This window comes from Variovorax sp. OK605, assembly GCF_900115445.1.
Taxonomy (GTDB): domain Bacteria; phylum Pseudomonadota; class Gammaproteobacteria; order Burkholderiales; family Burkholderiaceae_C; genus Variovorax.
In genome coordinates this window covers 225,081-280,949 of record NZ_FOWL01000005.1, presented here as the reverse complement: position 1 = coordinate 280,949, position 55,869 = coordinate 225,081, and the positions used below count along the sequence as shown (strand labels likewise).

The 55,869-nt window shown below is 69.5% G+C and carries 52 protein-coding genes (2 of these 52 running past the window's edge); 32 read left to right on the top strand and 20 right to left on the bottom strand.

Annotated features, from left to right (window positions below; translation table 11 throughout):
- The 7 genes from BM013_RS15590 to rrtA form a co-directional block, all read left to right on the top strand.
- Positions 1-799: the end of a TonB-dependent hemoglobin/transferrin/lactoferrin family receptor gene (locus BM013_RS15590; RefSeq protein WP_093128497.1), read on the top strand. It extends 1,832 nt beyond the left edge of the window; the window shows 799 of its 2,631 coding nt (coding positions 1,833-2,631); the start codon falls outside the window, past its left edge; its stop codon occupies positions 797-799.
- Positions 800-869: 70 nt separating this feature from the next.
- The gene (locus tag BM013_RS15585; protein WP_177225480.1) at positions 870-2,984 is read left to right on the top strand and encodes a choice-of-anchor tandem repeat GloVer-containing protein; all 2,115 of its coding nucleotides are present in this window, start codon (positions 870-872) and stop codon (positions 2,982-2,984) included.
- An 83-nt stretch (positions 2,985-3,067) separates the two neighbouring features.
- Positions 3,068-5,056: a hypothetical protein gene (locus BM013_RS15580; RefSeq protein WP_143098277.1), complete on the top strand. Its 1,989-nt coding sequence runs from the start codon at positions 3,068-3,070 to the stop codon at positions 5,054-5,056.
- 43 nt (positions 5,057-5,099) lie between these two features.
- Positions 5,100-5,708, top strand: a complete 609-nt coding sequence (locus BM013_RS15575; RefSeq protein ID WP_093128494.1) for a biliverdin-producing heme oxygenase — start codon at positions 5,100-5,102, stop codon at positions 5,706-5,708.
- The gene (gene gspN, locus BM013_RS15570; RefSeq protein ID WP_093128493.1) at positions 5,705-6,517 is read left to right on the top strand and encodes a type II secretion system protein N; all 813 of its coding nucleotides are present in this window, start codon (positions 5,705-5,707) and stop codon (positions 6,515-6,517) included. Before BM013_RS15575 ends, gspN begins: the two co-directional genes overlap by 4 nt.
- Positions 6,514-6,939, top strand: coding sequence for a YbaN family protein (locus BM013_RS15565; protein WP_093128491.1), 426 nt, complete (start codon positions 6,514-6,516; stop codon positions 6,937-6,939). Before gspN ends, BM013_RS15565 begins: the two co-directional genes overlap by 4 nt.
- Entirely contained in the window at positions 6,936-7,523 is a 588-nt protein-coding gene (rrtA, locus tag BM013_RS15560) for a rhombosortase (RefSeq protein ID WP_093128729.1), read from the top strand. The genes BM013_RS15565 and rrtA overlap by 4 nt, the downstream gene beginning before the upstream one ends.
- Positions 7,524-7,659: 136 nt before the next feature.
- Here the strand turns inward: rrtA and BM013_RS15555 are convergent, their stop codons facing one another.
- Positions 7,660-8,004, bottom strand: coding sequence for a hypothetical protein (locus tag BM013_RS15555; RefSeq protein ID WP_093128490.1), 345 nt, complete (start codon positions 8,002-8,004; stop codon positions 7,660-7,662).
- A gap of 194 nt (positions 8,005-8,198) precedes the next feature.
- On the opposite strand from BM013_RS15555, the gene BM013_RS15550 reads away from it, so the two are divergent.
- Together BM013_RS15550 and BM013_RS15545 are read left to right on the top strand one after the other, a co-directional pair.
- Positions 8,199-8,909 (top strand): response regulator transcription factor, encoded by a 711-nt coding sequence (locus tag BM013_RS15550; RefSeq protein WP_093128489.1) that lies wholly within the window; start codon positions 8,199-8,201, stop codon positions 8,907-8,909.
- Positions 8,875-10,914 carry a sensor histidine kinase gene (locus BM013_RS15545; RefSeq protein WP_093128487.1) on the top strand — a complete coding sequence of 680 codons (2,040 nt, stop codon included), beginning with the start codon at positions 8,875-8,877 and terminating at the stop codon, positions 10,912-10,914. Before BM013_RS15550 ends, BM013_RS15545 begins: the two co-directional genes overlap by 35 nt.
- Before the next feature lie 16 nt (positions 10,915-10,930).
- Here BM013_RS15545 and BM013_RS15540 read toward each other — a convergent pair whose 3' ends face one another.
- The gene (locus BM013_RS15540) at positions 10,931-12,187 is read right to left on the bottom strand and encodes a DUF418 domain-containing protein (protein ID WP_093128485.1); all 1,257 of its coding nucleotides are present in this window, start codon (positions 12,185-12,187) and stop codon (positions 10,931-10,933) included.
- The gene (locus tag BM013_RS15535; protein ID WP_093128484.1) at positions 12,184-12,720 is read right to left on the bottom strand and encodes a hypothetical protein; all 537 of its coding nucleotides are present in this window, start codon (positions 12,718-12,720) and stop codon (positions 12,184-12,186) included. The genes BM013_RS15540 and BM013_RS15535 overlap by 4 nt, the downstream gene beginning before the upstream one ends.
- A gap of 168 nt (positions 12,721-12,888) precedes the next feature.
- Here BM013_RS15535 and BM013_RS41230 point away from each other — a divergent pair, with 168 nt between their 5' ends.
- On the top strand, positions 12,889-13,659 hold the full coding sequence (locus tag BM013_RS41230) for a hypothetical protein (protein WP_177225479.1): 771 nt from the start codon (positions 12,889-12,891) through the stop codon (positions 13,657-13,659).
- Positions 13,660-13,735: 76 nt separating this feature from the next.
- Here the strand turns inward: BM013_RS41230 and pcaQ are convergent, their stop codons facing one another.
- On the bottom strand, positions 13,736-14,674 hold the full coding sequence (pcaQ, locus tag BM013_RS15525; protein WP_093128482.1) for a pca operon transcription factor PcaQ: 939 nt from the start codon (positions 14,672-14,674) through the stop codon (positions 13,736-13,738).
- Between the two features lie 153 nt (positions 14,675-14,827).
- Between pcaQ and BM013_RS15520 the strand changes: the two genes are divergently transcribed.
- The 3 genes from BM013_RS15520 (at position 14,828) to BM013_RS15510 (ending at position 18,368) form a co-directional block, all read left to right on the top strand.
- Positions 14,828-15,853 (top strand): Bug family tripartite tricarboxylate transporter substrate binding protein, encoded by a 1,026-nt coding sequence (locus BM013_RS15520; protein ID WP_093128481.1) that lies wholly within the window; start codon positions 14,828-14,830, stop codon positions 15,851-15,853.
- A gap of 144 nt (positions 15,854-15,997) precedes the next feature.
- Entirely contained in the window at positions 15,998-16,984 is a 987-nt protein-coding gene (locus BM013_RS15515; RefSeq protein ID WP_093128479.1) for a Bug family tripartite tricarboxylate transporter substrate binding protein, read from the top strand.
- Positions 16,985-17,030: 46 nt separating this feature from the next.
- Positions 17,031-18,368, top strand: coding sequence for a sulfatase family protein (locus BM013_RS15510; protein WP_093128477.1), 1,338 nt, complete (start codon positions 17,031-17,033; stop codon positions 18,366-18,368).
- Between the two features lie 9 nt (positions 18,369-18,377).
- On the opposite strand, the gene BM013_RS15505 is transcribed toward BM013_RS15510, so the two are convergent.
- The 4 genes from BM013_RS15505 to BM013_RS15490 all read right to left on the bottom strand — a co-directional run bounded on the left by BM013_RS15505 (position 18,378) and on the right by BM013_RS15490 (position 21,812).
- Positions 18,378-19,319: a nucleotidyl transferase AbiEii/AbiGii toxin family protein gene (locus BM013_RS15505; protein ID WP_093128476.1), complete on the bottom strand. Its 942-nt coding sequence runs from the start codon at positions 19,317-19,319 to the stop codon at positions 18,378-18,380.
- Positions 19,316-20,053, bottom strand: a complete 738-nt coding sequence (locus BM013_RS15500) for a type IV toxin-antitoxin system AbiEi family antitoxin domain-containing protein (RefSeq protein ID WP_093128474.1) — start codon at positions 20,051-20,053, stop codon at positions 19,316-19,318. Before BM013_RS15500 ends, BM013_RS15505 begins: the two co-directional genes overlap by 4 nt.
- A gap of 104 nt (positions 20,054-20,157) precedes the next feature.
- Positions 20,158-20,430, bottom strand: a complete 273-nt coding sequence (locus BM013_RS15495; protein WP_093128473.1) for a hypothetical protein — start codon at positions 20,428-20,430, stop codon at positions 20,158-20,160.
- A gap of 452 nt (positions 20,431-20,882) precedes the next feature.
- A complete protein-coding gene (locus BM013_RS15490; protein WP_093128472.1) occupies positions 20,883-21,812 on the bottom strand; it encodes a DUF3883 domain-containing protein in 930 nt (309 codons plus the stop codon).
- A gap of 267 nt (positions 21,813-22,079) precedes the next feature.
- On the opposite strand from BM013_RS15490, the gene BM013_RS15485 reads away from it, so the two are divergent.
- Positions 22,080-22,907 (top strand): HDOD domain-containing protein, encoded by an 828-nt coding sequence (locus BM013_RS15485; RefSeq protein ID WP_093128471.1) that lies wholly within the window; start codon positions 22,080-22,082, stop codon positions 22,905-22,907.
- A 29-nt stretch (positions 22,908-22,936) separates the two neighbouring features.
- Here the strand turns inward: BM013_RS15485 and BM013_RS15480 are convergent, their stop codons facing one another.
- The gene (locus BM013_RS15480; RefSeq protein ID WP_093128469.1) at positions 22,937-23,707 is read right to left on the bottom strand and encodes an SDR family oxidoreductase; all 771 of its coding nucleotides are present in this window, start codon (positions 23,705-23,707) and stop codon (positions 22,937-22,939) included.
- Positions 23,708-23,820: 113 nt separating this feature from the next.
- Between BM013_RS15480 and BM013_RS15475 the strand changes: the two genes are divergently transcribed.
- Positions 23,821-24,723 (top strand): AraC family transcriptional regulator, encoded by a 903-nt coding sequence (locus BM013_RS15475; RefSeq protein ID WP_177225478.1) that lies wholly within the window; start codon positions 23,821-23,823, stop codon positions 24,721-24,723.
- An 87-nt stretch (positions 24,724-24,810) separates the two neighbouring features.
- Here the strand turns inward: BM013_RS15475 and acpA are convergent, their stop codons facing one another.
- On the bottom strand, positions 24,811-26,949 hold the full coding sequence (gene acpA / locus BM013_RS15470) for an acid phosphatase (protein ID WP_093128728.1): 2,139 nt from the start codon (positions 26,947-26,949) through the stop codon (positions 24,811-24,813).
- Positions 26,950-27,198: 249 nt separating this feature from the next.
- Between acpA and BM013_RS15465 the strand changes: the two genes are divergently transcribed.
- Positions 27,199-28,641 (top strand): cytochrome-c peroxidase, encoded by a 1,443-nt coding sequence (locus BM013_RS15465; RefSeq protein ID WP_093128467.1) that lies wholly within the window; start codon positions 27,199-27,201, stop codon positions 28,639-28,641.
- A gap of 15 nt (positions 28,642-28,656) precedes the next feature.
- On the opposite strand, the gene BM013_RS15460 is transcribed toward BM013_RS15465, so the two are convergent.
- Complete coding sequence (locus tag BM013_RS15460; protein ID WP_093128466.1) at positions 28,657-29,097, bottom strand: MarR family winged helix-turn-helix transcriptional regulator; 441 nt, start codon at positions 29,095-29,097, stop codon at positions 28,657-28,659.
- 149 nt (positions 29,098-29,246) lie between these two features.
- Between BM013_RS15460 and BM013_RS15455 the strand changes: the two genes are divergently transcribed.
- The 4 genes from BM013_RS15455 (at position 29,247) to BM013_RS15440 (ending at position 32,421) form a co-directional block, all read left to right on the top strand.
- Positions 29,247-30,404 (top strand): FAD-dependent oxidoreductase, encoded by a 1,158-nt coding sequence (locus tag BM013_RS15455; RefSeq protein WP_093128464.1) that lies wholly within the window; start codon positions 29,247-29,249, stop codon positions 30,402-30,404.
- A gap of 104 nt (positions 30,405-30,508) precedes the next feature.
- A complete protein-coding gene (locus BM013_RS15450; RefSeq protein WP_093128463.1) occupies positions 30,509-31,087 on the top strand; it encodes a PadR family transcriptional regulator in 579 nt (192 codons plus the stop codon).
- Between the two features lie 58 nt (positions 31,088-31,145).
- Positions 31,146-31,589 carry a DOPA 4,5-dioxygenase family protein gene (locus BM013_RS15445; protein WP_093128461.1) on the top strand — a complete coding sequence of 148 codons (444 nt, stop codon included), beginning with the start codon at positions 31,146-31,148 and terminating at the stop codon, positions 31,587-31,589.
- The gene (locus BM013_RS15440) at positions 31,582-32,421 is read left to right on the top strand and encodes a siderophore-interacting protein (protein WP_093128460.1); all 840 of its coding nucleotides are present in this window, start codon (positions 31,582-31,584) and stop codon (positions 32,419-32,421) included. Before BM013_RS15445 ends, BM013_RS15440 begins: the two co-directional genes overlap by 8 nt.
- Before the next feature lie 134 nt (positions 32,422-32,555).
- Here the strand turns inward: BM013_RS15440 and BM013_RS15435 are convergent, their stop codons facing one another.
- From BM013_RS15435 to BM013_RS15420, 4 genes are all read right to left on the bottom strand, one after another.
- Positions 32,556-34,088, bottom strand: a complete 1,533-nt coding sequence (locus tag BM013_RS15435) for a DHA2 family efflux MFS transporter permease subunit (protein WP_093128458.1) — start codon at positions 34,086-34,088, stop codon at positions 32,556-32,558.
- On the bottom strand, positions 34,085-34,561 hold the full coding sequence (locus BM013_RS15430) for a MarR family winged helix-turn-helix transcriptional regulator (RefSeq protein ID WP_093128457.1): 477 nt from the start codon (positions 34,559-34,561) through the stop codon (positions 34,085-34,087). Before BM013_RS15430 ends, BM013_RS15435 begins: the two co-directional genes overlap by 4 nt.
- 104 nt (positions 34,562-34,665) lie before the next feature.
- Positions 34,666-35,643: a magnesium and cobalt transport protein CorA gene (locus BM013_RS15425; RefSeq protein WP_093128455.1), complete on the bottom strand. Its 978-nt coding sequence runs from the start codon at positions 35,641-35,643 to the stop codon at positions 34,666-34,668.
- A 16-nt stretch (positions 35,644-35,659) separates the two neighbouring features.
- Positions 35,660-36,271: a hypothetical protein gene (locus BM013_RS15420; RefSeq protein ID WP_093128727.1), complete on the bottom strand. Its 612-nt coding sequence runs from the start codon at positions 36,269-36,271 to the stop codon at positions 35,660-35,662.
- A 214-nt stretch (positions 36,272-36,485) separates the two neighbouring features.
- Between BM013_RS15420 and BM013_RS15415 the strand changes: the two genes are divergently transcribed.
- From BM013_RS15415 to BM013_RS15400, 4 genes are all read left to right on the top strand, one after another.
- Positions 36,486-36,818: a helix-turn-helix domain-containing protein gene (locus tag BM013_RS15415; RefSeq protein ID WP_093128454.1), complete on the top strand. Its 333-nt coding sequence runs from the start codon at positions 36,486-36,488 to the stop codon at positions 36,816-36,818.
- Positions 36,819-36,908: 90 nt separating this feature from the next.
- Positions 36,909-39,506: a DNA mismatch repair protein MutS gene (gene mutS / locus BM013_RS15410; protein WP_371280231.1), complete on the top strand. Its 2,598-nt coding sequence runs from the start codon at positions 36,909-36,911 to the stop codon at positions 39,504-39,506.
- Positions 39,507-39,534: 28 nt separating this feature from the next.
- A complete protein-coding gene (locus BM013_RS15405; protein WP_093128451.1) occupies positions 39,535-40,374 on the top strand; it encodes a proteasome-type protease in 840 nt (279 codons plus the stop codon).
- Positions 40,375-40,469: 95 nt separating this feature from the next.
- Positions 40,470-41,270 (top strand): alpha/beta fold hydrolase, encoded by an 801-nt coding sequence (locus tag BM013_RS15400; protein WP_093128726.1) that lies wholly within the window; start codon positions 40,470-40,472, stop codon positions 41,268-41,270.
- 61 nt (positions 41,271-41,331) lie between these two features.
- Here BM013_RS15400 and BM013_RS15395 read toward each other — a convergent pair whose 3' ends face one another.
- On the bottom strand, positions 41,332-42,792 hold the full coding sequence (locus tag BM013_RS15395) for an amidase (RefSeq protein ID WP_256221517.1): 1,461 nt from the start codon (positions 42,790-42,792) through the stop codon (positions 41,332-41,334).
- Between the two features lie 136 nt (positions 42,793-42,928).
- Here BM013_RS15395 and BM013_RS15390 point away from each other — a divergent pair, with 136 nt between their 5' ends.
- From BM013_RS15390 to BM013_RS15365, 6 genes are all read left to right on the top strand, one after another.
- The gene (locus BM013_RS15390) at positions 42,929-44,191 is read left to right on the top strand and encodes an RNA polymerase sigma factor (protein ID WP_093128448.1); all 1,263 of its coding nucleotides are present in this window, start codon (positions 42,929-42,931) and stop codon (positions 44,189-44,191) included.
- A gap of 54 nt (positions 44,192-44,245) precedes the next feature.
- Positions 44,246-44,626: a YciI family protein gene (locus BM013_RS15385; RefSeq protein ID WP_093128446.1), complete on the top strand. Its 381-nt coding sequence runs from the start codon at positions 44,246-44,248 to the stop codon at positions 44,624-44,626.
- 108 nt (positions 44,627-44,734) lie between these two features.
- Positions 44,735-45,538: an SDR family NAD(P)-dependent oxidoreductase gene (locus BM013_RS15380; RefSeq protein ID WP_093128445.1), complete on the top strand. Its 804-nt coding sequence runs from the start codon at positions 44,735-44,737 to the stop codon at positions 45,536-45,538.
- A 103-nt stretch (positions 45,539-45,641) separates the two neighbouring features.
- Positions 45,642-46,256, top strand: coding sequence for a GNAT family N-acetyltransferase (locus tag BM013_RS15375; protein WP_093128443.1), 615 nt, complete (start codon positions 45,642-45,644; stop codon positions 46,254-46,256).
- 138 nt (positions 46,257-46,394) lie between these two features.
- Entirely contained in the window at positions 46,395-47,156 is a 762-nt protein-coding gene (locus BM013_RS15370; RefSeq protein ID WP_093128442.1) for a response regulator transcription factor, read from the top strand.
- Complete coding sequence (locus BM013_RS15365; protein WP_093128441.1) at positions 47,066-48,988, top strand: sensor histidine kinase; 1,923 nt, start codon at positions 47,066-47,068, stop codon at positions 48,986-48,988. The genes BM013_RS15370 and BM013_RS15365 overlap by 91 nt, the downstream gene beginning before the upstream one ends.
- A 43-nt stretch (positions 48,989-49,031) precedes the next feature.
- Here the strand turns inward: BM013_RS15365 and BM013_RS15360 are convergent, their stop codons facing one another.
- Both BM013_RS15360 and BM013_RS15355 read right to left on the bottom strand, forming a co-directional pair.
- A complete protein-coding gene (locus tag BM013_RS15360; RefSeq protein WP_093128440.1) occupies positions 49,032-51,392 on the bottom strand; it encodes a cytochrome P450/oxidoreductase in 2,361 nt (786 codons plus the stop codon).
- A gap of 11 nt (positions 51,393-51,403) precedes the next feature.
- Positions 51,404-52,378: a Bug family tripartite tricarboxylate transporter substrate binding protein gene (locus BM013_RS15355; protein ID WP_093128439.1), complete on the bottom strand. Its 975-nt coding sequence runs from the start codon at positions 52,376-52,378 to the stop codon at positions 51,404-51,406.
- 131 nt (positions 52,379-52,509) lie between these two features.
- On the opposite strand from BM013_RS15355, the gene BM013_RS15350 reads away from it, so the two are divergent.
- On the top strand, positions 52,510-53,319 hold the full coding sequence (locus BM013_RS15350; protein ID WP_093128438.1) for an IclR family transcriptional regulator: 810 nt from the start codon (positions 52,510-52,512) through the stop codon (positions 53,317-53,319).
- A 42-nt stretch (positions 53,320-53,361) separates the two neighbouring features.
- Here the strand turns inward: BM013_RS15350 and BM013_RS15345 are convergent, their stop codons facing one another.
- Positions 53,362-54,189 (bottom strand): undecaprenyl-diphosphate phosphatase, encoded by an 828-nt coding sequence (locus tag BM013_RS15345; RefSeq protein ID WP_093128436.1) that lies wholly within the window; start codon positions 54,187-54,189, stop codon positions 53,362-53,364.
- 182 nt (positions 54,190-54,371) lie between these two features.
- Here BM013_RS15345 and BM013_RS15340 point away from each other — a divergent pair, with 182 nt between their 5' ends.
- Complete coding sequence (locus tag BM013_RS15340) at positions 54,372-55,253, top strand: hypothetical protein (RefSeq protein WP_093128434.1); 882 nt, start codon at positions 54,372-54,374, stop codon at positions 55,251-55,253.
- A gap of 16 nt (positions 55,254-55,269) precedes the next feature.
- On the opposite strand, the gene BM013_RS15335 is transcribed toward BM013_RS15340, so the two are convergent.
- On the bottom strand, positions 55,270-55,869 hold the 3' portion of the coding sequence (locus BM013_RS15335; RefSeq protein ID WP_093128432.1) for an aspartate/glutamate racemase family protein. It continues 48 nt past the right edge of the window; 600 of the gene's 648 nt are visible here — the last part of the coding sequence; its start codon lies beyond the right edge, outside the window; it ends in the stop codon at positions 55,270-55,272.

Here is a 55,869-nt window from a genome sequence, read left to right as displayed (position 1 = left end):
CAGCATGCGCCCGCCCGCGCTCACCGAGACGCTGCTGTGGGGCCAGCACGTGGGGAGCCTGTTTCCGTACTACCCCAACCCCAACCTGTTCGCCGAACGCGCGCGCACCTGGGAGGTGGGCAGCAACGCCAACTTCAGCGACCTGCTGGCGCGCGGCGACAAGCTGCGCATGAAGGCCGCGTGGTTCAACAGCCGCGTGAACAACTACATCACGCAGGCGCGCGTGATGTCGCCCATCAGCACCGCGGCGGGCGGCACCTTCGGCCCGTATTCGTACGTGAACCTGGACGACCCGTTTCGCAACCGCGGCCTCGAGCTGCAGGCCGACTACGACGCGGGCACCGTGTTCGGCGGCATCAGCTACACGCACCTGATCGTGGACACCGGCACGGGCGGCTACGACCCGTTCCCGCTCGGCAGCCTCACCGGCTACCCGGCCAGCGGCACGCTGGGCAAGGCCAACGGCGCCAACATCCAGTACGTGCTGCCGCCGCGCAAGAACCTCAGCGTGACGGCGGGCGTGCGCCTGCTCGACGGCAAGCTCACGGTGGGCGGGCGCATGAGCTTCCAGTCGCCCAGCAACAACCGCAGCAGCTGGACCGCCGACAACGCCGAGACCTACAACGGCAAGGCCTGGCACCTGTACGGCCTGTGGGCCAGCTACGAGATCAACAAGCACCTCACGCTGCGCATGGCCGTGAACAACCTGCGCGACCTGAACTACGCCGAGATGCAGGGCGCCGCGTACTTCGCCGGCCCGGGGCGCACGGCCACCGTGACGCTGTCGGCCCGGTTCTGACACCGCCGCAACCCCCTTGCGCTTCGCTTTTTCCCTTCTTTCCATTTCCTTCTTGCGAGATCGAATCCGTATGCATTCCCTTGCCCCGAAACTTGGCGCCGCGCTCGCCGCCGCCGCCACCACCGCCGCCATGGCCGCGGTGGTCGCCGGTGCCGCCTTGGCACCGCCCGCCCTGCACGCACAGACCCGCGTGGCCGGCGTCACGTTCACCAGCCTCGCCTCCTTCCGCCCCGCGGGCGACGACGTCACCACGCCCGACGGCACCGTCGGCTGGCCCGGCGCGCGCAACCCCACGGCGCCGCCGCTGTATGCGCTGCGCCCGGGCACGACCACGGGCCACCTGTACGGCGGCTTCCTCGGCAGCGGCCTGGTGGGGGGGCGCCCGTTCCTGTACACGGCCACGGGGCTCTACAGCATGCAAGCCGGCGTCTCCATCTACGAGCGGCTGCCCTACGACGTGCTGAGCGACCTGCAGGGCCGCGTGAGCAGCACGCCCGTGCAGGCCAGCGACGGGCGCATGTACAGCGTGATGACCAGCACCAACGGCGAAGCCAACGCCGGCAAGAACGCGCCGAGCAACTACACCTACTCCGCCACCGTCGGGCTCGGCCTGCTGGTACGCACCGACGCCGACGGCACGCACGCGCAGGCACTGCGGGCCACCATCGGACAGATGCACTCGCCCAACGGCGCGCTGGTGATCGACGCCGACGACAACCTGTACGGCATCGACAAGGGGCCGCAGGGCAACGGCCGCATCTTCAAGCTCGACCTGCGCAACACCGGCGCCGCGCTGCAAACGCTGCACACCTTCCCGGCCGGGCCCAACGGCATGAAGCAGGTCGCCAACGACCTGATCATCGGCAGCGACGGCGTGCTCTACGGTGTCACCGCCTACAACCGCGGCCTGCCGCTGCACGCGACCACGCCCACCGCCACCGACACGCCCACCGGCACCGCGTACCGCATCGACCCGAAGAACGCCGCCTCCTTCAAGCTGCTGCACACCTTCACCCTCGCGGAGGGCGAAATCAACGTGCTGGACAACGCGAGCGACGAAGGCTTTCGCCACTACCCGAGCGGCCAGCCGTTCGTGACGGGCGATGCCGGCGAGGCCACGCTGCGCAGCATCGGCAGCGGCCAGCCGGCCGCCCTGTCGTCGCTGGTCGACGGCGGCGACGGCTACCTGTACGGCGGCACCTCCACGGGCGACTGCTACCACTACATCAGCCCCCCGGCCGTGACGACCGGCCTTCGCTACATCTCGCGCGACAGCCCGCTGTGCGGCTTCCGCTCGTGGACCGGCACCACCGGCACGCAGCACACCACCCCGTACCCGCACTACGACGGCCCCAAGCCCTTCGGCACGCTCTACCGCATCGCCAAGGACGGCAGCGGCGGCCTGCAACTGCTGCACACCTTCAGCGACAGCGACGGCGCCACGCCGCGCGGCCAGATGGCGCTGGGTGCCGACGGCGCCATCTACGGCACCACCCTGTCCGGCGGCGGCAACGTCTGCATCAACCTGGCGACGCGCAACGCGGAAGTGGGCTGCGGCACCATCTACCGCATCAAGCCCAGGTCGATCACGCTCGACGGCAACGGCCAGGCCGGCAATGCCGGCTTCGAGGTGGTACACGTCTTCTCGGGCAACGACGGCCGCGTGCCGCTGGGCATCCGCACGGGCGCCGACGGCCGGCTCTACGGCGTGACCTCCATCGGCGGCAGCTACACCAACAGCACGGGCCAGGTCGTGCCCACGCCCTACGGCACCGTGTACCAGCTCTCCACCGACGGCGGCCCGGTCGCGGCCAGCGCCAGCCTGATCGCCAGCCCGGTGCAGTTCAACGCCGGCGGCAGCACCACGCTCACCTGGACCACCAGCAACGCCACCAACTGCTCGGCCGCCTCGTCGGCGGGCGACTGGAAGGGCCCCGTCGACACCTACGGCAGCCTGGTGCTCACGCCCAAGGCCGGCACCTACCGCTACACGCTGACCTGCAACGTGAACGGCTCCGCCGCCGGCGCGCAGGTGTCGGCCACCACCACGATCTTCGTGGGCACCGTGGCCACGGCCGAAGACGGCAACCTGGTGAGCTACGGCAACGGCGGCGGCGGACCGGTGTCGCCGCTGGCCCTGCTGCCGCTGGCCGGCCTGTGGTGGCTGCGCCGCCGGCGCGACTGATGCGCCACGCCCTTTCCACCCTTTCGAGCCTTTCCGGTTTCATCGTCCATCGATCAACGCCCTCGCGGGCAACGAGAAATTCCATGCGTCACCCTTCCCGATTCGCCCTGCAAGGCAGCGCGCTCGTGCTCGCACTCGCGGCCGCCGGCTACAGCAGCGCCCTGCTCGCACAAACCGCAACCACGGCCACCACCTCCGGCTTCAAGCCCGAAGTCCTCGCCCGCTTCACCGGCACCACCGGCGCCGCCATCGGGGCCATGCCCACCTCGCCGCCCCTGGTGGGCAAGGACGGCCGGCTCTACGGAACCACCAAGCTCGGCGGCCCGTCGATCGGCCCCTTCAACTTCACGGTACAGGGCACCGCCTACAGCGTGCCGGCCACCGCGAGCGGCACGCCGGGCCATTCGTCGGTGCTGCTCGGCAACCTCGGCAGCGCCAGCTCGACGTTGGCGCAGGACAGCGCGGGCACCTTGTATGCCGGCGCCGCGTTCTCCGAATACAACAACGTCAACAACGCGCTGCTCGGCGCGCCCGTGATGTTCACGCTCAAGCAGGGCGTGCCGGCCGCGTGGACGCAGCCCAGCCTGAGCGACACCTACCAGAAGGCGATCAGCCCGCGCGGCCAGCTCGCCATCGACGACGCGGGCAACGTGTACATCGGCTCCAGCGAATCGTCATCGCGCTGCGTCGCCGGCACCACGCAGAACCAGCTCTGGCGCGTGACCCCGGCCGGCGTGTTCCAGCGCGTCGTCGACTTCTGCAAGTTCATCGACGCGTCGGCCAGCGCGCAGCTCCACCACAAGGGCGGTGCCTCGGTGTCGCACGTGTGGAGCCAGCGCGACCAGGCGCTGTACGCGCTGACCTCGGTCACCGCCACCGGCGTGTTCGACCCCACGGCCACCTCCGACTACCTCGGCCGCTCGGTCGGCACGCTGGTGAAGATCGGCAAGGCCGCGCTGGACGAAGGCGCGGCGAACAACGGCGTCATCGACACCGGCAAGGTCGAGCTGCTGCACACCTTCCTGCGCGGACGCGACGGCGAGCCCGCCGCCACCAGCGACCGGCTGTCGGGCGTGGTCGAGGCGGGCGACTGGCTCTACGGCACCGGCTACTCGAACAACCCGACCTCCTCGAACGTCCCCAGCTCCGAGGTCTACAGCGGCACGGTGTGGCGCGTGAAGAAGAACGACCCGTCCTCCTTCAAGGTGGTGCACAGCTTCCGCGGCACCGGCACGCTGGCCGCCGACGGCACGCCGGACGGCGACGGCGGCACGCCCTACGGCCCGATCGTGTTCGCCGCCGACGGCAACATCTACGGCACCACCAAGCGCGACGGCACCATGGTGTACCGCTCCGGCACGGGCGTGGTCACGCCCGTGGGCGCGGGCACGCTGTTCCGCATTCGCGTGGGCACGGCGGGCGACCATTCGGACGACGTGTACGAGGTGCTGCACCGCTTCGACTCCGCCACCGAAGGCGCGCGCCCGGTGGGCCTGAGCGCGGGCAGCGCCGCCAACGGCATGCAGAAGCTGTACGGCGCCACCGCGTACGGCGGCTCGGGCCAGGTGCTGAACACCGCGTCGCCGGAAGGCGGGATCGCGGGCAGCGGCACGGTGTTCTCGCTCGACGTGCCCGTGTCCAGCGTGAGCTTCACCACACCGCTGACCGCTTCGGCCAGCAGCGTGCGCGCCGGCGACACCGTGCGCCTGAGCTGGGACGCGGCCAACGCGACCGCGTGCACGGCCGGCGGCAGCAACGGCGGCGCCTGGCTCGGCGCGCAGCAGACCCGCGGCAGCGAGGTGCCGGTGGTGCTGCGCACGGCGGGCAACAACACGCTCACGCTGAGCTGCCAGAGCGACAGCGGCGGGCTGGCCGCCACGTCCAGCGTGGCGGTGACCGTCACGGCGGCCAGCGCCACCACCACGCCCGGCACGTCCACCGGCGGCACCACGGTGACGGGCATCAGCCCCGGCGCCGGCCGCAGCGAAAGCGGCGGTCCGCTGAGCGCGTGGCTGCTCGCGCCGCTGGCCGCGCTGGCGGCATGGCGTGGCCTGCGCCGCGGCCCGCGCTGATGCGGACCCAAGCTTCTTTCTAGAACCCACTCCCACAACGACCATGACACCTTCGCACATTCCCGGCGCGCTCCCCGCGCACGCCCTGTCCCAGCGCCTGAAGACCGAAACCGCCGTGCAGCACGAGCGCATGCACCGGCTCATGGCGCAGGCCGATCCGTTCGCGAGCCGTGCCGCCTACGCCCGCTTCGTGGCCGCGCAGTACCTGTTCCAGCGCGACGTGGAGCACCTGTTCGCCGACCCGGCCCTGCAGGCCGCGGTGCCCGACCTCGACACGCGCGGGCGCCAGGAAGCCTCGCTCGCCGACCTGGCCGACCTGGGCGCGGCGCCGCCGCAGGACGATGTCGGTAGCACGGGCGCCACCATGCCTGGCGCGCTCGGCTGGCTGTACGTGTCCGAAGGCTCCACGCTGGGCGCGGCCTTCCTGTTCAAGGAGGCCCAGCAGAAGCTGCAGCTCGACGCGCAGTTCGGCGCGCGCAACCTCGCGGCCTACCCCGAGGGCCGCGCGCAGGCATGGCGGCGCTTCGTCCAGTCGCTCGACGCGCTGCCTTGCGACGACGCCGGCAAGAACGCCGTGGTGGCCGGCGCGAACGCGGCCTACGACCGCTTCGGCGCGCTGCTGGCCACGCACTTCGAACTGCCCGAGGAATGAAACGCTGGGCGGTTCTGGGCGCCGTGTGCGGTGCGCTGGCCATCGCCGCGGCGCAGTGGCCGGCCGCATGGGCCGTGGCCGGCGCCGCCTCGCGCGCCAGCGGTGGGCGCGTGCAACTGGCCGACGTGCGCGGATCGGTCTGGAATGGCTCGGCCGTGCTGGTGCTCTCGGGCGGCCCCGGCAGCAACGACGCGCGCGCACTGCCGGGCCGCGTGGCGTGGCAGGCGCGGCCTTCGCTGCATGCGGCGGGCGACGACGGCATGGCCCCGGGCCTGCGCATAGCCATCGCCCAGGACTGCTGCCTGCGCGAGCCGCTGCGCCTGGGCGTGCGCGCGCACGCCGGCGGCGTGGAAGCCCACGTCGGCGCGCTCGACTGGCAGGTGCCCGCCAGCCTGCTGCAGGGGCTGGGCGCGCCGTGGAACACGCTGGGCTTCGAAGGCGGCCTGCGGCTGCAGGCGCAGGCGCTGCGGTGGCAGCGCGGCCAGGGCGGCAGCCGGCTGCAAGGGCAACTGGCGCTCACCGCCGAGCGCATCTCTTCGCGCATCGCGCCGCGCCGCTCGCTGGGCAGCTACCGCCTCGAGCTCGACGCGCAGCCGCCGCAGCGCGGCGGCCAGCCCGGGCGCACCACGCTCCAGCTGCGCACGCTGCAGGGCATCCTGAAGCTGGCGGGCGACGGCGAATGGCTGGCGGGCCAATTCCGCTTCCGCGGCGAGGCCCGGGCCCAACCTGGTGAAGAATCGGAGCTGGCGAACGTGCTGAACCTGATCGGCAACCGCCAAGGCCCCATCACCCTGAGAGTGCTGCGTTGAAGCCAGTTCCCCGACCAACCTCCCCGCTCACGCGGGCCCTGCTGTACGGCTTTGCCGTGCTGTGCCTGGTGCTGGGCCTCATCGGCGTGGTGCTGCCCGGCATGCCGACCACGGTGTTCATCCTGATGGCCGCCTGGGCGGCGGCGCGCAGCTCGCCGCGGCTGCATGCGTGGCTGCTGAACCACCGGCTGTTCGGCCCGCTGCTGCACAACTGGGAGAACGGCCGCACCGTGAGCCGGCGCGCCAAGTGGAGCGCGACCATCACCATGGCCGTGTGCGCGGTGATCGTGTCGTTCACGGCGCACCGCCCGTGGCTCGCCGTGCTGGCCATCGGCTGCATGGCGACGGTGCTGGCGTGGCTGTGGTCGCGGCCACCGCCACCGCCGCCACCTCAAGCGTCACCGCCTCCTTCTTCTGCGTGACAGCGAACGCTGTTCAATGGCGCGCGCCGCTTGCGCTGGCCGCGCTGCTGCTGTTGCTGCAGGCCGGCGGCGAGCCGGTGCGCGAGGCGCTGCGGTACGAGCGCGGTGCCGTGCTGCACGGTGAGCTGTGGCGGCTGTTCACCGCGCACGCGGTGCACCTGGGGTGGACCCACGCGCTGCTGAACACGGCCGGGCTGCTGCTGTGCGCGGCCCTCGCGCCCGCATCGCTCGCGCGCCTGTCCTGGCCGCGGCAGGCGCTGTACCTGCTGGCGCTCGCCGGCACCGTCTCGCTGATGCTGCTGCTCTTCTCGCCGCACGTCGGCAACTACGTGGGGCTGTCGGGCGTGCTCTACGGCCTGTTCGCGTGCGTGCTGTTCGCGCAGGCCCGCCGGGGCGGCCGGCCGGAGGCCGCGGCGCTGTTACTGCTCGCCGCGTGGGTGGCGTGGCAGTGGCTGGCCGGCCCTTGCGCGCAGGAGGAGCGATGGATCGGCGGGCGCATCGTCGCCCAGGCGCATCTCTACGGGCTGCTGGGCGCGGCCGGCTTCGGGGCGGCGATGGCGTTCAGGGCGCGGCGACCGGCGTGATCCTGCGGATCTTGTGGAGAAGAAGACATGAACTGCGCTCGGCAAGCTGGGGGGGAACAGCCAACGAATGGTGAAAACTCGTCAACAGTTCGTCTGCCGCTGTCCGTGGCGACGGGGCCCGTTCACACCAGTCTCTTCATCCCCTGTGCGCGAAGCCGAACCGCACCAGGAACAGCTCGGCGCGCGCCAGCACCCAGCCCGCGGCCAGCTCCCATTGCGACGCCGGGGCCCAGTGGTGCACCTCGGCGTCGCCGGTCGCGCACAGGCTCACGCTGCCGGTGGTGGCCACACGGTGCCCGCCGCCTTCGGCCAGCACCGTGCGCACCGGCACCATGGTGTCGGCCAGCCACAGCGGCGGCCCGTTCACCGTCACCTCGCCCTTGTGAACCAGGAGTTGCGTGCCCGCGCGCAGCGTGGTGTGGAACGACTCACCGGCATGCAACACGGTAGTGATCGGTTGGAGCTTGGAATGAAATGTCATCTGGGCCACCTGCCTTTGGAAGCGGTTGAACGAGCGAGGGAGGCGGCCCTCGCAGCCACGCGACGGGATCGCGATGCGGCGGATTGTTCCGGCTGCGCGGCCGGCGGTCTGTCGCTATCCATAGCTACCCCTGCATTCCAGTGAGCGCGGCAGGTCACATTCGGTGACAATCCGCTTCTTCCCACTGGCAAGCCATGCTGAACCCTTCCGCGCCGTCACCGATACAGGTCGCCTTCGTCGAAGACGAACCGGTCTTTGCGGACGCGCTTTCGGCTGCCATCCGCGAGGCGCCCGGCATGCAGCTGCACAGCGTGGCGCGCAGCCGGCGCGAAGCGGGCGCCATGCTCGACCTGCCGGCGGCGCACGTGCTGGTAGTCGACCTGGGCCTGCCCGACGGCTCGGGCGTGGAGGTGATCCGCGCGGCGCAAGGCGCCTGGCCCGACTGCACGGTGATGGTGAGCACCGCCTTCGGCGACGAGGCGCACGTGCTGCAAAGCCTCGAGGCCGGCGCCACCGGCTACCTGGTGAAAGACAGCTCGCCCCACAACATCGTCGAAGAGATCCGGATCGCGCACGCCGGCGGCAGCCCTCTCAGCCCGCTGGTCGCGCGGCGGCTGCTCGCGCGTTTCAAGCACAGCCTCTGCGCCACCGCGCCGCAGGCGGCCCCGCTCGGCGTGAGGCCCGAGGCGCCGCTGCCGGCCGAGCAGGCGCAGCTGTCGCCGCGCGAGCGCGAAGTGCTGGAGTACATCACCAAGGGCTTCAGCTACGAGGAGATCGCCGGGCTCATGGCGGTGTCGCGCAACACGGTGCTGAGCTTCGTGCGACGCATGTACGCCAAGCTCGAGGTCCGTTCGCAGCTGGAAGCCATTCATGAAGCCCGCAGCCAGGGCCTGCTGGCGCCCTAGCCGGGCCCTTGCGGCTTTGCTGCTCTTCGTCGCCGCCTTCTGCGCCGCGGCGCAGGGCGACGCAACGCTTTCCACGCACCAGTTCACGCAGGCGCGCGTGCTCACGCAGTTCGGCGTCACGCCGTCGGACGAACCGCCGCGCCGACTGGAGGCTGCCCTGCTCGCCGGTGCCGCAGAGGGCACCAGCAAGGCCAATTGGCAGGAGGTCGCCCTGCCCTACACCTGGCCGCGCGCGGTGTTGCCCGACGCCACGGCCGGGCGGGCCGCGCGGGCGCCGTGGCAGGTGACGTGGGTCGAGTTCGACCTGCGCGGCCTGAACGGCCTGAGCGGCCTGAGCGCCCTGAGCGCAGCGCAGGCCGAAGACGCCTACCTCTACCTGCCGCGCTGGCAGACCATCGGCCGCATCGCCGTGTACGCGGACGACCGCCTCATCTACCGCTCGAGCGGCGACGTGGTGTGGAACAGCTTCAACTTCCCGCTGTGGATGCCACTGGACGGCGACGGCGCCGCCAGCACGCCGCTGCCGTCGGTGCTGCGCCTGCGCATCGAGAGCCTCACCAGCGCGGGCGGCGCCGTGTCCAGCGCGTGGGTCGGCCCGCGGCCGGCGCTGGAGTCGCGCTACCAGTGGCGCAGGCTGCTGCAGTCGCGCATCTCCGAGATCATGAGCTTCGCGGTGATGGGCCTGGGCCTGTTCGCGCTGCTGGTGTGGCTGCTGCGCCGCCGCGAGAGCATCTACCTGCTGTTCGCGGTGTACACGCTCTTCATGGCGCTGCGCGGGCTGCACTACTACATGGGCGTCGAGCCACTGCCCATTCCCTCGGCGTGGTTCGGCTGGATCACAGTGAACTCGGTCAACGCGCTGCTCGTGACGTGGTACTTCTTCGTGGCCACGCTGGTGCCGAAGGCGCCGCGCTTCGTGGGGCGCGCGCTGCTGGCGCTGCTGGCGGTGTCGTGGATCGTCACCATGCCGGCGCTCGCGGTGTTCCCGCCCTTCGAAGCGATGGCGCCGCTGTCGTACCTGCTGACCATCCTGGCGGGCCTGCCCGCCGTCGTCACCATCGCGTGGGTGGCGTGGCGGCAAGGCTCGCGCGAAGGCATCCTCGCCTCGTCGGTCGGGCTGGTCGACCTGCCCGTGGCCATTCACGACTGGCTCATGCAGAACTACATGGCCAGCCCCGAGGACGTGTACCTCTGGCCCGTGTCGACCACCGCGCGGCTGGTGATGTTCATCTACATCATCCTGCGGCGCTACGTGGGCGCGGTGGACGAGGTCGAGCAGGCCAACGTGCGCCTGGCCGAGCGCCTGCGCGAGCGCGAGGACGAGCTGGCCGCCAACTACGCGCAGCTGCGCGAGGTGCAGCAGCGCGAAACCCTGAGCCGCGAACGCCAGCGGCTCATGCAGGACATTCACGACGGCATGGGCTCGCAGCTGATGAGCGCGCTGAAGGTGGCCGAGGCCGGCAAGCTCAGCGAGCCGCAGATGGCGATGGTGCTGCGCGAGTGCATCGACGACCTGAAGCTCACCGTCGACTCGCTCGAGCCGGTCGAGGCCGACCTGCTGCTGCTGCTGGCCACGCTGCGCTACCGCCTGCTGCCGCGGCTGATCGACGCCAACCTGCGCCTGCGCTGGGAAGTGGCCGACGTGCCGCCGCTGATGTGGCTGGACCCGCGCAGCGCGCTGCACATCCTGCGGATCCTGCAGGAGGGCATCTCCAACGTCATGCAGCACGCGGGCGCCACCGAGCTGCGCGTGGCCACGCGCGAGGAAGCGCTCGGCGTTTCGGTGATCCTGCTGGACAACGGCCGCGGCTTCAGCCCGCGGCCCGAAGGCGCGGCGGGGCGCGGGCTGTCGAACATGGTGCGGCGTGCGCGCGCGGTCGGCGGCGAGGTGACGTGGGAAGCCACGCCAGACGGCACGCAATTCAAGCTGTGGCTGCCGCTGCGCCAGGAGCACATGGACGGCCTGGCCGACTCGACCTTGTCGATGCCGGCCACGCTGGCCTGACGGCGAACTTCGCGCCCTATGTGCCTGAAGCGGAAGCAGGAGAGCCAGGCACAGGCCTGCGCCGCATCGGCGGCAGCGCGAGATTCGTGAACGCGCGCAGCAGCCACTCGACCGGCCCGTAGGCGAAGCGGCGCATCCACCAGCGGCTGAGCACCAGCTGGCACGCGAAGATCGCGAAGGCGACGGCCGTGGCCGCGATCGGGCCGACCGTGCCGATCCACCGCAGCCCGTAGGCCAGGAAGATCCACGCGCACACCATCGACTGCCCCAGGTAGTTCGACAGCGCCATGCGCCCCGCCGGCGCGAGCACGCGTTCGAGCACTTGGCCGCGCGGCGTGAGCATGAACAGCACCAGCGCCGAGGCGTACGCGGCCGAAAGAAACGGTGCCGTCAGCAAGGTGGCCGAGAGCCCGTAGAACTCGCGCACCGAGCTCTCCAGGCGAATCGACGGCCAGGCATACACCGCGGCCCCCGGCAGCCCGACGGCCAGTCCCCAGAACAGCAGCCGCCTGAACAACGCGCGGTGTGCGCCCGCGTTCGCGAACAGTCCGCGCCGCCCGGCGATGAAGCCGGCAAAGAACATCGCGAGCGCCGTCGGCGCCTGCACCAGCCCCGTGATCCACCAGATCTGCAGCAGCTCGCGCACGTGCTGCGCGATCACCGTGGCAGGTGTGCCGCGGTAGGCCGCGAGCGCGGCAACGGCCTCGGCATAGGCGCCACGCGTGTCCATCGGAATGCCGGCCTTCACCAGCAGGTAGCCGATGCCGCCCCACAGCAGCGAGGTCACGAGCACCAGCCCCGTGGCGAAGCGCGCCAGCAACACATCGCTGCGCCGCCGCAGCATCAGCAGGACCGCGCCGATCACCGCGTAGGTGGTGAGGATGTCGCCGTGGTACAGCAGCACCGCATGCGCGAGGCCGAGCACCCACAGGCCCAGCAGCCGGCGCGCCATGCGCGGCGCAAAGCGCTTGCCGTCGCGCTGCGCCGACTGCATCTGCAGCGTGAAGCTGTAGCCGAAGAGAAACGAGAACAGCAGGTAGAACTTGGTCTCGAAGAAGAAGGTGCGCACGAACGACGCCGTGCGCTCGGCGAGCGACAGCGCCATCGGGTCGGGCACGCTCGCGCCGTAGTAGGTCGACGAGAAGGTGGCGATGTTGACCACCAGGATGCCCAGCAGCGCGAAGCCGCGCAATGCGTCGACGAGCGACTGGCGCTGCGCCGCCGCGTCCGCGTCGTGCAATGCCTGCGCCGGCTGCGTGGGCGGGGTGCTCATCCGCCGGCCAGCAGCGCGTCGATGTGCGCCCGCGCGCCCTCGTCGTCCAGCGCCTCGCGCGGGTTGATGCGCATGTCGAACGCCTGCAGGCACCGGTCGAGCTCGCCCAGCGCCGCCTCGTCGTCCTTCACGCAGAGGATGTAGGCGTTCTCGAAGGGCAGCAGGTCGACCAGCCGCAAGCCATGGGGCTTCAGCGCCGAGTTGATGTGCTCCAGGAATGGCAGTTCGTACTGCAGCATGGAGGGGTCGATGCTGGCCTGCGACCAGTCGACGTCCTGCATGAGGTCGATGACGAAGTTCACGTTGCAGGCCGACAGGTCCAGCCCGGCGAGCGGGCGCAACGCGGGCACGCCGCCGAAGTATTCCTTCCACTCCTCGTAGACGACCAGGCCCTGCTGTCCGAGCTGGTCCGCGAGCCAGTGCAGCACGTCGAGTTGCGCGCTGCCCGGCGGGCGTTGCGCGCGCAGCGGCTGCGGGTCGAGCAGGGGAACGCAGCGCGCCAGCGCGTCGATGAGGTTGTCGATTTCTTGCATGTGTGGTGTGAACGATGAGCGCGGCTCGCGCGAGGGTGGACCGCGAACTCTAATCGCACGCGCGACGCGCGCACCGCCAAAGACCGTGGCCGGTTCAGCACGCGCCGATCGCCGATACTCCTGCCCTTTTTGAAAAATCGCCGCACCGACGGCAAGAGGGAGAAGCACATGATTTTTGTCTGGTCTGGCCTGGGGTTCCTGGTGATACCCATCGTATTCGTCACCTCCATGGCGGTCACGCTGGTGCTGGAGAAACTGCTGGGCGTCATCGGGCACGGCGAGTGGCTGACGACGGCCATCGGGTTCGGCATTCTGGCCGGCGCCGCGGCCAACTGGTTCATCGGCAAGAAGCTCAACAGCACGCCGCCGCGCGAGCTGATCGATGCAAAAACCAATGAGACGGTGCTGCTCTACAAGCGGCACAAGTTCTTCTGGATTCCGATGCAGTACTGGTCGTTTCCGGTGGTGGCCGTCTCGCTGATCGTGCTGTTCTCGCAGTCGGGCCACGCGGCGCCGCCGGCCCGCGGCAACAGCCTGCCGCCCCTGCAGGCGCTCGTCGAATGCAAGGGTGCGGCCAGCGGCATTGCAGCCTATGCCGACAAGCTCGAGGAAGGCACGCTCGCCGGCTGGGCGAAGAACCCGGAGCTCAGCGCCTTCATGTCGGACGTGTGGCGCATGCCCAAGCCCATGACCGTCACCGTGGCCGGCCTGCAGGCACGGGACGTGCGCTTCGGCAGCTACGAGCTCGGCAACTACGCCGTGCACGCCGTGACCGAGACCACCGACCTCGACGCCATTGCGCGCCAGCTCGGCCTGCGCGGCGTCGACGGCCGCGGCTTGGCGCGCGAAGCCGGCAAGGGTGCGTGGATCGTGGCGCGCCAGTTCAAGGGGCGTGTCGAAGTGGGTTGCGAGTACCCGAACCCGCGCATCGCGGGCTGAGCACGCGGCGCACATCTCAAGCGATCTCAGGCGATCTCAGGTCACCTCAGGTCACCTCAGGTCGCATCAGCCCCCGTCAGGTCTTTCGGGCGCCGACGATCGCGCGGATTTCCTCGATCAGCAAGCGCGCGCCCTCGGCGATCTCCCCGGCCCCGCTGTTGCGCCGCACGGTGAGCCCCACCGGCCCTTCGGTGCTCGCGGTGTCCAGCGCCACGCGCTTCAACTCGCCGCGCGCGAGCAGCCCTTCCACCGCGCCCTGCGGTGCGAACCACACGGCCTCCGAACGCTGCAGCAACCCGAGCGCGAAGCTCGTGTCGGTCGCTTCCACCAGCTGGTTGGGCAATGCGAAGCCTTGCGCGATGAGGAAGGCGTCGGCCGTGTGCCGTATCAGCGTGCCCGACACCGGCAGCACCAGCGGGTAGGCCGCCAGCGCGTCCAGCGTCGGCTTGCGCCGCGCCGCCAGCGGATGGCCGGGCCGCACCACCAGCCGCAGCGGCTCGCTGTACAGGTGCTCGAACGCCAGGTCGGCCATGGCCGAGGCCTGCGCGAGGCGGCCCAGCACCAGGTCGATCTCGCCCTGGCGCAGCTGCGTCATCAGCTGCGCGTTGGTGCCGCTCACCACGCGCACGCGCAGCGACGGGTGCGCCGCGTGCAGCCGGGCCACGGCCTCGGGCAGCAGCTCGCCCGCCACGTTGGGCAGCGCGCCGACCACCACGCGCAGCTGGTCGGCGTCGGGCTGGTCCATGGCCAGGCCCATGCCTTCGCGCAGGCCGCGCAGCGCCGAGACGGCGTGGCGCACCAGCACCTCGGCCGCGGGCGTCAGCTCGACGCCCCGGCGGCGGCGCAGCAGCAGCTGGCGGCCGACGATTTCTTCGAGCTCCGCGATGGTCTTGGACACGGCCGGCTGCGTGAGCGACAGCGCACGCCCCGCGCGCACCAGGTTGCGCTCCTGCGCCACCATCACCAGGCACTGCAGGTGGCGCAGCTTCAGGCGCGCAAAGTTCATGGCTGACATGGCGGTTCCATCTGGAGAGGCATCGTTGAAATATAACGAGAGGGAATACCTGGCGGAAGAGCTTTCAGTTGTGCCCGCCCGGCCACCCTTCTAGAGTTGCCGTCCATGCTGCCCCGTACCGGCATGGCGGCACCGAACCACAAAGAGAGACACATGACCACCGGCCACCTGATGACCACCTTCGGCGGCGCCCGCCGCCGCCTCGCCCTTGCCGCCGTTGCCACCGCAGCGGCCTGCGCTGCGCTGTCGCTGGCCGCGCCGGCCGCGGCGGCGGACGCCCCTTCCCCCGCCTACCCGGCCAAGGCCGTGAAGTTCCTCACCAACTTCCCCGCCGGCGGCCCCATCGACATCCTGGGCCGCGCGCTGGCCGACGCGCTGCAGAAAGACCTGAAGCAGCCCTTCATCGTCGACAACCGCCCCGGCGCGGGCGGCAACATCGGCGCCGACCTGGTGGCCAAGAGCCCGGCCGACGGCTACACCGTGCTGCTGGGCATCGACAGCACCTTCACCATCAACCCGCACCTGTACCCGTCGATGCCCTTCGCGGCCAAGGACCTGAAGCCGCTGATGGTGTTCAGCTCGTCGGGCCTGAGCTTCGGCGTGGCCTCCAGCGTGAAGGCCAGGACGCTGCCGGAGTTCATTGCGCAGGCCAAGGCGGAACCCGCCACCTTCAGCTCGGCCGGCAACGGCAGCCCGGGCCACATTGCCGCCGAGATCTTCGCGAGCGACACCGGCGCCAGGATCACGCACGTGCCCTACAAGGGCAACGCGCCGGCCGTGCTGGCGCTCATGGGCAACGAGGTGCAGGCCGGCATCCTGGCCACGCCGGGGCTGCTGCCGCAGGTGCAGTCGGGCAAGCTGCGCGCGCTGGCCGTCACCGGCAAGCAGCGCTCGCCGCTGCTGCCCGAGGTGCCCACCGTGGGCGAACTCGGCCTGAAGGGCCTGGAGTTCGAGGTGCTCTACGTGGCCATGGTGCCCGCCGCCACGCCCGAGCCGGTGATGCAGACGCTGCGCCAGTCGCTGCACAAGGCCATGGCCCTGCCCGAGATCAAGACGCGCCTGGCGTCGCTGGACATGGTGCCCCTGGCCGAGACCGGCGCCGCCGCCAGCGAGCACCTGGCCGGCAACCTCGCGCGCTACGGCCGCATCGTGAAAGCAACAGGCATGAAGGTCGATTGAGCCGCACGTAACGCCTTCGGGTTAACCCCGGCAATGGTTGATTTGATCAATCGAATGCCGGGTCTACAGAATCGTCGGCAACCGCGAACCTCGCGGCCACACTCACAGGCCAACACCCTGAACGACGACAAGGAACCGACCATCATGCTGCCGACCCGCCCCCTCTCCCGCCGCCTTGTTGGTTTGCTGGCCATTGCCGGCGCCGTGGCCTGCCTGGCCACCAACGCCGCCGCGCAGGCCAAGCTCGACAGCCCCCTGCACCTGGTGGTGGGCTACGCACCGGGCGGCGCCACCGACCGCGTGGCGCGCATCGTGGGCGACAAGCTCGGCGCCAAGCTGGGCGTGGCCGTGGTGGTCGACAACAAGCCCGGCGCGGGCGGCCGGCTGGCCGCGCAGCAGGTGAAGATCACGCCCGCCAACCAGAACGTGCTGATGCTCGCCAACCCCGCCGTGATGGTGGTGGCGCCGCTGGTCTTCAAGGACAACAACTACGACGCCGAGCGCGACTTCGTGCCCGTGTCGCACGTGAACGACTACAACTTCGCGCTGTCGGTCTCGCCCACGCTGCCCGTGCGCGAACTGAGCCACCTGCTCGCCTGGATGCGCGCCAACCCCACGCAGGCCAACGTGGGCGTGCCCGCCACCGGCAGCCTGCCGCACTTCTTCGGCCTGATGATGGGCGAGAAGGCCAAGGTGCAGACACAGGTCATCGGCTACCGCGGCTCCGCGCCGCTGCTGAACGACCTGATCGGCGGGCAGGTGCCCATTGCCGTGGACACCGAAGACGTGGTGCTGCCGCAGCACGCCGCGGGCAAGCTGCGCGTGCTGGCGCTGTCGGGCGCCAAGCGCTCGCCTTTCGCACCCGACATTCCCACCTTCAAGGAAGCCGGGCTCGACCTGTCCGCCACCGGCTGGAACACCTTCTTCGCGCCCAACAGCATGCCCAAGGCCAAGGTCGAGCAGCTGGCCACGGCCATCCGCGAAGTCATGCAGGACCCCGACACCCAGCGCAAGTTCAAGGACTCGGGCATGACCCCCGTGGTGAGCACGCCCGCGCAGACCGCCGCCATGCTGAAGGCCTACCGCGCGCAGTGGGCGCCAGTGGTGCAGAAGTCGGGCTACCAGCCCTGATCAAGCCGATCGCCTAACAACAACCAGACCAGACCAGTCCAGAGACATGACCAGACCCAACATCATCTTCATCGTGGCCGACGACCTCGGCTATGCCGACCTGGGCTGCTACGGCGGCCGCGACGCCGCGTTCGGCCCCGTGTCGCCGGTGCTCGATGGGCTGGCGGCCAACGGGCTGAAGCTCACGCAGGGCTACGCCAACTCGCCCGTGTGCTCGCCCACGCGCTTCGGCATGATCACCGCGCGCTACCAGTACCGCCTGCGCGGCGCGGCCGAGGAGCCCATCAACAGCAAGAGCCGCGGCAGCACCACGCTCGGCCTGCCGACCGACCACCCCACCCTGCCTTCATTGCTGAAGGCCGGCGGCTACCAGACCGCGCTCATCGGCAAGTGGCACCTGGGCTACCCGCCCACCTTCGGGCCGCTGCGCTCGGGCTACGACGAGTTCTTCGGGCCCATGTCGGGCGGTGTCGACTACTTCACCCACTGCGACTCCACCGGCCGCCACGACCTGTGGTTCGGCGAGGAAGACAAGCAGGAAGAGGGCTACCTCACCGACATCCTGTCGAAGCGCGCGGTGGACTACGTCGATCGCATGGCCGCGCTGCAAAAGACCGAGGACGGCAAGGACGCGCCCTTCTTCCTGAGCCTGCACTACACCGCCCCGCACTGGCCGTGGGAAACCCGCGACGACGCCGAGAAGGCGCCGCTGGTGAAGGACAACCTGTTCGACCTGGCCGGCGGCAACATCCACGTGTACCGCCGCATGATCCATCACATGGACGAAGGCATCGGCTGGATCATGGCCGCGCTGCACAAGCACGGCATGGCCGACAACACGCTGGTGGTGTTCACCAGCGACAACGGCGGCGAGCGCTTCTCCGACAACTGGCCGCTGGTGGGCGGCAAGATGGACCTGACCGAAGGCGGCATCCGCGTGCCATGGATCGCGCACTGGCCCGCCGTGATCGGCAAGGGCGGCGAGAGCACCCAGCTGTGCATGACCATGGACTGGTCCGCCACCATGCTCGACGCGGCCGGTGTTGCAGCCGATCCGGCCTACCCGCTGGACGGCGTGTCGCTCATGCCGGTGCTGAAGGACGCGAAGCAGAGCTTTCGCCGGCCGCTGCACTGGCGCATGAACCACCGCGGCCAGGAAGCCCTGCGCGATGGCGACTGGAAGTACCTGAAGGTCGACGGCAACGAGTACCTGTTCAACATTCCTGCCGACGAGCGCGAGCGGGCGAACCTGGCGAAGAAGGAGCCGGAACGGCTGGCCGCGATGCGCGCGGATTGGGCGCAGTGGAATGCGACGATGCCGGCGATTCCGGAGGATGCGACAGTGAGCCTGGGGTATTCGGTGAAGGATATGCCGCAGCGCTGACTGCCGCTGCTAGGCCCGAGGCGCCCCGACAGCGCCAAGTGCTGAGATTTTCGCGGCCACCTGCGCCTGTTCTTCGAACTTGTTGCGGTTGGTCGCTTTCAGTTTCGCCAGGTTCTGCAGCTTCCATTGGATTGCAGGCATCGCGGCGAGATGCGTCACGTCCATGCGGCCCCATTCGGGGTCGCCCTCGGCCAGGCTGACGAGAAATGCCCGCTCGTTCGCATCGAGCCCGCCCTGCAGCGTGGCGATCATCCGTTCTCGCGCGGCAAGCAAGGCGTCCAGCTCGACCGGTTCGGCGGTCATGCCCTTGAAGTTCGCCTCGAACTCGCGGGCCACGTCGCGCAGCGGTGGAAACAGGACTTCGTGGACCGGTCTGTTGTGGCTTGCGAGGTAGACCACGAACGCCCGTCGAATGCCGTGCGTGACGCCGCCGTTGGCGAACAACTGCATCACGTCGAACAGGTCGCGCGGGTGCTGCCGGTCCATGGCGGCGACCAGCTTGCCGCCGTAGACGTCGTCGATCGACACCACCGGAATCTCCAGCTCGGCCTGGAGCACCTCCTGGGCCTTGGCGGTCAGCCCGGTCATCGCCAGCGGCCGCACGGTCCCGCGCATCACGTAGTTGACCTCGACCTTGACCTCGATGCCGTCGCGCTTCACCAGCAGCTTGGTCTCGCCGGCCGCGGGCACGCCTGCGAGATGGGTCTGGAATCCCCTCGCCCTGAGCGCTGCGGAGGCCTTGCCGAGCGAGGCCTTGATGGCGCCGAGCGCCGCTTCACGCGTCAAGGTGTGGTCCGGCAACACCAGGTCCAGGTCGACCGACAGGCGCGGCATGTCCCGCACGAAAAGATTGATGGCCGTGCCACCCTTGAGCGCAAAGGTTTCATCGGCAAAGACAAAGGGGGCGATCTGCGTCAGCAGGCGCGCGGTCTTGAGGTAGATGTCGTTCACGATCTCAGGACCAGCAAACCTTCATCGGTCTGGGAAACCCACGCGCTGCTGCCCCCGGTCGGCAGCTTCGCCGCATTCAACTTCTTTGCCCATGGCAATGAGAGCTCATGCCCGAGGTGGAGGCACAGGCGCACCGTCTTCACGTTCGTGCATTGGCGCAGCAACTCCCCGAGGATGGAAGCGCGCAGGCCGTAGGTGCTCTCCGCCAGCTCGCGTGCCTCCGCCAGCGGCTGGCGTACGCCCACTTCACTCAGCATCTCCAGAAACGCGCGCTCGGGCGCCGAGACATCCGGCGCGTTGGCGCGCCCCTCGAAAGGGCCCGTGTGTCGCATGCCCGTGGTGTCGCTGCTGAACAGTCGCTTGCGGTGGTACTCCGAAGGGAAGGCATCGGTGAACCACTGCGGCAGCCTGGCCGACACGAGGCCGTAGAGCTGGAGCGTGGGCACCTGGGACACGTAGTGCCGTATGCCGTGCCAGTCGAGTGCGGACTTGCCGCCCACATGCAACGCGGGAATCTGGCGTTGAAGCAGCAGCAGGCTGGGGTCGCGCTGCAAGGGCGCGTCGGGGCGGCAATACACGCCGCGGGCCAGGCGCCTGAGCCACCCCGCACGCGCATAGTGAACGGCCAGATCGGCCGAGATGCCTTCGCGCGCCAGGTCTTCGCTGCTGATGGGCGTGCCGCTTGGCAGTCCCGACAGCAGCGCGTTTAGCTTTGAGCGATTTATCGTAGCCATACTACGATTATTCTGATAATTCAAAGCATTGGCAATTTTTTGAATTGTTCGACTTGTCGCAATCAAACTACGACAAGTCGAACAAAACGAAGAAACAAGGCCTGTCAGGCTTGCTCCCTCAGGCTCGCCTGCACCAACTCTTCCACCTCCCGCGCCAGGTCCGCGGCAATCCAGATCATCCTGTCGCGCCGCATCTCGCCTGCTTCTTCGAACCAGCCGTTGCCGCTCCCATAGCAGCACCACAACAGCGTGGTCAGCTGCGAGGACTTGATTTCGAGGAGGTCTCTTGCTTCGTCGCCCGAGAGGCAGGCGTATCGGGAGGGGCGTGTCCGGCGGAATTTGGGTGTGGGGCGCCGGGCCATAATTCGAACAGCCATGGGGTGTGCTCCTTGTAGAAGATTTGCACGTCATGTGGTCAGACGGCCAGGGTGTTTGCTGCACCCTGGCCGTCGCCTTTGATACCTCACGTTCGCATCGGTGCGCGAGCGCATCGACAACCCGCCGTGAGGCGAGCGGTTCACTCATTCATTCGCTGGTGGGTGTGGGCATTCCTTTCACGGCATTCGCCGCCCCTGTAGTGGGGCGCCTTGCTGCTGGGGCATCACTTTAGATAAGCGAAGCCGGGCAAGGGAAAAGAATTTGTCGAGAAATTCTCGAATCGAAGAGGTATCTGCCGGGGCTCGGCCCGGGGACACAAACAATGACAGTTGCAGCGCTGTCACGCGCCGGAAGCAGCGCACAGGCGGCTGCTTCCGGGGGTGAATTCGGGCTCTATCGAGCTGACGCGCCGTGGCGCTTTGCCCTGCGCATTGCACGCAGCGCCGAAACCTCAGAATGCCTCGTAGCCGGTCGCCGAAGTGATCTCGGTGGGCTTGTAGATCTTGTGCTGCGCGGTCGGGCCGCCCGCGTCCATCACCACCAGCAGGCGCCACAGCGGCTCGCTCGTGGAACTGGCGCTTTGTTCCTTGCTGAGCTTGAAGCTCGGCACGCCGGGCGCGGTGCCCTTCACGACCACGCGCAGCAGCGTCTGGCCCTTGGCGTTCGACACTTCGAGGTCGTAGCCGAGGTTCTTTTCGCTGAGGTTCTCGGCCTTGTAGCCGTAGCCGGTGAAGTGCTTGACGACGTATTCGAAGGCAGCGGCCTGCACCTGCTCGGGCGAGGCCTTGGCGCCACCGCCTGCGGCGGCCGCGGCCGGCGTTGCGGCCAGCGGCTGCGGCACGTTGCCGCGCGACTTGGCGGCGTGCACCTCGGCGTCGGTCGGAACCCAGCCGCGCGGGCCGCGCACCAGCACGGCCAGCTTGTCTTCGGGCTCCCAGCTGGCCACGTGCCATTCGTCGTCGTCGCGCACGCGGGTGGACACCTTGGCGTCCTTGTTGCTCTCGACTTCGAGGATGGCGATGCGGTTGGTCTGCACCACGGCGCGGAAGTTCTGGCCGGCGTCGAAGGTGCGCTTGAGCAGGGCCAGGCGGTCCTTGGCGCGCTGGATCTGGTGCGCGCTGCGTTCGCCGCCGCCGGCGCGGTGGTGGGTGTCGAGCGACTCCAGGTAGAACCAGCGGCCGCCGGCACCCAGGTTCACCCATTCGGCCCAGATGGTGGCGATGACGTTGTCGCCGGTGGCCAGCCAGGCGTGGTCGAAGGGCTTGTCGCGCGCGTCGAACACGCCCATCTTGGCAACGATTTCGACCGGCGTGAGCCGTGGTCCGGACAGTCGCTTTTCATTGATGACAGCGAGTACCTGGGGATCGACTTCGTTTTCCATTCAGCGGGCTTCGAGGGGAGTTGCAAGGGGTGGGGAGTATGCCGCATCGCCGCCGAAAACCGGCGCCCGCGGCCAAGCCGGTTCGCCCGGAATACAGCAACAGCTTCGTAAAACATGCAATACCGCGATCGGGCTATTCGCCCGCGGCTGTTGCGGGAAGTCTGCACTCGCGCCGCGCCAGGAGCCCCGGGGGCCACGCAGCGCAACATGTAACTTGAAGCTTGCAGGACAATTCCGGGCTACAAAAAATCACACACCGAGATCGCCATGACCCTGGACGAACTGTTTGCCGAGAGCCATTTGCTTCCCACGGTACCCAAGGTGGTGTTCGATCTCATCGAATTGCTGCGCGACGAAGACGCGGCGATTCCCCTGGTGGCCCGCAAGGTCGAGCTCGACCAGGTGCTGACGGCCCGGGTGCTGCGGATGGCCAATTCGCCCTACTTCGGGCTGCGCCGCAAGATCATGTCGATCCAGGACGCGATCCAGATGCTGGGCTTCTCGGCGATCCGCTCGCTGGTGGTGAGCTCGGGCCTCACGGGCACGTTCCAGAAGGTGCACGGCGTGCACCTGCCGACCTTCTGGTCGCACAGCCTGCGCGTGGCCTCGGTGGCCCGCTACCTCGCGGGCAAGACCCGCCGGGTGGACGCGAGCCTGGCTTTCACGATGGGCAGCATGCACGCCATCGGCCACCTGATCATGGCGGGCGCCATGAAGGAGCAGATTGCCGAGCTGAACGCCGCGCACCCCTTCGACCGCATGGGCCGGCTCGAGGTGGAACAGCAGAAGTTCGGCTACCACTACGGCGACGTGGGCGGGCGGCTGGCCGCGCGCTGGGAGTTCGCACCGGAGTTCGTGAGCGCCCTCTCGGGCTTTGCCAACCCGATGGAAGCCGAGCACCTCGACCCGCTGGCCAATGTGCTGCACCTGGCGGTGTGGCGCGTGGCGCTGGAAGGCGAAGGGCTGCGCATCGGCGACGCGCAGCACGTGTGGCCGGCCCTGTCGGCCGACGCCATCGGCATCTCCGAAGACGTGGTGCAGGAAATGCCGGCGCCGCGCGAACTGGCGTCCGACCTGGAATCGATGATCGCCTGATCGCCTGATCGCGCCGGCCATTCAAGCCATCAGGCGGGCGCTCGCTGCCCGTCGACCGCCGCGGCCCCGGCCAGCGCCACCGCATCGGCGCCCGCCGGATACCGCAGCCGTCCCGACGTGTCGTTCGCGGCGTGCCACACCACCTGTGCCACATCCGAAGCCACCGTCACGGCCTGCAACTGGCCGAACGACGCGAAGACGCGCTGCGCGAACGGCGCATAAGCCTCCGGAATCAGCCCCTGCATGCGCGCCTGGCCGTTGCTGGTGAAGCTTGTCGTGGGCGCGTAGCCAGGCTGCACCAGCTTCACGCGCACGCCGAAGGCTTCGAGTTCATGCGCGAGCGACGCGGTGAAGCCCTCCACGGCCGTCTTGCTCGCGGTGTACACCGCCACCAGCGGCATGGGCGCGAGCGTGGCGCTCGACGTCACGTTCACGATGACGCCCGAACGCCGGGCGCGGAACTGCGCAAGGACCGCCTGGGTCATCGCGATCACGCCGAAGGTGTTGGTCTCGAACACTTCGCGCGTGGTGGCCATGGGCGTGGCCTCGAACGCGCCGAAGAGGCCGATGCCGGCGTTGTTGACCAGCACGTCGATGGGCCCGGCCGCCTCGAGCACGGCGGCGATGCTGGCGGCGTCTGTCACGTCGAGCGGCAGCACGCGCAACCGGTCGGAAGGCGGCAGCAGGTCTTCTTGCGGTGTGCGCATGGTGGCGACGACGTTCCAGCCTTGCGAGAGGAAATGGCGCGCGGTTTCGAGGCCGTAGCCTGAAGAGCAGCCGGTGACGAGTACGGTTTTCATGGATGTGTCTTGGACGGTTCGTGGAGTGGTTTGCATGGTGGGTTGAACGATATCCAGCACAGGCAGGACTTTCTACAATGCGCAGTCCACCATTCGTTTGCGAGCGTCCAGCCATGAGCGATCCGCTGTCCGAGGTCATCGCGCTGCTGCAGCCGCGGGCCGTGTTCTCCAAGTGCATCAGCGGCGCCGGCCAGTGGGCGGTGCGCTATTCGGACTACGGCCAGCCGAGCTTCTGCGCGGTGCTCGAAGGCAGTTGCCTGCTGGCGGTCGACAGGCAGCAACCGTTCACGCTGCAGGCGGGCGACTTCGTGCTGATGCCGGCCACGCCGGGTTTCACCATGTCTGGCTTCGAGGCCGTGGCGCCGACGCGCATCGACCCCAAGCTCACGCCCTCCCCCACCGGCGAGGTTCGCCACGGCCGGCGCGGCGGGCGGCCCGACGTGCGGCTGCTGGGCGGCTACTTCGTCTTCGATTCGCCCGACGCGGCGCTGCTGGTCTCGCTGCTGCCGGCGCTGGTGCACGTGCGCGGCGTGGAGCGGCTGTCGGTGCTGGTGCGGCTGGTGGGCGAGGAGTCGCGCGAGAGCCGCTCGGGCCGCGAGATGGTGCTCACGCGGCTGGTGGAGGTGCTGCTGATCGAGGCGCTGCGCTCTTCATCGGGCGAAGACGCGCCGCCGGGGCTGCTGCGCGGGCTGGCCGACGCGCGGCTCTCGCTGGCGATGCGGCAGCTGCACAAGGACCCGGCGCGCTCGTGGACGGTGGCGCAGCTCGCGCAGAAGGCGGCGCTGTCGCGCTCGGCGTTCTTCGAGCGCTTCACGCGCGCGGTGGGGCTGCCGCCGATGGAATACCTGCTGGCGTGGCGCATGGCGCTCGCCAAGGACCTGCTGCGCCGCCAGGACCTGGCGATCGGCGAGGTGGCCGAGCGCGTGGGCTATGGCTCCGCGAGCACCTTCAGCACGGCGTTCAGCCGGCACGTGGGGCAGCCGCCGAGCCACTTCGCGCGCACCGCGGCGGGCTGACCGAGCCCCGCCGAGGCCCCATGAAAAAAGGGGCGCCCCGCAAGAGGCGCCCCATGTCCGTTCGAGACCCCGAAGGGCCCCGCGTGCTCAGGACTTCTTGAAGTCCAGCGCGCCGGTCAGGTCACCCATGGGGTGGCCGCCGTTCTTCAGGAGCGCGGCGTCGCGGTCGACCAGGCCCTTCAACGGCGGCAGCGACCAGCGGTGCGTGATGAAGCGCAGCGTGGAAGCGGTGTCGTACTGGGTCTTGTCGATGAAGCCCTTCTTCGAGAACGGCGAGACGATGATCGCGGGAATGCGCGTGCCGGGGCCCCAGCGGTCGGCCTTGGGCACGGCGGCGTGGTCGTAGAAGCCGCCGTTTTCGTCGTACGTGACGACCACGAGCATGTGGCCCCACTGCGGGCTGGCCTGCAGCTTGGCGAGCACGTTGGCAATGTGCGCGTCGCCGTCGGCCACGCTGGCGTAGCCGGCATGCTGGTTCAGGTTGCCCTGCGGCTTGTAGAAGCTCACGGCGGGCAGCGTGCCGGCAGCCGCGTCCTTCAGGAAGTCGGCGTCGAAGTCCTTCAGGTGGGCCGCGCGCGCGTCCGGGTGCGCCGTCGGGTCGAAGGCGGCGTAGTAGTTGAACGGCTGGTGGTGGAACTGGAAGTTCGGCGTTTGCGCGGCCGGCGGCACGGCGGCCGGGAACTTGCGGTCACCGGTGGCGACGGCCGTGGTGTCTTTCCACGCGCCACCGTACCAGGCCCAGCTCAGGCCCTTGGCGGTGAGCAGGTCGCCGATGGTGGTCTGCGTCTGCGGCGGCAGCGTGTTGGCCTTGGTCGGGTCGGCGAAAAGCTTGCTGCTGTCCGCCGCCGCCGGCGCGTTGCCGCTGGGCTGGTAGGCCGGCTGCATGGTGTTCACCGCGTAGAAGTTGCCGGCGGCATCCTTCGGCGTGAGCGTGCTGTCGTTCAGGTAGGTGGGCGCACCGTTGAGCACCGATGTCGGCGCGTTGGCGGCGGGCGTGAGGCGCACGAAGTTGCCGTTGGCATCGGTGTCGATGGCCGAGATGGTGGCCTTGGCCGGCGAATTTGCGTCGTCCGCGTTCGGGTACAGCGGCGCGCAGGCGCACACGAGGTACTGGTGGTTCAGGAACGAGCCGCCGAACGCGCCCATGAAGAAGTTGTCGGCCAGGGTGAAGTTCTTGGCCACTTGCCACAGCTGCATCTTGCTGCCGTCGTAGTAGCCCATGCTGAGGCCGCCTGCGTCGGAGTACGCGGTGAACTTGTCGTTCTTGCCGCCGTCGATCTGCATCTGGTTGTTGTAGAAGCGGTGCACCAGGTCACGCGAGATGACGGTCTGGTCGACCTTGGTTCCCGTGTTGAAGAAGCCGGCCTCGGCATCGATCTGGAACATCTTGTTGGGCATGCCCACCGTGGCTTGCTGGGGGATCGAGACCGTCTGGCCGCTCGCGGTCACGCCGCCGCCCCACACCGGCGGCAGCGTCGGCAGCGTGGCACCGTCGAAGTCCTTCTGCGGCTCTGGCGCGGTGGTCGACGAGGTCGGGTTCACGCCGGGAATGCCGTTGGCGCCGGGGTACAGGCCGTACAGGTTGTCGAAGCCGCGGTTTTCCGCGTAGATGACGACCACGTTGGTGATCTGGTCGAGCGCGAGGCGGTTGCGCAGCGCGGCGATCACGTCGCCACCCGCGCCGGCTTCGGCCACGGCTTCGGCGATGCGCTCGATCGCCTGGTCGATCTCGTTCTGCAGCGCGGTCTTGATGGCCGCGTCGGTCTGCTTGTTGTGGTCGGCCAGCAGTTGGGCTTCGCTCACGCCCAGGCGTGCGGCGAGCGCGGTGCGGGCAGCGGCCAGGTCGCCGCCGTTGGCGTCCATCAGTGCCACGAGTTCGGTGGTGATGGCGCTCACCACGCCGTTGGCACCGGCCGGCGCGCGGAATACCAGCGGCTGGGTGACGGGGGTCTCGGTGTTGGTGACGGGGTCGAAGCGCTTGCTCGACGTGCCGATCTCGGCCACCAAGGCGCCCTGGCCGGTGAGCGTGAAGGCGCCGTTGGCGTCGGTGGTGGTGCTGGGCTCGCCGCTGTCGCAACGACCGTTGCCGTTGGTGTCGATGCAGACCTTGGCGTTGCGGTAGTAGCTGCCGGTGACCACGCCCGAGGTGGTGGTCGCCGTGCTGCCGCCCGAGGGGAAGCCGAAGAAGCCCGGGCCGCTGTTGTCGCCGCCGCCGCAGGCAACCATCATGGCCGCCGCGGCAATGGCGGTCGGCCAGGGGGTGAGGTGGCGTACGAGTTTGCGTCCGCGAGCGGACACGTTGCTACGTTGGGAGGGGGTCATCATGTGTGGTGTTATGAGGTGTGGATGAACCAGACCGGTGGTCGGGCGGCGTGATGCTCTGCGTGGCGCATGACAGCCATGTTGCAATTCGTGCTACATCCGATGCGCTAATTCAGGGCTAAGAAATCCCCCTGCGCATGTCACGCCGCTGACATGCGCGAAACCGATCCTCGTCGGCTGCCCCGCGGCCCTGCCCGCACACTTTTTCTCCACGTGCCCCCGACGACCCGACTCTTTCGCCGCCTGGCCCTGCTGGCCGCGGTTCCCCTGCTGTGCGGCGTGCTGGCCGCTTGCGGGCGCGCCGCGCCTGACGCATTGACCGCGTCGACACCCGCGCCGGCACCGCAAGCCGCCCCAACGCCAGCAACGCCAGCAGCGGCACCATCCGCCGCACCACCGGCCCAGCCGGCCTACGTCGGCGCCACCTACGCCCTCGTGCCCGGCCGCCCGCAACCGAGCGCCGCGCAGCTCACCGAGATCGGCCGGCGCATCTTCTTCGACGGCAGCCTCTCGGCCACGGGCAAGGCCTCGTGCGCGAGCTGCCACGACCCGCAGCACGCCTTCGGTCCGCCGAACGCGCTGTCGGTGCAGCTCGGCGGCGCCGACGGCAAGCAGCAAGGCCCGCGCGCCGCGCCCTCGCTGCGCTACCTGGAAACGCTGGCCGCCTTCACCGAGCACCACCACGACAACGACGGCGACGACAGCATCGACGCCGGCCCCACCGGCGGCCACATGTGGGACGGCCGCGCCGGCTCCGCGCACGAGCAGGCGGCCATGCCGCTTCTATCCCCCGCCGAGATGGCCAACGCGTCGGTGGCGGACGTGTCGGCCAAGCTCGAGCGCGCGGCCTACGCCGGCGACCTGCGCAAGGCCTTCGGCGACGACGTGTTCAAGACCCCCGACGCCGCCTTCAAGGCCGCGGGCCTCGCGCTGGAGGTGTTCCAGCAGTCGCCGAAGGACTTCTATCCGTTCACCAGCAAGTACGACGCGGTGCTGCGCGGCCAGGCCAGGCTCAGCGCGGCCGAAGCGCGCGGGTTGCGCGTGTTCAACGACGAGGACAAGGGCAACTGCGCGTCGTGCCACATCAGCGAGCGCACGCAGGACGGCGCGTTTCCGTTCTTCACCGACTACGGCCTGATTGCGCTCGGCGTGCCGCGCAACCGCAAGCTGAAGGCCAACGCGGACCCGGCGTTTTACGACCTCGGCCTGTGCGGCCCCTACCGCACCGACATGAAGGACCACCCCGAGTACTGCGGCCTGTTCCGCACGCCCACGCTGCGCAACGTGGCGGTGCGCCAGAGCTTCTTCCACAACGGGGTGTTCCACTCGCTGGAGCAGGCGATCCGCTTCTACGCGCAGCGCGACACGGCGCCCGAGCGCTGGTACGCGCATTCGGGCAAAGGCATCGTGCAGCAGTACGACGACCTGCCCGAGCAGTACCACGCCAACCTCAACACCGACGCGCCCTTCGGCCAGAAGCGCGGCGGCAAGCCGGCGCTGACGGAGGCGGAAATCCGCGACGTGGCGGCGTTCCTGCGCACGCTGACCGACGCGGACCAGAAGAACGCGCCGGCCACCGCCACCGCAGCGCGATAAGACGCGCAGGCGGCCCTAGCCTCCGCCCATGCGCTCGACGTTCGCGTTGAGCCGCTCCAGCAGCGCCGCGAGCTGCGCGACCTCATCCGCCGAGAAGCCCGCGAGCGCGTCCTGCGCGTGCGCGTCCATCAGCGCCTTGGCCTTGGGCAGGCGCTTGGCGGCCAGCGGCGTGAGCGAGATCAGGCGGCTGCGGCCGTCGTCGGGGTCGGCCACGCGCTCGACCAGGCCGTCGCGCTCCATGCGGGCCAGCAGCTGCGCCATGCTGGGCTGCTCCACCTGCGCGATGCGCGCGAGCTCGGCCTGCGACAGCGCCTTGCGCTTCTTGAGCGACACCAGCACCGGCAACTGGCCCACCGCAAAGCCGAACTCGCGCAGCCCGCCGTCGGCAATGCGCGTGAAGCCGCGCGTGATGCGGCCGATGAGCCGCAAGGGGCTGGAGTCGTGCGTGTCGGTCATGCGAGGCATTCTATCTTCATAGGCTCCTATGCTAATATAAATAGGAACCTATCCTTCATGGAGCCTTTCGAATGCCCCGCCTGTCCACGTCTTCCACGTCTTCCACGTCTTCCACGTCTTCCACGTCTTCCACGTCTTCCACGTCTTCCATGCCTCCCGCTTCCCTCACCCCGTCCCGCATCGCCATCGTCGGCGCCGGCCCCGGCGGGCTCACGCTGGCGCGCCTGCTTCACCTGTCCGGCATCCATGCCACCGTGTTCGAGCGCGAGGCAAGCCCGCTCGCGCGGCCGCAGGGCGGCACGCTCGACCTGCACGAAGACTCGGGCCTGCTGGCCGTGCAGCGCGCCGCCCTGGCCAGCGAGTTCCAGCGCATCGCGCGCTACGACGACCAAGGCTCCCGGCTGCTCGACAAGGCCGCCCGCGTGCTGTTCGAGGAACCCGACGCGGGCGCCGGCAACCGCCCCGAGGTCGACCGCACCGCGCTGCGCGAGATGCTGCTGGCCTCGCTGCCCGCCGAATGCGTGCAGTGGGGCCATGCGCTGCGCGACCTGCGGCTGCAGGAAGGCGGGCGCTGGAACCTGCTGTTCGAAAACGGCGAGGCCGGCCCGTTCGACCTGGTGGTGGGCGCGGACGGCGCCTGGTCGCGCGTGCGGCCGCTGCTGTCGCCGTACAAGCCGCAGTACAGCGGCCTCACGTTCATCGAGTTCGGCATCGACGACGTCGATCGCAGCCACCCGGCACTGGCGCAACTGGTGGGCCGGGGCAAGCTGGAGGTGCAAGGCGACGGCAAGGAAATCATCGTGCAGCGCAACGGCAACGCGCACATTCGCGGCTACGCGATCTTCCGCGTGCCGGCGGACTGGGCAGCGCAGCGCTTCGACTTCGCCTCGCCCGCGTCGGTGCGCAGCGCGTTGCTGGCGGAGTTCGCGGGCTATGCCGATGCGGTGACAGACCTCTTTCGCGCCAGCAACGACAACTTCGTTTCACGCCCGATCCATGCACTGCCGGTCGGCCATTGCTGGACGCACCGGCGCGGGCTGACGCTGCTGGGCGACGCGGCGCATGTGATGTCGCCCTTCGGCGGCGAAGGCGTGAACGCCGCGATGCGCGACGCCGTCGAACTGGCCGCCCAGCTCGGCGCGCAAGGCGACTGGGCCGCCGCCGTGGGCACTTACGAAATGCAGATGTTCGAACGCGTGGTCGACGCGGCGGAAGGCTCGGCCGAAGCCGCCGCCGTGCAGATGTCGCACATCGGCGAGGCACTGGCGCTGGCGCACCTGAGCGAGCACCGGGCCGTGGCCGCCTGAACCGGCGGGTGTCCGTGGGACGGAGACGTCCCAGGTGTATCTATTTGACTTTGTTTTAGATATATCTAAAATAGTTCAGATACACACCAGACAGGACACCCACCATGAGACATTTCCACCTCGACCACCACCACTGCCGCACCGCCCGCGGCGAGCATGAAGACGGCCTTTCCGGCGGCCGCGGACACCGTGGCGGGCGCGGCGGCGGAGGCGGCGGCCGCGTGTTCGGCCACGGCGGCCTGCGCTTCGTGCTGCTGCAGCTCATCGCCGACAAGCCGGCCCACGGCTACGAGCTCATCAAGGCCATCGAAGACCGCCTCGGCGGCAGCTACGCGCCCAGCCCCGGCGTGGTCTACCCCACGCTCACGCTGCTCGAGGAGCTCGGCTACCTCAGCGTGGAAACCGCCGACGGCGGCGGGCGCAAGCGCTACAGCATCACGGCCAGCGGCCAGGAGTTCTTGGCGGCCAACCGCGAAATGGCCGACGCCATGATGGCCCGCATGAGCGGCGGCGTCGACGGCGCCGGCCCGCGCGGCGGACGCCCGCCACAGGTGACGCGCGCCATCGAGAACCTCAAGCTCGCGATGCGCATGCGCCTGTCGGGCGCGCCGATGACCGAGCAGCAGGCGCACGACTTCGCGGCCGTGCTCGACAGCGCCGCGCAGCAGATCGAGAAGATCTGAGCCTCTTGCCGGGCCTGTTGCCGAACCCACTCTCCTTGCCTGAGCTGCCTGCCTCGCCATGCTGCACAACATCGCCGCGATCAGGGGCTACCACGCCCACGTCTACTTCGACCCCGACACGCGCGCCACCGCACGCGCGGTGCGGCACGCGCTCACCGGATGCTTCGACGTGCGGGTGGGTGGCTTCCACGACGAGCCGGGCGGGCCGCACCCCAAGGGCTCCTACCAGATCGGCTTCACGCTCGGCCAGTTCGACCATGTGGTGCCCTGGCTGATGCTCAACCGGCAAGGCCTCGACGTGCTCGTGCATCCGCTCACCGGCGACGAGGCCGGCGACCACGAACACCGCGCGCTGTGGCTGGGCACGCCGCAGCCGCTGGACATCGACTTCCTGCGCAGCCTGCCCGCCATGCCCGCCGTGGCCACCCCGGCCGCCACCCTGGCTGCTGCGCCTCCCCCATCTCAACCCGCCCTGCTCACCCAGGACTCATGCAATGACTGACTTCAGCACTTCATCTGCTTCCACCGCCCCCGACCGCACGCCGCGCCGGGTGCGCCACGACCTGCGCTTTCGCCAGCTCACGGTGAAGACCGTGCAGCGCGTCACGCCGCACCTGATTCGCGTCGCCCTCGCGGGCGACGACCTCGCGGGCTTCACCAGCCTGGGCTTCGACGACCACGCGAAGATCTTCTTTCCCGACGCCGTCACCGGCAAGCTCACGCTGCCCACCGCCGGCCCCGACGGCCCGGTGTGGCCCGCAAGCGGCCGCCCGACCATGCGCGACTACACGCCGCGCCGCCACGACGCCAAGGCCGGCACGCTGGAGATCGACTTCGCGCTGCACGACGCCGGCCCCGCCACGCAGTGGGCCGAGCAGGCCAAGCCCGGCGACACCCTTGGCGTGGGCGGCCCGCGCGGCTCGTTCATCGTGCCGACCGAATTCGACTGGCACCTGCTGATCGGCGACGACACCGCCCTGCCCGCCATCGCGCGCCGCCTGGCCGAGCTGCCCGCCGGTGCGCGCGCGGTGGTGCTGGCGGAAGTCGACAGCGAAGCCGACGAGATTCCGTTCGAGACGCAGGCCGAGCTCACGCTGCAATGGGTGCACCGCCGCGGCGCCGAGCCGGGCACGAGTGCCGTGCTGGTCGATGCGCTGAAGGCCGCCAAGCTGCCGGCCGGCGATTTCCATGCGTGGGTGGGTTGCGAGTCGGCCATTGCCAAGGCGCTGCGCGCGCACCTGGTGGGCGAGCGCGGCGCGAACCCGAAGTGGACGCGGGCCTCGGGCTACTGGCGCCGCGGTGCGGTGGCCACGCACGATTCGCACGACGAGTAATGTGAGTCCTGCTCCTTCCCCTCCCGGGGGAAGGCTGGGATGGGGGCAAGCGGCGCATCCACCGCCGACGGTGATCGATACGCCGTCAGCCCCCACCCCGACCTCCCTCAAGCGGGGGAGGAAGAGATACCGCCTCAGTGCGGCACTTCGGCAGGCCCCGATGCCGCGGCATTGCGTCGCGGGCTCTTGATGAGCAACAGCAGCGGAATCGCCAGCACCGTGATGATCATCATGATCGCGAAGTCGTCCAGGTAGCCGATCAGCGCGCCCTGCCGCGTCACCTCCGCATTCAGCAGCGCCAGGCCGCTCAAGGTGTCGGGCGACATGATCTGCGGCAGCGTGGCCAGCGCGGGGTTGCCCGGCGCCACGGTCGAGGCGATCTGCGCATGCGCCTTGCTCGAGCCTTCGGTCAGCAGCGCCTGAACGATCGAGATGCCCACGCTGCTGCCGATGTTGCGCAGCAGGCTGAAGATGGGCGTGCCCTGGTTGCGCAGGCGCGGCGCCAGCGTGGCGAAGGTGGCGGTCGACAGCGGCACGAAGGTGAAGCCGATGCCCAGCCCCTGGATGAAGCCAGAAAGAATGATCAGGCTGCTGTCCATCTGCAGCGTGAGCCGCGTCATCTGGTACAGCGAGAAGGCCGTGAGGCCGAAGCCCACCGCCATGATGGCGCGCACGTCGATGCGCTGCACCAGCCGGCCCACGATGATCATCGCGATCATCGTGCCCACGCCGCGCGGCGCGGTCACCTCCCCGGTGTAGATCACCGGATAGCCCATCAGCCCCTGCAGGAAGTTGGGCAGCAGCGCCATGGTCGCGAACAGGATCATGCCGACGATGAACGCGAACAGCAGGCCGGTGACAAAGTTGCGGTCTTTGAGCAGGTCGCGGTCGAAGAACGACACGCCCTGCACCGTCCAGGTGTGGACCACGAAGAAGCCGAAGGCCACCAGCGCGGCGGCCGCCTCGAGCTTGATTTCCCACGAGTCGAACCAGTCGAGCTGCTCGCCGCGGTCCAGGAACAGCTGCAGCATGCCGATGGCCAGGCTCAGCGTGACGAAGCCGAAGATGTCGAGCTTCTCGCCCTGCGGCCGGCTCTCGGGCAGGTAGCGCGCGATGCCCCAGAAGGCAAAGATGCCCACCGGCAGGTTGATGAAGAACACCCAGCGCCAGTCGAAGTTCTCGGTGAGCCAGCCGCCCAGCAGCGGCCCGAGGATGGGCCCGACCATGATGCCCGCGCCCCAGATGGCCATGGCCTGGCCGACCTTCTCGCGCGGGTTGATGTCCAGCAGCACCGCCTGCGACAGCGGCACCAGCGCCGCGCCGAAGATGCCCTGCAGCAGGCGCGCCGCCACGATGCCGACCAGCGAGGTGGCCAGCCCGCACAGCGCCGAGGCCACCGTGAAACCGATCACCGAGATGATGAACACGCGCCGCCGCCCCCAGTGGCCGCACAGCCAGCCCGTGAGCGGCAGCGCGATGGCCGAGGCCACGATGTACGAGGTGAGCACCCAGGTGATCTGGTCCTGCGAGGCCTGCAGGCTGCCCTGCATGTGGGGCAAGGCGACGTTGGCGATCGTCGTGTCCAGCGCCTGCATGATGGTCGCCAGCATGATCGAGATGGTGATCATGCCCTTGTGCGGCACGGTGGTTCCGGGTGCGACGCTCATGGCTTCGGCCCCGTGCCGGAGGTGATCTCCACCAGGCTGCCATGCACCTTGCCCAGCAGGCTCAGCAGCTGCGCGCGTTCGGGCGGCGTCAGCACCGCCATCACGCGCGCGTTGAGCCCGTCGCTGATGCTCAGGGCCGCGTCGAGCGCCTTCTCGGCGCTGGGCTGCAGGTGGATCTTGTTGACGCGGCGGTCCGTGGCGCTGGGTTCGCGGCGGATCCAGCCGGCGGCGGCCATGCGGTCGCACAGGCCGGCCACGGCCATGGGCGTGAGGTCGAGCCGCTGCGCAAGTTCGGCCTGAGAGAGCGGCTCGACCTCGTCCGGGTCGCCGTGCATGGCCAGTGCGCCCAGCAGGCGGCACTGTGCACTGGTGAGGCCGATGCGTTCGCGCGCGAGGCGGTCGAACTCTTCGCTGTAGAGCTTGCCCACGCTCTTGACGAGGAAGCCGAAACGCTGGGTGAAGTCCCTTTTCATAAGGGACTTGATTATCTACATGTTTATTAGTTTGGAATTAGCAAGGGTCGGCGGCAGGCCCTGCCCTTGCAACCTGCCCTTGCAACCCGCCCTTGCACCTGCTCTCACAACCAGCCGGCGCGCCGGAACCGGTAGTACAGGTAGCCGCAGGTGCTGACGATGAGCCCCAGCGCCACCGCATAACCGTAGCGGAATTTCAGCTCCGGCATGTTCTCGAAGTTCATGCCCCAGATGCCCGCGAACGCGGTGCACACAGCGAAGATGCTGGCCCAGGCCGCGAGCCGCTTGGTGACCTCGCTCTCCTCGATGGTCACCATCGACAGGTTCACCTGGATCGCCGTGCCGATGGTGTCGCGCATGGCGTCGATCGAGCCGTTGATGCGCCCCAGGTGGTCGCCCACGTCGCGAAAGTACTCCTGCGAACTCATGCAGACCTGCGGCACCCGCCCGCCATGCATCTTGCCGGCCGCCTCCAGCAGCGGCGCCACCGCGCGCTTGAGGATCATGCTGCGCCGCTTCAGGTCGTACAGCTGCTTGATCTTGTCGCGCGCCGCGCCGCCCTGGCCGAAGATCTGCTGCTCGATGCTTTCCAGCTCCACCTCGAGCGCGTCGATCACCGGAAAGTAGCGGTCGACCACCGCGTCCATCAGCGCATACAGCACGAAGCCCGCGCCGTGGCGCAGCAGCTCGGGCTCGCGCTCGCAGCGTTCGCGCACGCCCAGGAAGCCCTGCTTGCTGCGGTTGCGCACCGACAGCACGTAGTTGCTGCCCACGAACACGTCGACCTCGCCCACGTTGGTGCAGTGCTCGCCCTCGGGGGAGGGCTCGACCAGGTGCATGACCACGAAGAGCGAGTCGCCGTACTCCTCCACCTTCGGGCGCTGGTGGCCGTGGTGCGCGTCCTCGACCGCCAGCGGGTGCAGGCCGAACTCCATCTGCATGTGGTCGAGCTCTTCGTTGCTCGGGTCGCTCAGCGCCACCCACACGAAGCACCCCGGCCGGGTGATGTATTCGCTGATGTCGTCGACGGTGATGTCGGCCAGTTTCGAACCGTTTTCGTAGGCTACGCAGTTGATCAGCATTGCTACGCGTCCTCGGTCAGTCCTGGGGGTCGGCCGCGGCCAGCTGCGCGGTGGCGGCCAGCGCGGTCTCGATGGCCTGCGTCTCGCTCCTGAGCAGGGCCAGGCCCTTTTCGGCGAACGCGGCGTGGCTCGCCACGTCGGCCCACAGGCTCGATGCGGCTTCGGCGCAGGTGAGCGATGCGAAGCGGATGCGGCCCTTCGCCAGGTCGACGAAGCGCTGCTCGCGCAGCGGGTCCGCCCGGTCCCAGGCGCCGCCGATCAGCACGCGTTTGCCGCGCTTGATGCGCGGTTCGCGCTCGGCGAAGAAAGGCAGCTTGGCCGAGACCCAGGCTTGCATGCCGGTGTTCAGTGCGGTGTCGAAGGCCGAAGGCGCGGGGTGCGCCTTCGCAAAATCGCGCAAGGTGCCGACGTTGTAGAGCAGCGGGTCCTTGGGGTTCGCTGCGCTGCCTTCCACGGGCCGGATGACCGACGGGTTGCTGCTCGCGCGCTCGGGCCGCTTCGACTTGCGCAGGTCCGCAAGCTCGGCCGGCGACATGCACAGGTACAGCGCCGCGAGTTCGGCCGGCAAGGTGGCGGTGTCTGGCAGCGCGTGCGCGTCAGGGCCTTTGAGTTCATCCAACTGGGCCATGGGCGCCTTGTTCTTCTTCACGCGGGGTTTGCGCTTGTGGATTTTAGGGCTGTGGCTGCGCGGCGATGGACCCGCAGATCGGCGAGGTTGACGCGGCTCCATCCGGTCGATCTGCATGGGGATGCCACAAAGTTCACGGCAAGCAAGGGCGAGAAGGCAGCACGCGACGCGAAAGCGACAGGGCTCTATCGACAATGGCGAGAAAGAATTGACCATGAAGACCGACACCGCAGTCCGCCACGTCACCAAGCCCGGCGCCAACATCTTCCTCGAGCTGGGTTTTCCGCCGGCCGAAGCCCGGCGCTTGCAGGCCGCGTCGCAAAAGCAGATCAACGACACGCGGCTGCTGAAACAGCAACTCATGGAAGCGCCGTCGAGCTGGATCGCGGAGCATCACCTGAAACAGGCCGACGCTGCCGAAATCCTGATGGTCTCCCGCCCCCGGGCTTCCGACGTGGTGAACAGGAAGACAGCCAAGTTCACCATCGACACGTTGGTTGAAATGCTCAGCCGCATCGGCAAGCCGGTCAAACTGGTCGTCGGCTGAGCCCCCCGCCCGTCCCCGATAATCGCCCGAGTGAAAACGACGACTGCCCAACCCACCCCCTCGACCAGCGACTTTTCCGGGCACACGCCCATGATGGCGCAGTACCTCGGCCTGAAAGCCGACCATCCGGACACCCTGCTGTTCTACCGGATGGGCGATTTCTACGAGCTGTTCTGGGCCGATGCCGAAAAGGCCGCGCGCCTGCTCGACATCACGCTCACGCAGCGCGGCCAGTCGGCCGGCCAGCCGGTGGTGATGTGTGGCGTGCCCTTCCATGCGGTCGACACCTACCTGGGCCGCCTCATCAAGCTGGGTGAGTCGGTCGCCATCTGCGAACAGGTGGGCGAGGTCGGCGCGAGCAAGGGGCCGGTCGAGCGCAAGGTGATGCGCGTGGTCACGCCCGGCACGCTGACCGATTCGGAACTGCTCAGCGACAAGAGCGAATCTCTGCTGCTCGCGGTGCACGCGGGCACGCGCAATTTCTGCGGGCTGGCCTGGCTCAGCGTGACCGGCGCCGAGCTGCGGCTGGCCGAGTGCCCGGCCGACGCGCTGGAAACCTGGATCGCCCGCATCGCGCCGAGCGAACTGCTGTACAGCGCCGAAGTGACGCCCGCCTTCGAGCAACGCCTGAAGGCCGCGCGCAGCGCCACGCCTTTCACGCTGTCGATCCGCCCGGCGTGGCAGTTCGACGGCGGCCTGGGCGAGCGCAAGCTCAGCGAGCAGATGGGCAGCAACAGCCTGGCGGCATGGAACGCCGAGTCGCTCACCAACGCGCATGCCGCCGCGGCCGCGCTGCTGGGCTATGCCGAGCACACGCAAGGCCGCGCGCTCTCGCACGTGCAGCGCCTGTCGGTGGAGCGCGACGGCGACCTGATCGAGCTGCCGCCCACCACGCGGCGCAACCTCGAGCTGGTGCAGACGCTGCGCGGCGAAGAGTCGCCCACCATGTTCTCGCTGCTCGACACCTGCATGACGGGCATGGGCAGCCGGTTGCTCAAGCGCTGGCTGCTGTCGCCCCGGCGCGACCGCGCCGAGGCGCAGGCCCGGCTCGAAGCCATCGGCGCGCTGCAGTCCACGGTGCTCGGCGGCACGGCCGCGCCCTGGCGCACGCTGCGCGAGCAACTGAAGAACACCAGCGACGTGGAACGCATCGCCGCGCGCATCGCGCTGCGCCAGGTGCGCCCGCGCGAGCTGCTGGCGCTGCGCCTGGCGCTATCGAAAGCGGAGCAACTGGCGCCCCTGCTGCCCGCGTCCGCCGAACTGCTGGGCCGCATCACCGAGCGCCTGGCACCGCCGCCCGGCTGCGCCGACCTGCTGGTGAGCGCCATCAAGCCCGACCCGTCCGCACTGGTGCGCGACGGCGGCGTGATCGCCACCGGCCACGACGCCGAGCTCGACGAGCTGCGCGCCATCAGCGACAACTGCGACGACTTCCTGCTGAAGCTCGAAGTCAGCGAGCGCGAGCGCACCGGCATCAGCAACCTGCGGGTGCAGTTCAACCGGGTGCACGGCTTCTACATCGAGGTGACGCAGAGCGCGCTCTCGAAGGTGCCCGACAACTACCGCCGCCGCCAGACGCTGAAGAACGCCGAGCGCTTCATCACGCCCGAGCTGAAGGCCTTCGAAGACAAGGCCCTGAGCGCGCAAGACCGCGCGCTGGCGCGCGAGAAGTGGCTCTACGAACAGCTGCTCGACGCGCTGCAGCCCTCGGTGCCCGCGCTCACGCAGCTGGCCGGCGGCATTGCCACGCTGGACGCGCTGTGCGCGCTGGCCGAGCGCTCGCACACGCTGCACTGGCGCGCGCCCAGCTTCGTGTCGCACCCCTGCATCGAGATTTCGCAAGGGCGCCACCCAGTGGTGGAGGCGCGGCTGGCCGAAAAGTCGTCGGGTGGCTTCATCGCCAACGACACGCAGCTCGGCCCGCAACAGCGCATGCAGGTCATCACCGGCCCCAACATGGGCGGCAAGTCGACGTATATGCGCCAGGTGGCCATCGTGGTGCTGCTGGCTTCCATCGGCTCGCACGTGCCGGCGGCCGCCTGCCGGCTCGGGCCCATCGACGCCATTCACACCCGCATCGGCGCGGCGGACGACCTGGCCAATGCGCAGTCGACCTTCATGCTCGAGATGACCGAGGCCGCGCAGATCCTGCACAGCGCCACGGCCCAGTCGCTGGTGCTGATGGACGAAATCGGCCGCGGCACCAGCACCTTCGACGGGCTGGCGCTGGCCGCGGGCATCGCGGCCCAGCTGCACGACCGCAGCAAGGCCTTCACGCTGTTCGCCACGCACTACTTCGAGCTGACCGAGTTCCCGGCCACGCACCACGGCGCGGTGAACATGCACGTGAGCGCCACGGAAGCCGGCCGCGACATCGTGTTCCTGCACGAAATGCAGCCCGGCCCGGCCAGCAAGAGCTACGGGATCCAGGTGGCGCGCCTGGCGGGCATGCCCGCGGCGGTGGTCAACCATGCGCGCCAGGCGCTGGAGGCGCTCGAGTCGCAGCACGCGCAAACGCGTGCACAGGTCGACCTGTTCGCACCGCCTCCGGTGGCCGAAACCCCCATGGCCAGCGCCGTAGAATCCGCCCTGGCTGCACTAGACCCCGATGCCATGAGCCCGCGCGAGGCGCTCGACGCCTTGTACGCCCTTCAAAAATTGAACAAACGCGAACAGGCCGCCGGCTGACCGGGCACTGTTCATGCGAGATGAACTCATGACTTACTGCGTAGGCATCAAACTCAACGCCGGCCTGGTGTTTCTGTCCGACTCGCGCACCAATGCGGGCGTGGACCACATCAGCACCTTCCGCAAGATGATCGTCTACGAGCAGCCGGGCGACCGCGTCATGGTGCTGCTGTCGTCGGGCAACCTGAGCATCTCGCAGTCGGTGCGCGAAATCCTCCAGATCGAGGAGCTGCGCGAAACCCGCGAGGACGGCTCGCAGGGCGAACCCATCACCATCTGGAACGCCAAGAGCATGTTCGACGCCGCCCGCGTGCTGGGTTCGGCGGTGCGCCACGTGTACGACCGCGACGCCGAGGCGCTCAAGCATGCGGGCCTCGACTTCAACGTGTCCTTCATCTTCGGCGGCCAGGTCAAGGGCGAAGGCATGCGCCTGTTCCTGGTGTACGCGGCAGGCAACTTCATCGAAGCCACCACCGAGACGCCGTACTTCCAGGTCGGCGAGTCGAAGTACGGCAAGCCCGTGCTCGACCGCGTGCTCACGCCCGAGACCCCGCTGGACGAGGCCGCCAAGTGCGCGCTGGTGTCGATGGACTCGACCATGAAGTCGAACCTGTCGGTCGGCCTGCCGCTGGACCTGGTGGTGTACGAGGCCAACAAGCTCGAGACCGACCGCGTGATCTGCATCGACGCCGACAACCCCTACTACCGCATGATGCACAACAGCTGGGGCCAGAAGCTGCGCGAGGTGTTCGACAGCATCGAAGACCCGGTGTGGGACGACAGCCATACCGAGCATCCGCTGAAGATGCCCGCCACGCGCCACGGCGCGCTGCGCAAGATCTCCACGCCCGACGAAAAGCTGATCTGAGCAATGGAGCCCCCCGGCTTGTCACTTCGTGTGCTTCGCCACCCCCCGAGGGGGAGGCTCGGCCGCCTTGGGGCGGCCCGGCGGCGGCCTCGATGATGCCCCCGGTCGTTTTCTCGCACGGCAACAGCTTCCCCGCCAGCACCTACCGCGTCGTTCTCGACAGCCTGCGCAACCGCGGCTTCGAGGTCGACGCCATCGAGAAGTTCGGGCACGACCCGGAATACCCCGTCACCGACAACTGGCCGCACCTGGTGCAGCAGCTGGCCGACTTCGCCAAGGCACGCGCCGACCGCGCGGGCGCCCCGGTGTTCCTGATCGGCCATTCGCTCGGCGGCTTCCTGAGCCTGATGTGCGCGGCACGCCACCCCGAGCTGGCACGCGGCGTGGTGCTGATCGATTCGCCGATCCTCGGCGGCTGGCGCGCGAACACGCTCAACGTGGTCAAGCGCACGCCGCTCATGAAGAGCATCTCGCCCGGCGCCATCAGCCGCAAGCGGCGCAACAGCTGGGAGCACCGCGAGGCGGTGTTCGAGCACTTCCGCAGCAAGAAGGCATTCGCGAAGTGGGACGAGCAGGTGCTGCACGACTACATCGACCACGGTACCTTCGATACGGATGACACCCGCTCGCTGAGCTTCGACCGCGACGTCGAGACCGCCATCTACAACACCCTGCCGCACAACCTGGGTGCACTGCTGCGCGCGCACCCGCTCAAGTGCAAGGCCGCCTTCATCGGCGGGCGCCAGTCGGCCGAGATGAAGCGCGTGGGCATGGCGATGACGCAGCTGGTCACCAAGGGCCGCATCGCCATGATGGACGGCACCCACCTGTTCCCGATGGAAAAGCCGCTGGCGACCGCCGCGGCGGTGGAAGCGGCGCTGCGCAACCTGATGTGATGCGGATGCGATGCGAGGGGCCGGGTGCCCCCTCGCTCGCACCTCACCGCTTCACCTCACGTCACTTGGCGGTGACATGCACCCCGGGCCGCTCGCCCGCATTCCACTTCCCGCCCAACGCGCGCTCGATCTGCGCGGCCAGTTGCAGCAGCAGGCCGTCGTTCGCCTGAGCCGCCTGCGCCTGGATGCCCAGCGGCATGCCGTTCTCCTGCGTGGCCATCGGCAGCGAGATGCCGGGCATGCCGCACAGGTTGGCCAGCGGCGTGTACGCGAAGTTCTGCCACAGGTTGGCGAACCAGTCGTGCACCGACGGGTTGGTGCTGGTCGTCAGGTACTCGCTGGTGCCGACCCGGGGCGTGGGCAGCGCGGTGATCGGCGTGAGGATGATGTCCCAGCGCTGGAAGAAGTCGCCGAAGGCGCGCGAGGTGGTGTTGAACACGGCCTGCATCTTCGATCGCTCGGTGTACGAGGTGTTCAGCCCGGCTTCCCAGATCTTGATGTTGATCGGCTCCAGCAGCTCGGCCGGCGGACGCGCCAGCCCGAGGCGGTGCAGGTGGCCGTCGATGACCTGCGCGAAGTTGCTGATGTAGCAGGTGGTCTGCGCGGCAAAGGCGGTCTGGAAGTCGACCTCGGGCAGCACCCATTCGACGTGGTGCCCCAGCCCTTCGAGGAACTTGCCCACGCGTTCCAGCTCGGCCACGAAATGCGGCGTGGCGCGGAAGTCGCCCCACTCGTGCGACAGCGCGATGCGCAGGCGGCCCGGCTCCCTCTTGATGAGTTCGCTGTACGGCTCGGCCGGCGACCAGAAAGGCATGAACTCGCCCGGCGCGCCGCCGCGGCAGTGGTCGACGAAGGCCGCCGTGTCGCGCACGGTGCGGCTGTGGCAGCCCTGGATCGACACCAGCCCCGACAGGTCCGACAAGCCGGGTGCCAGCGAGAACACGCCGCGCGACACCTTCAGGCCGATGTTGCCGTTCACGCCGGCCGGAATGCGGATGGAGCCGCCGCCGTCGGTGGCATGCGACAGCGGCAGCACACCGGCGGCGACGATGGCAGCGGTGCCGGCCGACGAGCCGCAGGTGGTGTAGTCGAGGTCCCACGGGTTGCGCGTGACGTTGTACGCGTTCTCCACCGAGCTGCACACGCCGAACTCGGGCGTGGTGCTGCGGCCCACGATGTTCAGGCCGGCCTTGCGCAGCTGCTGCGTGAGGAAGCTGTCGGCCGCCGGGCGCTGGCCCTGCATCATGGCGGAGCCGAATTCCTGCAGGCGGCCCTTCAGCGTCGGGCCCAGGTCCTTCATCAGGTAAGGCAGGCCGGCGAACACGCCCTCGGGGTTCATGCCGTCCTTCAGCGGGTCGGCAACCACGTCGCCGAACACCTCGACCACGGCGTCGAGCTGTGGGTTGACCTTGGCGATGCCGGCCGCGGCCTGCGCGGCCAGCTCGGCGGCCGTCACGTCGCCCTTGCGGACCCGCTCGGCCAGCCCGATGCCGTCGTGCGCGGCCCATTCTTCCCAACTCATTGCAAACGTCATCTGGCGCGTTCCATTTCTATTCAAGGACATTTAGAAAACTGCTCGTCTTATTTTGCCGAGCGTGTCGGTGCGACGCATACTCGTTCGTCCTTGGGTGAGCAAGAACGAGGGACAAGCGCTTCGCATGACCGACACCGCCTGGATCGCCACCACGCTGACCGCATCGCGCCCGCGCGCGATGGCCGCGTTGCTGCGCCGCTTCCGCGAGCTCGACACGGCCGAGGAAGCCTTCCAGGAGGCCTGCCTGCGCGCCCTGCAGCACTGGCCCGCCGGCGGCCCGCCGCGCGACCCGCTCGCGTGGCTGATCTTCGTGGGGCGCAACGCGGGGGTCGACGAGCTGCGGCGGCGCAGCCGGCATGAGCCGCTGCCCGACGACGAAGACAGTGACGCTCTCTCACACACCCTCGCCTTCGGCGACAGCGAGGCATCCCGCATCGAGCAGCTCGACCACGCGCACTACCGCGACGACGTGCTGCGCCTGCTGTTCGTGTGCTGCCACCCCGCGCTGCCGCTCACGCAGCAGATCGCGCTGGCGTTGCGCATCGTCTCGGGGCTGTCGGTGCGGGAGATCGCGCGCGCCTTCCTGGTCGGCGAAAGCGCGATGGAGCAGCGCATCACGCGCGCCAGGAAGCACGTGGCCTCGGCCGGCATTCCGTTCGACACGCCGGGGCGGCGCGAGCGCGACGAGCGGCTGGCCGCCGTGTGCACCACGGTCTACCTGCTGTTCAACGAAGGCTATGCGGCCAGCGGCGGCACCGAGCATGTGCGCGCCGCGCTGTGCGAAGAGGCGATACGGCTCGCGCGGCTGCTGCTGGCGCTGTTCCCCGACGAGCCCGAGCTCATGGGCCTGGCCGCCCTGCTCCTGCTGCAGCATGCGCGCGCCGGCGCGCGGCTCGACGCCGGCGGCCTGGTGGTGCTGCTCGAAGACCAGAACCGCGCGCTGTGGAACCGCGCGCTCATCGGCGAAGGCCTGGCGCTGGCCGAGGCGGCGCTTCGCCAGCGACGGCCGGGCCCCTACCAGCTGCAGGCCGCCATTGCCGGCACGCACGCGCAGGCCGCGCGCGCCGACGACACCGACTGGGGCGAGATCGATCGCCTCTACGCCGCGCTCGAAACCCTGCAGCCCTCGCCGGTCGTCACGCTGAACCGCGCGGTGGCCGTGAACAAGCTGCACGGGCCGCGCGTGGCGCTGTCGCTGGTCGAGCCGCTGGCCGACGCGCTGGGCGGCTACTTTCACTTTCACGGCTTGCGCGGCGCGCTGCTGCTGCAGCTCGGCCTGGGCGAGGAAGCCCGCGCGGCCTTTGCGCGCGCCCTCGCGCTGGCCCGCACGGCGGCCGAGGCGGCGCACATCCGCGGCATGCTCGACCGCGCCGGCGCGCCGCACTGAACCCGCGCCCTCTTCACCTCGCTCTTCACCTCCCCCAGCCTGCAAAGGAAGACCATGCTCTATTCCATCCTCATCTACGGCTCCGAATCGGCGGTGGCCGCCTGGGAGCCCGGCGTCGAAGAGGACATGCTCGAACGCCACACCGACCTGCGCGACGACCTGCAGGCGCAGGGCCGCCTCGGCATGGTGCTGCGGCTGATGCCGGACGTGGCGACCACGGTGCGCCGCGCCGGCGACCTGCACCCGCTGGTGACCGACGGGCCGTTCGCCGAGACCAAGGAGCAGCTGATGGGCATCTACATCGTCGAGTGCGAAACGCTCGATGACGCCACACACGCGGCGCACCGGCTGGCGTTCGAGACGGGCGTGTTCGAGATCCGGCCCGTCACCTGGTACGACCCGGGCACGATCGCGGCGCGCATTCCGCAGGTCTGAAAAAAGAATCCGAAGAAATTGCGCCGGCGTTGTCGGACCGCGCCGCCGCCGTCCGTCCTTGGCTGGAACGCCCGCATGCCGCGGGCGGCAAACCGAGGAGAAAAGACGATGTCACAGGCATTCAAGCAACGGTGCGTGGTGGTTCACGGCGGCAGCGGCGCCATCGGGGCGGCGGTGGCCCGCGCCTTTGCACGCGAAGGCGCGCGGGTGTTCGTCACGGGCCGCAACCGCGCCAGGCTCGACGCGGTGGTGCGCGACATGGTGGCCGCCGGCGGCCAGGCCGAGGCGGCGGTGGTCGATGCGCTCGACGAGCAGGCCATGCTGCGCCACGCCGCGGCGGTGGCCGAACGCGCCGGCGGCATCGACATCGCGCTCAACGCCATCGGCGTCGTGCATGTGCAGGGCACGCCGCTGTCGGCGCTTTCGCTGGACGACTACTTCCTGCCCGTGCACGCCTACACGCGCAGCCCGTTCCTCACGGCCAAGGCCGTGGCGCCGCACATGGCGGGGCGCGGCGGCGGCGTGATCCTGTCGGTGTCGACGCCGGCCTCGCGCCTGCCGGGGCCGGGCTACCTCGGGCATGCGGTGGCCTGCGCGGGCGTGGAGGCGCTGTCGCGCCACATGGCGGGCGAGCTGGCGGCGTTCAACATCCGCACGGTGTGCATCCGCTCGCACGCCATTCCCGAGGCGGCCCTGGGCGGCTCGCACAGCCACGAAGTCTTTCGCCCCGTGGCGCAAGGCATGGGCCTCACGGTCGAGGAGATGCTGGCGGCCAAGCCGGCCGGCCTGCTGGTGAAGCGCCTGCCGTCGCTCGACCAGCTCGCGGCCGCGGCGCTGTTCGCCGCGTCGGACGGGGCCGGTGCGATGACCGGCGCGGTGCTGAACCTGAGCGGCGGGGTCACGCTCGACTGAGCAAGCGTCGAAGGCCAGAAGGGGAAAAGGGGCCGCTGCCTAGAATCGTGCGGACTCCCCTGCTCCCGAACCCCATGCACCCTGTGCACCCCGCACGCTCCGAATGCCGCTCGAACCCCTGTCCACGCCCGCACTCGCCGACGCGCTGATCGTCGATCCCTTCTACTTGGCGATCTCCGCCGACTTCGCACACGACATGCCGCGGCGCAAGGCCGTGCTGGCCTCGTACTTCGCCTACTCGCTGGGCGAGGCCCAACGCACCGGCCGTTGCCTGGTGCCGCAAGACCGTGAACTGGGTGCCGCGGCCTGGCTGCTGCCGCGCGCAGCGGCCGTGGACGCGGCAGAGTCGGCTGCCAAGAACGCGTTTCTCGCGGAAGCACTCGGGCCGCTGGGCCACGCCAACTACCATCGCATCGTCGAGTTCATGGCGGCGCGCGCACCGGCGGCGGTGCCCGAGGGCGCCTGGTACCTGTCGATCCTGGGCATCGCGCCCGCCGCGCAAGGCCGCGGGCTGGGCGGCCGGCTGCTGGCGCCGACGCTGGCCGAGGCCGATGCGGCGGGCGTGCCCTGTTTCCTGGAAACCTTCACGCCGCCCAGCGTGCCGTTCTACGAGCGCCTGGGCTTTCGCCGCGAGGCCGCGCACCGCGAGCCCGTGACCGATTCGGAGTACCTGATCATGTGCCGGCCGCCGTGCAAATCGGCCTCCGCCGCAGCCTGATGCGCAAGGACGCCGCCGCCCCGAAGCCCACGGCCTCAGGAGGGCCAGGGGATACAACCGGCAATACTTGGCAACAATCCTTGAAAATAAGTAAATACGTTCTGGCTGTCCTGCTTCGTTAGCCGAAAAATCCGCTTCATGTCCTCTTCCCTGATCGACGGCGCCGAGCCCGTGCTGCTGTCTCCTGCCCTGGTCGTCGAGGACGATCCGGCAATGCAGGAGCGGCTGCGCTACGTGCTGTCCACGCTGGGCTGCGACGAGGACCGCATCGCGGTGACCGACAGCGTTGCCGGGGCGCAGCAGCTGCTCGGGGAGCGCAACTACGGCGTGGTGCTGGTCGACATCGGGTTGTCGGACGGCAGCGGCCTGGAGCTCATCGGCTGGATGCAGGCGCACTGCCCGCGCGTGCCGGCGGTGGTGATCTCGGCCTGGCGCACCGAGGAAATCATCTTCGCGGCGCTGCGCGCGGGCGCCATCGGCTACCTGCTGAAGGAGCGCGACGACCTGGAGCTGAGCATCGCGCTGCGCAGCATCGAGCAAGGCGGCGCGCCGATCGACCCGACCATTGCGCGGCGCATCCTGTCGTGGCTGGCCACGACCCAGACACAGCTTGCCGCGCCGCCGGCGCCGAGCGAGCCGGGCGACGCCGCCGCGGTGGCGGGCGGGCCCGAAGCGCCTGGGGCCCCCCAGCCCGCCGCCCCGCCAAGCGCCCTCACGCCGCGCGAACACAAGATCCTCGAGCTCGTCTCGCACGGGCTGAGCAACCGCGAGATGGCCGAGTCGCTCTCGATCTCCAGACTGACCGTGGAATGCCATACCAAGAACATCTACCGCAAGCTGGCCGTGAACTCGCGCACCGAGGCCGTCTTCCAGGCGCGGCGGCACGGCTTGCTGCGCTGATCGGGGCGCTCCTCTCCCTTTTTCTTCTGCTCGCGGCCACCACCGGTGCGGCCGCCGCGGCACCGCTGCAGGTCGAAGCCGTGCGCGCCGCCGGCTGGCACGACACGGCGCCGCCCAGCGAAGGCTGGACACCCGTCACCCTGCCCGACAGCTGGGCCACGCGCTGGCCCGGCTTCGACGGCGTGGTCTGGTACCGGCTGACCTGGCAGCAGCCCGCGCAGCTGCGCGAAACCGGCCTGCTGCTGAACTACCTCAACATGGCCGGCGAGGTGTCGCTCAACGGCACGACGATCTCGCGCGACCCGAGCCTGGTCGAGCCGCTCACGCGCGCCTGGAACACGCCGCGCTATTGGCTGCTGGCGCCGCCGCTGCTGCGGCCGGGCACCAACACGCTGCTGGTGCGCGTGTCGGGCCTGGCGGCCTACCAGGCCGGGCTGGGGCCGGTGGAGCTCGGCGAACCGGCGGCGATGCAGGCGCGCTACGAGCGCGAGCAGCTGGTGCGCCGCGACCTGCAGGTGCTGGGCCTGGCGGTCAGCGCCGCGGTCTCGGCCTTCTTCGCGGCGTGGTGGTGGCTGCGCCGGCGCGAGACGGCCTACGGCTGGTTCGCGGCCATGTCGGTGCTGTGGCTGCTGTTCGCCTGCAACCAGGTGGCAACCAGCCCCTGGCCGTTCGGCACCAACCACGCCTGGCAGGCGCTCAACACCTCGCTGCTGCTGGTGTTCAGCGTGGCCTACATGGTCTTCGTGCTGCGCTACGGCGGGCGCCGCCTGCCGCGGCTGGAAGGCGCGGCGCTGTTGGTGGCGGTGGCCGGCGTGCTCGACCTGTGGCTGGCGCCGCTCTCCACGCTGGCCGCGCACCGCGCGGTGTGGACGCTGGCGGGCGGGCTCACCGTCATCGTGGTGAACAGCACGGCCATCGTGCATGCCCTGCGCCACCGCGGCAGTCCGCTGCGCTTCATCGCACCCTTCATGGCGCTGTCGGCGGCAACGGGCGCGCACGACCTGCTGGTGTTCACGCAGGTGATCGACAGCAACCTCTACTACACCAACATGTCGTCGTACGTGCTGCTGCTGGGCATGGCGCTCACGCAGGCGGCGCGCTTCGCGCAGAGCCTGCGGCGCATCGAGAACTTCAACACCGAGCTGATCGAGGAAGTGAACGCAGCCAAGGCCGAGCTGGCCGCCACGCTGGCGCAGCAGCATGCGCTGGAGCTTGCGCATGCGCGCATCGGCGAACGCGTGAACCTGGTGAGCGACCTGCACGACGGCCTGGGCGGCATGCTGGTGGGCAGCATCGCGACGCTGGAGCGCCAGCCCGGCAACCTCGGCGCGCCCGAGCTGCTGGCCATGCTCAAGCGCCTGCGCGACGACCTGCGGCTGATCATCGACGCCACCGGCCGCGACGACGGCGCGCGCGCGCTGGGCGAGCTGCTGGCGCCGATGCGCCACCGCAGCGCGCAGCTGCTCGACGCCAACGGCATCGATTGCCGCTGGAAGGTGACCGACATCGACACGCTCGAACTGCCGCCCTCGCAAAGCCTCGACCTGATGCGCTTCCTGCAGGAGGCGCTGACCAACGTGCTCAAGCACAGCGGCAGCCAGCGCGTGGACGTGACCGTGGCGCGCACGGGCGCCGAACTGCAGCTGAGCGTGCGCGACGACGGACGCGGTTTTGTGGTCGACGACACAGGAAGCACGAGGAGCACTGGAAACACCAGCGGCGCCGGCCTGCGCAACCTGCGCGCGCGGGCGCGCCGCCTCGGGGGCGAGCTGCAACTGCACTCCCGCCCCGGCGAAACGCAGGTGGCGCTGCGGATGCCGCTCGCCACCTAGCCGCCCGGTCACCCGGCCGCGAGGCCCGCAGCGGCGGCCGCGGCTACAGCTCCAGCACCAGCCGCCCGCCTTCGCAGGCGCGCGAGCAGCAGGTCATCATCTTGGTGTTGGCATCGCGCTCGCTGCGCGTGAGCACCACGTCGCGGTGGTCGACCTTGCCGGCCAGCACGCGCACCTCGCACGAGCCGCACAGGCCCTCTTCGCAATCGCTCTGCACGTCGACGTTCGCGGCGCGCAGGGCCGACAGCAATGTCTGGCCGGGCGGCACGGTGAGCACGAGGCCCGAATCCTTCAGCTCGACCTCGAAGGCCTGTTCCTTCGACGGGTCGAGCGTGGCCAGCGTCGATTCGAAGTGCTCCACGCGCAACGCGCCTTCGGGCCACGCGGCGCAGCAGCCCTCGAGCGCCTCGAGCATGCGCAGCGGGCCGCAGGCGTACACCTGCGCGCCGGGCACGGGCTGCGCGAGCAGCGCCCGCAGGTCGTTGCGGCGGCCTTCGTCGGCGGCGTGCACGTGCAGGCGCTCGCCGTGCAGCGCGGCCAGCTCGTCCACGAAAGCCATGCTGGCGCGGCTGCGGCCGCTGTAGTGCAGCTCGTAGTCGATGCCCAGCGCCTTGGCGCGGCGCGCCATCGCGCTCACCGGCGTGATGCCGATGCCGCCGGCGATGAAGATCGCCTTCTGCAGCGTCTCGTCGAGCCGGAAGTGGTTGCGCGGCCCGCGAATGCGCAGCCGGTCGCCGGCCTTCGCGTTGGCATGCACCCACGCCGAGCCGCCGCGCCCTTCGGGCTCGTGCAGCACGGCAATCTCGAACACGCCCGCCTCGTCGGGGTCGCCGCACAGCGAGTACTGGCGCGAGAGTTCGCTCGTGCCGCACTCCACGTCGATGTGCGCGCCGGGCGTCCAGCGCGGCAGCGGCTTGCCGTCGAGCGACGCCAGGCGCAGCTTGACGATGCCGTCGGCCACCGGCGTCACGCGCTCCACCACCACCGGCCGCGCAATGGCCTGCGCCGACGGCTCGCCGATGCGAACGGGCACCTGCACGTCGCGCAGGCCCTTGTTCGTGCGCTCGGGGTTCGCCGCCGGGTCCCACTCGACCAGCAGGTGCTCGGGCCCGCGGAACGAGGTGTTGGGCACGTAGGTGAAGCGCTGCTGCGACAGCCGCATGTGCGGCATGCGGCGCGTGAACTCCTCCAGGAAGATCTGCATCTCCATGCGCGCCAGGTTCTTGCCCATGCACTGGTGCGAGCCGTAGCCGAAGGTCAGGTGGTCGCTGGCGTTGTCGCGGCGGATGTCGAACAGGTCGGCATCCTCGAAGTGCCCCTCGTCGTGGTTGGCCGACGAGGTCACGATCAGCAGGCGCGAGCCCGCGGGCAGGTCGACGCCGCCCACCTGCGTGTCGCTGGTGACGAGGCGGCGCCACGCGGCCACCGAGCCGTTGTGGCGCAGGCACTCTTCCACCGCGTTGGGAATGAGCCCCGGGTCTTCGCACAGCTCGCGCCACACCTGCGGGTGCTGCAGCAGCAGCTTCATGGCATTGGCGGTAGCGTTGGCCGTGGTCTCGTGCGCGGCCACGATGCCGGCCATCATCATCGAGTGCAGGTACGAGTCGGTCACCACCTCGGGGTGCAGCGCCTGCTTGCGGATGCCGTACTGCATCCAGCCGGGCGCGTCGGGGTCCTGGCGCATCTTGTCGAGCACCTTGCCCGCGTACTGCCAGAAGTTGCCGACCGCATGCGCCACGGCCACCTGCTCCTCGGGCCTGGGGCGGCCCCAGGTGTTGACGGTGTGCGCAATGGAGTACTTGCGCAGCGTGTCCATGTCTTCCTCGGGCACGCCGAGGAAGTGCAGCGCCACCGTCAGCGGGATTTCCCACAGCATCTGGTCGACCAGGTCGGCGCGGCCGTCGTCGATGAAGCGGTCGACATAGCTGCGCGCGAGCTCGCGCACCATCGGCTCATGGTGCTTCAGCGCCTCGGGCGTGAACGGGTCCATGAGCGCGCGGCGCCGCGGCATGTGGGCCGGCTCGTCTTCGTTGACCAGCGTGCGGTTCAGCGCGAAGCCGTAGGAGGCCAGCACCGCGTTGGCTTCGTCGCCGGTGGGCGTGATCTTCTCCAGCGCGTTCGACGGGCTGAAGGTGATGTTGTCGCGGAACACCGCCTTGATGTCGGCGTAGCGCGTGATCACCCAGTAGCCCAGCTTGGGGCTGTAGAAGATCGGCTCCTGCTCGCGCGCCCAGCGCACGTACTCGGGCGGGTCCTGCTGGTAGCCGTCCTCGAAGGGATCGAACTCGGCGGCACGCATGCTCACGGGGCAGCCGGTGGGCGTGCGCTCGGCAGACAGCGCGCCGTGCGCGACGGGGCAGCCGGAAGTGCGCTGCGCGGGCGCGGGGTGTGCGGTGTCTGGCATGGCGTGCGGCTTCAGTCGAGCGTGATCTTGAGGTCGCGGATCAGCTTGTGCCAGCGCACCGTTTCGTTCTTGAGCAGCTCGGTGTATTGCGCGGGCGTGTTGCCCACGGGCTCCACGCCGAAGTCGATCATGCGCGTGCGCACCGAAGGCTCGTTGATGGCCGCGACCAGCTGGCGGTTGAGCGTCTTCACCACCTCGGGCGGCGTGGCCGAGGGCACCACCACGCCGACCAGCGCGGCGGCCTCGACGTTCTTGTAGCCGAGCTCGGCGAAGGTGGGCACGTCGGGCAGCTGCGGCAGGCGGGTGGGGTTGGCCACCGCCAGCGCGCGCACCTTGCCGCCCTTGATGAAGCCGGAGCCGGCCGCCAGGTCGACCATCATGGCCGGCAGCTGTCCGCCGACCACGTCGGCCAGCGCGGGCGCCGCGCCACGGTACGGCACGTGGACCATGAAGAGCTTGGCCTCCACCTTCAGCAGTTCCATCGCCAGGTGGTGCGGGCTGCCCGCGCCGGCCGAGGCGTAGTTGATGCCGCCCGGCTTGGCGCGCGCCTGCGCGATGAAGTCCTTGGCCGTGTTGAAGCCCGAGTTGGTGCCCACCACCAGGATCATGGGGAACTTGCCCATCAGCGTGACGGGCGTGAGGTCCTTGGTGGGGCTGTAGCTCAGCGACTTGTACAGCGCGGGGTTGAACACCAGCGTGCCGTTGTCGGCCGACAGCACGGTGTAGCCGTCGGCCGGCGCACGCGCGGTCTCGGCGGCGGCCAGCGCGGTGTTGCCGCCGGGCTTGTTGTCGACCAGCACCGGCTGGCTCACCTGCGTGGACAGCGTCTGCGCGACGGTGCGCGCCAGGAAGTCGGAGCCGCCGCCCGCCGCGTACGGAACGATCCAGCGGATGGGCTTGGCGGGGAAGGTCTGCGCGCCGGCACTGGCGCTCGCCACGGCAGCGAAGGAAAGAACGGCTAGGCCGCGGGCGATCTGCTTCTTCATGGGGTGTCTCCGGGGAGGATATTGTGTATTGCGTAATTATCATACGCATTGCGTAATTCAATGGCCACGGGTTTACCCGGTCAGGCCGAGCCGCCCGGCCGCTTGCGCCGACCCCCTAACATCCACCCGACATGACCTCATCGCCGGAACCCACCCCCTCCCCCGCCCGTGAACGCCGCCAGCGCGTGCAGGCCGCCGAAACCGGCATGGCCGTGCTCAAGGGGCTGGCGCACCTGGGCGGGCGCAGCAGCCTCACGGCGCTGTCGGCCCATGTCTCGGAAAGCCCGGCCAAGGTGCACCGCTACCTCGCCAGCCTGATGGAAGAAGGCCTGGTGCTGCAGGACGCCGCCTCGCAGCACTACTACCTGGGCACCGAGGCCATCCAGATCGGGCTGGCCGCGATGCGCCAGGCCGACCCGATCCGCGCGGCCGAGCCCTGCCTGATCCGCCTGCGCGAGTCGTTGGAGGTGACGTGCTTCGTCGCGGTGATGGGCAACAAGGGCCCGACCATCGTGCGTTTCGAGGAACCGGGCCTGCCGGTGACGGTGAACGTGCGCGTCGGCTCGGTGATGTCGATGCTGTGGTCGGCCACGGGCCGGGCCTTCCTGGGCCTGCTCGACGAGTCGCGCGTGCTGGCGCTGGCCGAGCAGGAGCTGGGCGACGCCACGCCCGACATGCGCGCGCAGCTCGACGCGAAAGACCCGATCGGTGAATTGCGCCGCGAGGTGCGCCAGGCCGGCTGCGCCAGCGTGAAGGACACCTACCTGCGCGGCATCAGCGCCGTGGCGGCGCCGGTGTACGACTATGCGGGCCGCGTGAGCGCGGTGATCACCGCGCTGGGCGCCACCGGCGGCTTCGACCCGGCGGTGGACGGCCCCATCGCCACGGCCGTGCGGCGCGAGGCCCGGGCCGCGAGCACCCTGCTGGGCGCCGCGGCCTGAGGGCTCATCGGGACCTCGGGGTCCCAACCGGCGGATGGGACGTCAGTCGGCCCAGACCACCACGCCGCTCCACGCGGTCGCCAGCACCACGATGCCGAAGGCGATGCGGTACCAGGCGAAGGGCACGAAGCTGTGGCTGCTGATGTAGCGCAGCAGCCAGCGCACGCACAGCCACGCGCTGATGAACGAGAACACCAGGCCCACCGCGAACAGCGGCAGGTCGGCCATCGACAGCGCCGCGCGCTCCTTGTAGACGCTGTACACGCCCGCGCCGATCAGCGTGGGAATGGCCAGGAAGAACGAGAAGTCGGTCGCCGCCTGGCGCGACAGGCCCAGCAGCATGCCGCCGATGATGGTCGAGCCGCTGCGGCTGGTGCCGGGGATCATGGCGAAGCACTGCACCAGGCCCACCTTGAGCGCGTCCCAGGGCGTCATGTCGTCCACGTGCTCGACGCGCACCGAGCCGGGCGGACGCTTCTCGGCCCACAGGATGATGAAGCCGCCGATGATGAAGGTGCTGGCCACCACGGTCGGAATGAACAGGTGCGCCTTGATGACCTTGCCGAACAGCAGGCCCAGCACCACCGCCGGCAGGAAGCCGATGAAGATGTTCAGCGCCAGGCGCTGTGCCTTCGGCTGGCGCGGCAGCGCCACCACGGTCGAGCGGATCTTCTGCCAGTACACCAGGATCACCGCGAAGATCGCGCCGGTCTGGATGGCGATCTCGAAGACCTTGCCCCGGTCGTCGCCGAAGCCGCCGAGCAGCGAGCCCGCAAGAATCAGATGGCCTGTGGAAGAGATGGGAAGAAATTCGGTCAGCCCCTCCACGATGCCCATGATGGCGGCCTTGACCAGCAAAACGATGTCCACGCGTACTCCTTGAAAGAGCGGCAATTATCGCGAGGGCACCGGTCAGGTCGCGTTCAGGTGCGGGCCCATGTGCGGGCCCATGTGCCGCCGGGCACAAGATACCCAGTTCTGGTGATGTTCGGATGTATCGCGCCGATACACAGTCGGACTTGCGCGGGCGTCCGCGCGCGCAGGAGTCTGGAATGCGAACGTTCATCCCCGGGAACGGACTCGAAGAGCACGTCTCGACCGCCGCCGACCACGGCGAGGACCGGCGCAAGAACGTGCACGACATCGAGCGCGAGCAATGCGACTCGGTGCGGCGCGTGGCCCAGGCCACCGGTGCCTCGGCCCACGAGCTGCGCCAGCTCATGCAGCGCCTGCTCGACATCGAGCGTTGCGGCTCGTGCGCGGGCATCGTCGCGCAGGGCCACATCGCGGCCGACCGCATGCAGTCGGGCATGCCGCTGCTCGACCTCGGCGACGGCGGCACGGCCGAACAGCGCACGGACGCGGTGCAGAGCATCGACTTCTGGCTGCTCGAGCCGCTCGACCCGGCGCACGACAAGAAGTGGTACGCGCGCTGGAAGTTCTGGAGCTTCCTTCTCGGCGCCTCGGGCCCCGACGTGGCGCTCACCTTGCAAGGCCTGGCGCTGCGGCCCAGCGAGCCGGGCGACACGCATGCCGACCTGGTGGCCAAGGCGCGCAAGGTGCTCGAAAGCTGGCGCCGCACCTCCGAGCCGATGTTCTGGGGCGCGGTCGAGTGCTATGTGCGGCAGCAGTCGTTCTCGCTGGAAACGCAGGCCTACCTGATGCACTGCATCGCCGCGGTGTTCCCGGGCGATGCCATGAAGCTGTCGAACGCGCAGAGCGAAGCGCTCACCACCGTGCTGACCGACACCTACTGCGACGCGCTCGGCACCTCGGCGACGATGCCGTCGGCCGACCTGTACCGCCGCCTGTCGCGCGGCCTGCAGGCCACCGACCGCGAGACCGCGCGCACGCGCGACCTGGGGCGCAGCGACGCGGCGCAGATCGCGATCACGGCGCTGTTCGCCATCATCGAGAACACGCGGGCACGCTGAAGCGCTGGCGCAAGTGTCAGTGCGACGCCGTGCGGCGGCGCAGCGCGCGCACCGCGCTGTCGACCGTGGTCAGCACCGGCAACCCGCTGGCGGCCTCGCACGCGGCACGGGCCCGTGCCATGCTGAACTGCGCCAGCGCGATGCGCGTGCAACCGCGCTCGCGCAATGCCGCTGCCTGCGCGGCGATGAGCGTGTCGTGGCGCTGCGTGTCGCCGGCATTGAGCGCGTCGAGCGCGCCTTCGGCCAGCGCCAGTTCGAGCGCGGTGCCATCGGGAAACTCCGGCGGCATCGACGCCAGCGTGGGCGCGAAGGTGGCGATGAGCCCCAGCCGGCCCTGCCCCTGCGCCACCTCTTCGACCATGGCTTCGTTCGGCTTGAGCACCGCGATGCCCGCATGCCGCCGCGCCACCGCTTCGATGCATGGCCCGAAGGCCGAGCAGGTGAAGAGAATGCCCTGCGCGCCCGTGTCGACCGCGTACTGCGCGAGCCGCTGGAAGCGCTCGTGCATCGTGTCGTCGAGCCCCTTGCCGTTGCGCGCGAGATCGGCCGAGAGACTGTCGTCGAGCAGGTTCATGCGCTGCACCTCGGGCCAGTCGCGCGCGAAGGCGTCGTTGAT

Coding starts and splice junctions, on each gene's coding strand:
- BM013_RS15460 (WP_093128466.1), bottom strand. CDS start 29,097: ATGACCGACACGCACGACTCCAGCCCCTTGCGGCTCATCGGCCGCATC.
- acpA (WP_093128728.1), bottom strand. CDS start 26,949: ATGGTTGCCTGCGGCGGCGGCGACAACAGCGGCCCGGGCTTCTTCGGC.
- BM013_RS15490 (WP_093128472.1), bottom strand. CDS start 21,812: ATGGAAAACGAAGTCGATCCCCAGGTACTCGCTGTCATCAATGAAAAG.
- BM013_RS15550 (WP_093128489.1), top strand. CDS start 8,199: ATGCTGAACCCTTCCGCGCCGTCACCGATACAGGTCGCCTTCGTCGAA.
- BM013_RS15435 (WP_093128458.1), bottom strand. CDS start 34,088: ATGAGCGTCGCACCCGGAACCACCGTGCCGCACAAGGGCATGATCACC.
- gspN (WP_093128493.1), top strand. CDS start 5,705: ATGAAACGCTGGGCGGTTCTGGGCGCCGTGTGCGGTGCGCTGGCCATC.
- mutS (WP_371280231.1), top strand. CDS start 36,909: ATGATGGCGCAGTACCTCGGCCTGAAAGCCGACCATCCGGACACCCTG.
- BM013_RS15390 (WP_093128448.1), top strand. CDS start 42,929: ATGACCGACACCGCCTGGATCGCCACCACGCTGACCGCATCGCGCCCG.
- BM013_RS15480 (WP_093128469.1), bottom strand. CDS start 23,707: ATGAAAACCGTACTCGTCACCGGCTGCTCTTCAGGCTACGGCCTCGAA.
- BM013_RS15520 (WP_093128481.1), top strand. CDS start 14,828: ATGACCACCGGCCACCTGATGACCACCTTCGGCGGCGCCCGCCGCCGC.
- BM013_RS15395 (WP_256221517.1), bottom strand. CDS start 42,792: ATGAGTTGGGAAGAATGGGCCGCGCACGACGGCATCGGGCTGGCCGAG.
- BM013_RS15495 (WP_093128473.1), bottom strand. CDS start 20,430: ATGGCTGTTCGAATTATGGCCCGGCGCCCCACACCCAAATTCCGCCGG.
- BM013_RS15340 (WP_093128434.1), top strand. CDS start 54,372: ATGCGAACGTTCATCCCCGGGAACGGACTCGAAGAGCACGTCTCGACC.
- BM013_RS15370 (WP_093128442.1), top strand. CDS start 46,395: ATGTCCTCTTCCCTGATCGACGGCGCCGAGCCCGTGCTGCTGTCTCCT.
- BM013_RS15445 (WP_093128461.1), top strand. CDS start 31,146: ATGCTGCACAACATCGCCGCGATCAGGGGCTACCACGCCCACGTCTAC.
- BM013_RS15555 (WP_093128490.1), bottom strand. CDS start 8,004: ATGACATTTCATTCCAAGCTCCAACCGATCACTACCGTGTTGCATGCC.
- BM013_RS15510 (WP_093128477.1), top strand. CDS start 17,031: ATGACCAGACCCAACATCATCTTCATCGTGGCCGACGACCTCGGCTAT.
- BM013_RS15540 (WP_093128485.1), bottom strand. CDS start 12,187: ATGAGCACCCCGCCCACGCAGCCGGCGCAGGCATTGCACGACGCGGAC.
- BM013_RS15375 (WP_093128443.1), top strand. CDS start 45,642: ATGCCGCTCGAACCCCTGTCCACGCCCGCACTCGCCGACGCGCTGATC.
- BM013_RS15585 (WP_177225480.1), top strand. CDS start 870: ATGCATTCCCTTGCCCCGAAACTTGGCGCCGCGCTCGCCGCCGCCGCC.
- BM013_RS15365 (WP_093128441.1), top strand. CDS start 47,066: ATGCCATACCAAGAACATCTACCGCAAGCTGGCCGTGAACTCGCGCAC.
- pcaQ (WP_093128482.1), bottom strand. CDS start 14,674: ATGTCAGCCATGAACTTTGCGCGCCTGAAGCTGCGCCACCTGCAGTGC.
- BM013_RS15430 (WP_093128457.1), bottom strand. CDS start 34,561: ATGAAAAGGGACTTCACCCAGCGTTTCGGCTTCCTCGTCAAGAGCGTG.
- BM013_RS15360 (WP_093128440.1), bottom strand. CDS start 51,392: ATGCCAGACACCGCACACCCCGCGCCCGCGCAGCGCACTTCCGGCTGC.
- BM013_RS15575 (WP_093128494.1), top strand. CDS start 5,100: ATGACACCTTCGCACATTCCCGGCGCGCTCCCCGCGCACGCCCTGTCC.
- BM013_RS15440 (WP_093128460.1), top strand. CDS start 31,582: ATGACTGACTTCAGCACTTCATCTGCTTCCACCGCCCCCGACCGCACG.
- BM013_RS15545 (WP_093128487.1), top strand. CDS start 8,875: ATGAAGCCCGCAGCCAGGGCCTGCTGGCGCCCTAGCCGGGCCCTTGCG.
- BM013_RS15535 (WP_093128484.1), bottom strand. CDS start 12,720: ATGCAAGAAATCGACAACCTCATCGACGCGCTGGCGCGCTGCGTTCCC.
- BM013_RS15425 (WP_093128455.1), bottom strand. CDS start 35,643: ATGCTGATCAACTGCGTAGCCTACGAAAACGGTTCGAAACTGGCCGAC.
- BM013_RS15515 (WP_093128479.1), top strand. CDS start 15,998: ATGCTGCCGACCCGCCCCCTCTCCCGCCGCCTTGTTGGTTTGCTGGCC.
- BM013_RS15485 (WP_093128471.1), top strand. CDS start 22,080: ATGACCCTGGACGAACTGTTTGCCGAGAGCCATTTGCTTCCCACGGTA.
- BM013_RS15355 (WP_093128439.1), bottom strand. CDS start 52,378: ATGAAGAAGCAGATCGCCCGCGGCCTAGCCGTTCTTTCCTTCGCTGCC.
- BM013_RS15580 (WP_143098277.1), top strand. CDS start 3,068: ATGCGTCACCCTTCCCGATTCGCCCTGCAAGGCAGCGCGCTCGTGCTC.
- BM013_RS15385 (WP_093128446.1), top strand. CDS start 44,246: ATGCTCTATTCCATCCTCATCTACGGCTCCGAATCGGCGGTGGCCGCC.
- BM013_RS15450 (WP_093128463.1), top strand. CDS start 30,509: ATGAGACATTTCCACCTCGACCACCACCACTGCCGCACCGCCCGCGGC.
- BM013_RS15415 (WP_093128454.1), top strand. CDS start 36,486: ATGAAGACCGACACCGCAGTCCGCCACGTCACCAAGCCCGGCGCCAAC.
- BM013_RS15405 (WP_093128451.1), top strand. CDS start 39,535: ATGACTTACTGCGTAGGCATCAAACTCAACGCCGGCCTGGTGTTTCTG.
- BM013_RS15500 (WP_093128474.1), bottom strand. CDS start 20,053: ATGGCTACGATAAATCGCTCAAAGCTAAACGCGCTGCTGTCGGGACTG.
- BM013_RS15455 (WP_093128464.1), top strand. CDS start 29,247: ATGCCTCCCGCTTCCCTCACCCCGTCCCGCATCGCCATCGTCGGCGCC.
- BM013_RS15420 (WP_093128727.1), bottom strand. CDS start 36,271: ATGGCCCAGTTGGATGAACTCAAAGGCCCTGACGCGCACGCGCTGCCA.
- BM013_RS41230 (WP_177225479.1), top strand. CDS start 12,889: ATGATTTTTGTCTGGTCTGGCCTGGGGTTCCTGGTGATACCCATCGTA.
- BM013_RS15350 (WP_093128438.1), top strand. CDS start 52,510: ATGACCTCATCGCCGGAACCCACCCCCTCCCCCGCCCGTGAACGCCGC.
- BM013_RS15380 (WP_093128445.1), top strand. CDS start 44,735: ATGTCACAGGCATTCAAGCAACGGTGCGTGGTGGTTCACGGCGGCAGC.
- BM013_RS15465 (WP_093128467.1), top strand. CDS start 27,199: ATGCGCGAAACCGATCCTCGTCGGCTGCCCCGCGGCCCTGCCCGCACA.
- BM013_RS15475 (WP_177225478.1), top strand. CDS start 23,821: ATGAGCGATCCGCTGTCCGAGGTCATCGCGCTGCTGCAGCCGCGGGCC.
- BM013_RS15400 (WP_093128726.1), top strand. CDS start 40,470: ATGCCCCCGGTCGTTTTCTCGCACGGCAACAGCTTCCCCGCCAGCACC.